This is a genomic window from Pseudomonas sp. dw_612 (genome assembly GCF_018449725.1).
In the GTDB taxonomy this organism is placed as follows: domain Bacteria; phylum Pseudomonadota; class Gammaproteobacteria; order Pseudomonadales; family Pseudomonadaceae; genus Aquipseudomonas.
In genome coordinates, this window is record NZ_JAAVVC010000008.1 from 114442 (window position 1) to 170947 (window position 56506).

Annotated in this window: 53 protein-coding genes and 1 pseudogene (1 of these 54 cut by a window edge); 32 read left to right on the plus strand and 22 right to left on the minus strand. The window is 60.7% G+C overall.

Going from position 1 to position 56506, the window contains the following annotated elements:
* The 4 genes from argE to HB680_RS14830 form a co-directional block, all read right to left on the minus strand.
* Window positions 1-457: the beginning of an acetylornithine deacetylase gene (gene argE, locus HB680_RS14815; protein ID WP_213939366.1), read on the minus strand. Its footprint begins 692 nt before the window's first position; the window shows 457 of its 1149 coding nt (coding positions 1-457); the start codon lies at window positions 455-457; its stop codon lies beyond the left edge, outside the window.
* A complete protein-coding gene (locus tag HB680_RS14820; protein ID WP_213939367.1) occupies window positions 454-1131 on the minus strand; it encodes a DUF1028 domain-containing protein in 678 nt (225 codons plus the stop codon). The genes argE and HB680_RS14820 overlap by 4 nt, the downstream gene beginning before the upstream one ends.
* 205 nt (window positions 1132-1336) lie before the next feature.
* Window positions 1337-1753: a RidA family protein gene (locus tag HB680_RS14825; protein WP_213939368.1), complete on the minus strand. Its 417-nt coding sequence runs from the start codon at window positions 1751-1753 to the stop codon at window positions 1337-1339.
* A gap of 20 nt (window positions 1754-1773) precedes the next feature.
* Window positions 1774-3084 carry an NAD(P)/FAD-dependent oxidoreductase gene (locus HB680_RS14830; protein WP_213939369.1) on the minus strand — a complete coding sequence of 437 codons (1311 nt, stop codon included), beginning with the start codon at window positions 3082-3084 and terminating at the stop codon, window positions 1774-1776.
* A gap of 174 nt (window positions 3085-3258) precedes the next feature.
* Here HB680_RS14830 and HB680_RS14835 point away from each other — a divergent pair, with 174 nt between their 5' ends.
* Window positions 3259-3648 carry an ester cyclase gene (locus HB680_RS14835; protein WP_213939370.1) on the plus strand — a complete coding sequence of 130 codons (390 nt, stop codon included), beginning with the start codon at window positions 3259-3261 and terminating at the stop codon, window positions 3646-3648.
* A 212-nt stretch (window positions 3649-3860) separates the two neighbouring features.
* Window positions 3861-4274, plus strand: coding sequence for a hypothetical protein (locus HB680_RS14840; RefSeq protein ID WP_213939371.1), 414 nt, complete (start codon window positions 3861-3863; stop codon window positions 4272-4274).
* 66 nt (window positions 4275-4340) lie between these two features.
* Here the strand turns inward: HB680_RS14840 and HB680_RS14845 are convergent, their stop codons facing one another.
* A complete protein-coding gene (locus HB680_RS14845) occupies window positions 4341-4769 on the minus strand; it encodes a nuclear transport factor 2 family protein (RefSeq protein ID WP_213939372.1) in 429 nt (142 codons plus the stop codon).
* Window positions 4770-4869: 100 nt separating this feature from the next.
* On the opposite strand from HB680_RS14845, the gene HB680_RS14850 reads away from it, so the two are divergent.
* Together HB680_RS14850 and HB680_RS14855 are read left to right on the plus strand one after the other, a co-directional pair.
* Window positions 4870-6492 (plus strand): diguanylate cyclase, encoded by a 1623-nt coding sequence (locus HB680_RS14850; RefSeq protein ID WP_213939373.1) that lies wholly within the window; start codon window positions 4870-4872, stop codon window positions 6490-6492.
* Between the two features lie 31 nt (window positions 6493-6523).
* On the plus strand, window positions 6524-6946 hold the full coding sequence (locus HB680_RS14855) for an HD domain-containing protein (protein WP_213939374.1): 423 nt from the start codon (window positions 6524-6526) through the stop codon (window positions 6944-6946).
* Between the two features lie 308 nt (window positions 6947-7254).
* Here HB680_RS14855 and HB680_RS14860 read toward each other — a convergent pair whose 3' ends face one another.
* A complete protein-coding gene (locus tag HB680_RS14860; protein ID WP_213939375.1) occupies window positions 7255-11310 on the minus strand; it encodes a bifunctional nitrate reductase/sulfite reductase flavoprotein subunit alpha in 4056 nt (1351 codons plus the stop codon).
* Between the two features lie 629 nt (window positions 11311-11939).
* Here HB680_RS14860 and nirB point away from each other — a divergent pair.
* Both nirB and nirD read left to right on the plus strand, forming a co-directional pair.
* The gene (gene nirB, locus HB680_RS14865; protein ID WP_213939376.1) at window positions 11940-14501 is read left to right on the plus strand and encodes a nitrite reductase large subunit NirB; all 2562 of its coding nucleotides are present in this window, start codon (window positions 11940-11942) and stop codon (window positions 14499-14501) included.
* Window positions 14501-14887, plus strand: a complete 387-nt coding sequence (nirD, locus tag HB680_RS14870) for a nitrite reductase small subunit NirD (RefSeq protein ID WP_213939377.1) — start codon at window positions 14501-14503, stop codon at window positions 14885-14887. The genes nirB and nirD overlap by 1 nt, the downstream gene beginning before the upstream one ends.
* Before the next feature lie 385 nt (window positions 14888-15272).
* On the opposite strand, the gene arsH is transcribed toward nirD, so the two are convergent.
* The 3 genes from arsH to HB680_RS14885 are packed head-to-tail and all read right to left on the minus strand — an operon-like array spanning window position 15273 to window position 16813.
* Window positions 15273-15962 (minus strand): arsenical resistance protein ArsH, encoded by a 690-nt coding sequence (gene arsH, locus HB680_RS14875; protein ID WP_213939378.1) that lies wholly within the window; start codon window positions 15960-15962, stop codon window positions 15273-15275.
* 12 nt (window positions 15963-15974) lie between these two features.
* Entirely contained in the window at window positions 15975-16445 is a 471-nt protein-coding gene (locus tag HB680_RS14880; protein WP_213939379.1) for an arsenate reductase ArsC, read from the minus strand.
* Window positions 16446-16465: 20 nt separating this feature from the next.
* Window positions 16466-16813, minus strand: a complete 348-nt coding sequence (locus HB680_RS14885; RefSeq protein ID WP_213939380.1) for a metalloregulator ArsR/SmtB family transcription factor — start codon at window positions 16811-16813, stop codon at window positions 16466-16468.
* A gap of 264 nt (window positions 16814-17077) precedes the next feature.
* Here HB680_RS14885 and HB680_RS14890 point away from each other — a divergent pair, with 264 nt between their 5' ends.
* The gene (locus HB680_RS14890) at window positions 17078-19243 is read left to right on the plus strand and encodes a methyl-accepting chemotaxis protein (protein WP_213939381.1); all 2166 of its coding nucleotides are present in this window, start codon (window positions 17078-17080) and stop codon (window positions 19241-19243) included.
* A 30-nt stretch (window positions 19244-19273) separates the two neighbouring features.
* Here the strand turns inward: HB680_RS14890 and HB680_RS14895 are convergent, their stop codons facing one another.
* Window positions 19274-19471, minus strand: a complete 198-nt coding sequence (locus HB680_RS14895; RefSeq protein ID WP_213939382.1) for a hypothetical protein — start codon at window positions 19469-19471, stop codon at window positions 19274-19276.
* A 30-nt stretch (window positions 19472-19501) separates the two neighbouring features.
* Between HB680_RS14895 and HB680_RS14900 the strand changes: the two genes are divergently transcribed.
* Both HB680_RS14900 and HB680_RS14905 read left to right on the plus strand, forming a co-directional pair.
* The gene (locus HB680_RS14900) at window positions 19502-20173 is read left to right on the plus strand and encodes an ATPase (protein ID WP_213939383.1); all 672 of its coding nucleotides are present in this window, start codon (window positions 19502-19504) and stop codon (window positions 20171-20173) included.
* An 83-nt stretch (window positions 20174-20256) separates the two neighbouring features.
* Complete coding sequence (locus tag HB680_RS14905; protein WP_213939384.1) at window positions 20257-21048, plus strand: DeoR/GlpR family DNA-binding transcription regulator; 792 nt, start codon at window positions 20257-20259, stop codon at window positions 21046-21048.
* Between the two features lie 7 nt (window positions 21049-21055).
* Here the strand turns inward: HB680_RS14905 and chrA are convergent, their stop codons facing one another.
* Both chrA and HB680_RS14915 read right to left on the minus strand, forming a co-directional pair.
* Window positions 21056-22402: a chromate efflux transporter gene (gene chrA / locus HB680_RS14910; RefSeq protein WP_213939385.1), complete on the minus strand. Its 1347-nt coding sequence runs from the start codon at window positions 22400-22402 to the stop codon at window positions 21056-21058.
* Between the two features lie 250 nt (window positions 22403-22652).
* A complete protein-coding gene (locus HB680_RS14915) occupies window positions 22653-23504 on the minus strand; it encodes a CAP domain-containing protein (protein ID WP_213939386.1) in 852 nt (283 codons plus the stop codon).
* 152 nt (window positions 23505-23656) lie between these two features.
* Here HB680_RS14915 and HB680_RS14920 point away from each other — a divergent pair, with 152 nt between their 5' ends.
* A complete protein-coding gene (locus HB680_RS14920; RefSeq protein WP_213939387.1) occupies window positions 23657-24280 on the plus strand; it encodes a cell wall hydrolase in 624 nt (207 codons plus the stop codon).
* Between the two features lie 330 nt (window positions 24281-24610).
* On the opposite strand, the gene HB680_RS14925 is transcribed toward HB680_RS14920, so the two are convergent.
* Complete coding sequence (locus tag HB680_RS14925; RefSeq protein WP_213939388.1) at window positions 24611-24823, minus strand: YXWGXW repeat-containing protein; 213 nt, start codon at window positions 24821-24823, stop codon at window positions 24611-24613.
* 67 nt (window positions 24824-24890) lie between these two features.
* The gene (locus HB680_RS14930; RefSeq protein ID WP_213939389.1) at window positions 24891-25211 is read right to left on the minus strand and encodes a YXWGXW repeat-containing protein; all 321 of its coding nucleotides are present in this window, start codon (window positions 25209-25211) and stop codon (window positions 24891-24893) included.
* 960 nt (window positions 25212-26171) lie between these two features.
* Here HB680_RS14930 and HB680_RS14935 point away from each other — a divergent pair.
* The 16 genes from HB680_RS14935 (at window position 26172) to HB680_RS15010 (ending at window position 45650) form a co-directional block, all read left to right on the plus strand.
* Entirely contained in the window at window positions 26172-26804 is a 633-nt protein-coding gene (locus HB680_RS14935; RefSeq protein ID WP_213939390.1) for a LysE family transporter, read from the plus strand.
* 22 nt (window positions 26805-26826) lie between these two features.
* A complete protein-coding gene (locus HB680_RS14940; RefSeq protein WP_213939391.1) occupies window positions 26827-28695 on the plus strand; it encodes a non-ribosomal peptide synthetase in 1869 nt (622 codons plus the stop codon).
* Window positions 28692-31673 carry a type I polyketide synthase gene (locus HB680_RS14945; protein ID WP_213939392.1) on the plus strand — a complete coding sequence of 994 codons (2982 nt, stop codon included), beginning with the start codon at window positions 28692-28694 and terminating at the stop codon, window positions 31671-31673. Before HB680_RS14940 ends, HB680_RS14945 begins: the two co-directional genes overlap by 4 nt.
* Window positions 31666-32820 carry a MupA/Atu3671 family FMN-dependent luciferase-like monooxygenase gene (locus HB680_RS14950; RefSeq protein ID WP_213939393.1) on the plus strand — a complete coding sequence of 385 codons (1155 nt, stop codon included), beginning with the start codon at window positions 31666-31668 and terminating at the stop codon, window positions 32818-32820. Before HB680_RS14945 ends, HB680_RS14950 begins: the two co-directional genes overlap by 8 nt.
* A complete protein-coding gene (locus tag HB680_RS14955; protein ID WP_213939394.1) occupies window positions 32817-33344 on the plus strand; it encodes a gamma carbonic anhydrase family protein in 528 nt (175 codons plus the stop codon). Before HB680_RS14950 ends, HB680_RS14955 begins: the two co-directional genes overlap by 4 nt.
* A gap of 31 nt (window positions 33345-33375) precedes the next feature.
* Window positions 33376-34110 (plus strand): alpha/beta fold hydrolase, encoded by a 735-nt coding sequence (locus tag HB680_RS14960; protein ID WP_213939395.1) that lies wholly within the window; start codon window positions 33376-33378, stop codon window positions 34108-34110.
* Complete coding sequence (locus HB680_RS14965) at window positions 34088-34900, plus strand: transporter substrate-binding domain-containing protein (protein ID WP_213939396.1); 813 nt, start codon at window positions 34088-34090, stop codon at window positions 34898-34900. Before HB680_RS14960 ends, HB680_RS14965 begins: the two co-directional genes overlap by 23 nt.
* Window positions 34901-34982: 82 nt before the next feature.
* The gene (locus HB680_RS14970; protein ID WP_213939397.1) at window positions 34983-36275 is read left to right on the plus strand and encodes a homoserine dehydrogenase; all 1293 of its coding nucleotides are present in this window, start codon (window positions 34983-34985) and stop codon (window positions 36273-36275) included.
* Window positions 36276-36320: 45 nt separating this feature from the next.
* On the plus strand, window positions 36321-37025 hold the full coding sequence (locus HB680_RS14975) for an FAD-binding oxidoreductase (RefSeq protein WP_213939398.1): 705 nt from the start codon (window positions 36321-36323) through the stop codon (window positions 37023-37025).
* A gap of 118 nt (window positions 37026-37143) precedes the next feature.
* The gene (locus HB680_RS14980) at window positions 37144-38076 is read left to right on the plus strand and encodes a GlxA family transcriptional regulator (protein WP_213939399.1); all 933 of its coding nucleotides are present in this window, start codon (window positions 37144-37146) and stop codon (window positions 38074-38076) included.
* A gap of 95 nt (window positions 38077-38171) precedes the next feature.
* Window positions 38172-39146, plus strand: a complete 975-nt coding sequence (locus HB680_RS14985; protein WP_213939400.1) for a nitrilase-related carbon-nitrogen hydrolase — start codon at window positions 38172-38174, stop codon at window positions 39144-39146.
* A gap of 101 nt (window positions 39147-39247) precedes the next feature.
* Window positions 39248-39589, plus strand: coding sequence for a hypothetical protein (locus HB680_RS14990; protein WP_213939401.1), 342 nt, complete (start codon window positions 39248-39250; stop codon window positions 39587-39589).
* A 95-nt stretch (window positions 39590-39684) separates the two neighbouring features.
* Window positions 39685-40950 (plus strand): TolC family protein, encoded by a 1266-nt coding sequence (locus HB680_RS14995; protein WP_213939402.1) that lies wholly within the window; start codon window positions 39685-39687, stop codon window positions 40948-40950.
* Complete coding sequence (locus tag HB680_RS15000) at window positions 40931-42160, plus strand: efflux RND transporter periplasmic adaptor subunit (protein ID WP_213939504.1); 1230 nt, start codon at window positions 40931-40933, stop codon at window positions 42158-42160. The genes HB680_RS14995 and HB680_RS15000 overlap by 20 nt, the downstream gene beginning before the upstream one ends.
* Window positions 42157-45315: an efflux RND transporter permease subunit gene (locus HB680_RS15005; protein WP_213939403.1), complete on the plus strand. Its 3159-nt coding sequence runs from the start codon at window positions 42157-42159 to the stop codon at window positions 45313-45315. The genes HB680_RS15000 and HB680_RS15005 overlap by 4 nt, the downstream gene beginning before the upstream one ends.
* Window positions 45312-45650, plus strand: a complete 339-nt coding sequence (locus HB680_RS15010; RefSeq protein WP_213939404.1) for a copper-binding protein — start codon at window positions 45312-45314, stop codon at window positions 45648-45650. Before HB680_RS15005 ends, HB680_RS15010 begins: the two co-directional genes overlap by 4 nt.
* Window positions 45651-45702: 52 nt before the next feature.
* On the opposite strand, the gene HB680_RS15015 is transcribed toward HB680_RS15010, so the two are convergent.
* Both HB680_RS15015 and HB680_RS15020 read right to left on the minus strand, forming a co-directional pair.
* Entirely contained in the window at window positions 45703-46401 is a 699-nt protein-coding gene (locus HB680_RS15015; protein ID WP_213939405.1) for a dienelactone hydrolase family protein, read from the minus strand.
* Window positions 46402-46456: 55 nt separating this feature from the next.
* Complete coding sequence (locus HB680_RS15020; RefSeq protein ID WP_213939406.1) at window positions 46457-46972, minus strand: DoxX family protein; 516 nt, start codon at window positions 46970-46972, stop codon at window positions 46457-46459.
* 195 nt (window positions 46973-47167) lie between these two features.
* On the opposite strand from HB680_RS15020, the pseudogene HB680_RS32800 reads away from it, so the two are divergent.
* Window positions 47168-47257 (plus strand): annotated as a pseudogene (locus HB680_RS32800) (ABC transporter ATP-binding protein); the annotation flags it as partial.
* Window positions 47258-47262: 5 nt separating this feature from the next.
* Here HB680_RS32800 and HB680_RS15025 read toward each other — a convergent pair.
* Window positions 47263-47886 carry a ferric reductase-like transmembrane domain-containing protein gene (locus HB680_RS15025; protein WP_213939407.1) on the minus strand — a complete coding sequence of 208 codons (624 nt, stop codon included), beginning with the start codon at window positions 47884-47886 and terminating at the stop codon, window positions 47263-47265.
* 208 nt (window positions 47887-48094) lie between these two features.
* On the opposite strand from HB680_RS15025, the gene glsB reads away from it, so the two are divergent.
* From glsB to HB680_RS15040, 3 genes are all read left to right on the plus strand, one after another.
* Entirely contained in the window at window positions 48095-49003 is a 909-nt protein-coding gene (gene glsB, locus HB680_RS15030; protein ID WP_213939408.1) for a glutaminase B, read from the plus strand.
* 77 nt (window positions 49004-49080) lie between these two features.
* The gene (locus HB680_RS15035) at window positions 49081-50583 is read left to right on the plus strand and encodes an aldehyde dehydrogenase family protein (protein WP_213939409.1); all 1503 of its coding nucleotides are present in this window, start codon (window positions 49081-49083) and stop codon (window positions 50581-50583) included.
* Between the two features lie 60 nt (window positions 50584-50643).
* Window positions 50644-50934 (plus strand): BON domain-containing protein, encoded by a 291-nt coding sequence (locus HB680_RS15040; protein WP_213939410.1) that lies wholly within the window; start codon window positions 50644-50646, stop codon window positions 50932-50934.
* Between the two features lie 9 nt (window positions 50935-50943).
* On the opposite strand, the gene HB680_RS15045 is transcribed toward HB680_RS15040, so the two are convergent.
* Window positions 50944-51840, minus strand: coding sequence for a DMT family transporter (locus HB680_RS15045; protein ID WP_213939411.1), 897 nt, complete (start codon window positions 51838-51840; stop codon window positions 50944-50946).
* Window positions 51841-51927: 87 nt separating this feature from the next.
* Here HB680_RS15045 and HB680_RS15050 point away from each other — a divergent pair, with 87 nt between their 5' ends.
* The gene (locus HB680_RS15050; protein WP_213939412.1) at window positions 51928-53259 is read left to right on the plus strand and encodes a PLP-dependent aminotransferase family protein; all 1332 of its coding nucleotides are present in this window, start codon (window positions 51928-51930) and stop codon (window positions 53257-53259) included.
* A 3-nt stretch (window positions 53260-53262) separates the two neighbouring features.
* Here HB680_RS15050 and HB680_RS15055 read toward each other — a convergent pair whose 3' ends face one another.
* From HB680_RS15055 to cynS, 3 genes are all read right to left on the minus strand, one after another.
* Window positions 53263-53922, minus strand: coding sequence for a carbonic anhydrase (locus tag HB680_RS15055; RefSeq protein WP_213939413.1), 660 nt, complete (start codon window positions 53920-53922; stop codon window positions 53263-53265).
* Between the two features lie 34 nt (window positions 53923-53956).
* Window positions 53957-54193, minus strand: coding sequence for a DUF2790 domain-containing protein (locus tag HB680_RS15060; protein WP_213939414.1), 237 nt, complete (start codon window positions 54191-54193; stop codon window positions 53957-53959).
* A 79-nt stretch (window positions 54194-54272) separates the two neighbouring features.
* Window positions 54273-54740 carry a cyanase gene (gene cynS / locus HB680_RS15065; protein ID WP_213939415.1) on the minus strand — a complete coding sequence of 156 codons (468 nt, stop codon included), beginning with the start codon at window positions 54738-54740 and terminating at the stop codon, window positions 54273-54275.
* Between the two features lie 124 nt (window positions 54741-54864).
* Between cynS and cynR the strand changes: the two genes are divergently transcribed.
* Complete coding sequence (gene cynR / locus HB680_RS15070) at window positions 54865-55746, plus strand: transcriptional regulator CynR (RefSeq protein WP_213939416.1); 882 nt, start codon at window positions 54865-54867, stop codon at window positions 55744-55746.
* 201 nt (window positions 55747-55947) lie between these two features.
* Here cynR and HB680_RS15075 read toward each other — a convergent pair whose 3' ends face one another.
* Window positions 55948-56277 (minus strand): hypothetical protein, encoded by a 330-nt coding sequence (locus HB680_RS15075; protein WP_213939417.1) that lies wholly within the window; start codon window positions 56275-56277, stop codon window positions 55948-55950.
* Window positions 56278-56506 lie beyond the last annotated feature (229 nt).

Here is a 56506-nt window from a genome sequence, read left to right on the forward strand (position 1 = left end):
CCGGGCGTTGCTCCAGCGCTTTGAGCAGCGAGCGCACGCCGAGGCAACCGACTTCTTCATCGTAGGACAGCGCGATGTGCACCGGCCGCCGCAACGACGCCTTGACCAGCGACGGCACCAAGGCGAGCACGCAAGCGATGTAGCCTTTCATGTCCGCCGTGCCGCGACCGTATAGTTTGCCGTCGCGCTCGGTCAGTTCGAAGGGCGCAACAGTCCACGGCTGGCCATCGACCGGCACCACATCGGTGTGCCCCGACAGCACAATGCCCGGCAGTTCCGCCGGGCCGATGGTCGCGAACAGATTGGCCTTGCTGCGTTGCTCGTTGTAGACCAGTTCGCACGGCACATCGAATTGGGCGAGGTAGTCGCGGACGAACTCGATGAGCTGCAGATTGGATTCGCGGCTCGTGGTGTCGAACGCCACCAACGTTTGAAGCACATCGCGGCTGTTGCTCATCGGTCGTCTCCGGCGACGCCGTAACCAGGGGACCGATCAGGCGCCAGGGCACGGTCGATGTAGTCCTGAACCTGCGGGCGATAGGCGTCCCACAGTTTTTCGAGTTGGCCGATCGGGTCTTCATCGGCCCAGTCCACCCGCAGGTTGATGATCGGCCAGGTCAGTTCGCCGACCACCACCATCGCCGCCGAATGCACCGGCCCGGCTTCACCGCCCGCCACCATGGCGGCTTGCATCGCCGCCAGCAAGCGATCAGCGAGTTGCCCTTCAGCCTGTTCGAACGCCCGGACCATGGCGTCGATCACCGACCGATCCACCAGCATGTTGCCGGCCGCCACACATTGCTCGCCGGACACGGCGTTGTGGTTGCCCAGGGTTTCCGAGCCGCTGAAATGCGCGGTGCGGCCGAGGTGGTCGATCGCGGTGATCTGGCGATATTGGCTGTAGCCGTTGCGGGTCAGCACTTTGTCCAGTGCATCGGAGGGCGAGAGGCCTTGTTCCATGAGGGCGAGGGTGTCCGGTCCGAGGGACGGCAGGGTGATGTTTTGCGTCGAGACCGCGCCGACACCCGGCAGCAGCCACGGGCAACGGGCGCCGACGGCGATGCTGGAAGAACTGATGGCGATGCCGAACTGACCGGTTTCGGGGCATCTTGCGGCGATGGAGAAGGTCATGGGTTTTGCTCCTTGTTCAGCCTTGGAGAGGGGGCACGCAACCTGTAGCAGCTGGCGAAGCCTGCGTTCGGCTGCGAAGCAGTCGTGAAATCAGGCGATGCGGTGCCTCAGGAGCACCGCGTGTTCAGGTCTTGCGACTGCTTCGCAGCCGAACGCAGGCTTCGCCAGCTGCTACATGGAACGGCGTAATTAAGCCTTCCCGTGTTTAATCGGGAATCACCGCAATCACATCAATTTCCATCAACCACTGTGGCTGCCCCAGCGCCGACACCACCAACCCGGTCGAAATCGGAAACACGCCTTTGAGCCACTTGCCGACTTCCTGATACACCGGCTCTCGGTAGCGCGGGTCGATCAGGTAGGTGGTGGTTTTGACGATGTGGCTCAGGTCGCTGCCAGCTTCTTCCAGCAGTTGTTTGACGTTGCGCATGGCTTGTTCGGCTTGCGCACGCGGGTCGCCGAGGCCGATCAGGTTGCCTTCGAAATCAGTCCCGACCTGGCCACGAACATACACGGTGTTGCCGGCGCGGACGGCTTGACACAGGTCATTGTCCAGGGTCTGGTTTGGGTAGGTTTCCTTGGTGTTGAACATGCGAATACGGGTATGCGTTGGGGTGGACATGTGCGGCTCCTGGAAAAGAATTAAGCGCTGGCGCTGGTTTTAAGGGCGACGGGGGCGGTTTCGGCTTCACGCTGGTCCGCATCGCGGTATTCGAGGTACGAACGCTGGATGGCGATGTGGTCGGCCACGTATTTCGCGTCGTGCCACACGCCCCAGATAAACGACGAGCCGCGACGGGACTGCCAGGGCAGGCCGAGGAAATACACGCCCGGTTCGCTCGACACACCGCGCTGATGCTGCGGCTTGCCGTTATCGTCGAAGGCGCCGACGTTCAGCCAGCTGTAATCCGTGGCAAAACCGGTGGCCCAGATGATCGAGGTCACGCCGGCCTTGACGAGGTCGAGTTCAAGAATCGGGTTCGTCACGCAGTCCGGGTCCGAGAACACGTGCCGGGCTTCGGGCTCTAGGGGCAGGTCCAGGCCATTGCGCTCGATGTAGGCGTCGGCGGCATTCAGCAGCGTGAGGTAGTTTTCATCGCCCCGCGCCAGGTTCTCGGCGAGGTTTGACTGGAAGGACGCCACGGAGCCATTGAACGATTGGGTCAGGCCGACCAGCGTCATCCCGCCGTGGGCCAGGCCACGGAAGTCTACGGTGCGACCGCCATGGGCACCGCTGACCGCGATGGTCACGTGCTCACGACCCGGTTTCATCGCCGCTTGATCCCACTCGCCGAGCACCCCCAGCCACCAGCAGAAATCACGGTTGCGATAGGCGCGAGGAGGGCGGTCGTGGGCGCCCACCGAGAGATAGACTTTCTTGCCCGCGCCCTGCAATTCATCGGCAATCTGCACCCCCGACGACCCGGCGCCCACCACCAGCACCGCGCCTTCAGGCAGTTGCTGCGGGTTGCGGTATTCGGCGGAGTGAATCTGGGTGAAAGGCGCGTCTTTCGGCGCAATCGGCGGGATCACCGGGCGCTGGAACGGTCCGGTGGCGGCCACGACGCGGTTGGCTTCGATCACGCCTTCGGAGGTTTCAATGGTGAAGCCCGGGCGACCGACATTGCGCTCGACCTTCAGCACGTCCACGCCGGTACGGATCGGCGCATTGAATTTCTTGGCGTAGGCTTCGAAGTAATCGGCCACCCGTTCTTTCGGGGCAAAGCCGTCGGGGCTCAGGTCATCGAATTCCATGCCGGGAAAACGATCGTGCCAGGCCGGACCATTGGCCACCAACGAATCCCAACGCCCGGTGCGCCAGCGCTCGGCAATGCGGCTACGCTCCAGCACCAGATGCGGCACACCGAGTTTGCTCAGGTGTTCACTCATGGCCACGCCAGCCTGACCGGCGCCAACGATCAGCGTGTCTGTTTTTATTTTTTCTGTGGTCATCTCAATACCCTTCGAAGTGGGAGTCAGGTCGGTTATGGCCTGCCATCGCTTGGGGTCAAGACTAGGGTTCACTCTGATATCGGTAAAATATTATTAAGCTGGGAACTGAGCATAAATAACGGATGCAGAGGGTTTGGGCCTGGCTTTAAACGGTTGGAAAGGAGAGATTGAGCCATGAACAAACAAGCACTCAGCGACGCCTATCGCACCTACATCGACTGCCTTAACCGCCAGGACTGGTCGGTATTGGGTCAACTGCTCGATGAAAACGTGCGCTACAACGGCGAGCGTGTCGGGTTGGCCGGTTATCGGGCGATGCTGGAACGGGATTTTCGCGCGATCCCGGATCTGCGTTTTGTGATCGAACGGCTCATCGCCGACCCACCGCATATCGCCGCCAGGCTGTGCTTCGATTGCACGCCGGTCGGGGAATTGTTTGGCGTGTCGGTGAATGGGCGACGAGTGGTGTTTAGCGAGAATGTGTTTTACGAGTTCAAGGACGGGAAGATTTGCGATGTCTGGTCGGTGATCGACAAGGCGGCGGTCGCGGCGCAGATTATTTGAATGGTGCCCGATACCTCCTGTGGGAGCGGGCTTGCTCGCGAAAGCGGTGTTTCATTCAGCATTGACGTCGGCTGACACACCGCCTTCGCGAGCAAGCCCGCTCCCACAGGCGCACGCCTCAATTCCCAACGCCGATTTTTCAGTTTGCAGCTAGGGTTCTTGTTCGAAGGAATGCTGTTTTTGATCCATTGACCGAGAAGGAGTTTTTACCGATGAGCGACGATAACGTCTATCAGCAAGTGCAATTACAAGTCAGCAATGCTCAGCCAGGCCAGCGAATCGGGGTGCAATTGTCGGCGCAAGGCTCGCAGGTTGCGTGGAGCACAGGTCCTGTTTTTGAAGGCGGGGGCGGCATTAGTATTCATGCCACCAACCGCAGTGTTCTTCCGGTCTATTCCTTTTCGATTGACGCCAGCGTGGTGGTGATAAATACGTCCTGGGGCGCTGACGGTGGCGGCGCCTTCTCTTTTAACCTCACGCTGTACCTGGTGGCGCAAGCTGGCATACAAACGTTCGGCCTGCGTTCGGCTTCCGATCCGGGTGTCAGCGTCGCGGCAGGCATCGGCAACAGCCAGCCGCAAACGATTGATCAAACCGTCACCCTTTTTCCTTGGAATCCGCAGTAAATACCCTGGCGTTACACGCGCAAAAACGGACAGATTTCAGAACATGAATCTGTCCGTTTTCGAGGATCAGGCTTTACTAGCCGCCAGATACGCACCCAGCCGGGCGCCCATTTCCGCCCCCAACGCCTGCAAGCCACTCAGCGGACGAACCATCACTTCAAACTCAACGATTCTCCCGTGTTCGTCGAAGCGGATCATGTCGATCCCTTTTAACGCTTTCCCCCCGACGTCGGCGCTGAACTCCAACACCACATTCAACCCATCCGCCGTCGCCAGTTCGCGGTGGTATTCAAAGTTCTCGAACACGTTGAACACGGTGTTGAGAATCATCGACACCACGGCCGCGCCCGCATAAGGTGTGTGCGCCATGGGCGAGCGGAATACCGCTTGTGGGTCGAGCAATTCGGGCAAGGCTTTCAAGTTGCCGGTGCGGATCATCTCGTGCCACTGGTTCAAGGATGCTGCTGCGCTGGGATGCAGTTTCAGTTCTGACATTTTCAACTCCTGTATTTTTGTTATTGCGCGAGTGTCGAGAGGTAGATCAAAAGATCATAGCCTTCGGGATCGTGCTGGCATATTCGGATACACTCGCGTGATGCCAAAACATCATCACACGCCGCTGGATTTCACCCGAATCAGTAGCAGCATCGTCACGCGACTGCTGTTATTGGCGCTGTGCATAGTCATTTTTGGCGCGGTGGTGCGGTATTTCGTCTTGACCAACTTCCTGCGCGAGGATTTAAGCGCGGTGGTGGAAGGCCAGCAATTGACCCTGGCGACCTATGTCGCGCGCGATATCGACTACAAAATCGTCCAGCGTCAGTTGCTGCTGGATCGCCTTGCCGACACTGTCCCGGTCGATTTGCTGACCCGGCCGGAGCCATTGCAAGCGTGGCTCAAAGCGCATTACGACTACCAAGCGCTGTTCACTGCGGATTTAGCCATCGTGAGCCCGCAGGGGCGTCCGCTCGCGAACTACCCGCAGTCGATGAATACCGATTACGCCGAACGTGATTACGTTAAGGCCGGGTTGGCGGGGCGTTCGTTTATCGGTCAACCAGAGGTGGACAGGGCGACCCAGGATCCGGTCCTTCCCATGTCATCTCCCATCAAGAATGCCGCCGGCGACGTCCAGGCTGTGCTGGTGGGTGTCAGCGTACTCGGTACGACAGGGCTTCTGGATGCGCTGCTGCAAAGTCGCGTGGGGGATGCCACGGGGGATTTCCTGCTGGTTTTTCCCGAAAGCCATTTGTTTGTCGAGTCCTCCAGCCGTGATGTGCAACTCAAGCCAACGTCGCCTCCCGGCGTCAATGCGCTGCACGATCGGGCGATCGCGGGGTTTCGCGGCACCGGGTTGACGCTCAATTCCAAAGGCGTCGAGGAAGTCGCCGCGATCGCGGCGGTGCCGAGTGCCGGCTGGTACATCGTGGCTCGCTTGCCGACCAGCGAGGCGTTTGCCACGGTGACGCGCACCCAGCATTTTTTGATCAAAGGGGCGTTTTTATCGATTATTTTCTTTGCCACCTTCGCCTCCATCGGGCTGTATTTCGTCTTTCGTCACCTGTTCCGGGCGGCCGAGCAGGCTGACCGCATGACCCGCGATGAACTGCCACACGCGCCCCTGGCGGTCATTCGCAATGATGAAGTCGGGCACTTGATCTCGGCGTTCAATCGCTTGTTGCTCAAGCTCAATGACAAACAGGACGAACTCAAGAAAATTGCCCATCACGACACCCTCACGGGGCTGACCAACCGGCATCATCTCTCTGGCAAGCTTCGGCAAGTGTTGGCTCAGGCGCGACGCACCGACACGCAAGTCGGCTTGCTGTTTATGGACCTCGATGGTTTCAAGCACATCAACGACAGCCTGGGGCACGAGGCCGGCGATGAGGTTTTGCGCCAGGTGGCGCGGCGTTTCTCTTCGGTGGTGCGCGAGAACGACACCCTGGCGCGCATCGGCGGTGACGAGTTTGTCGTGCTGTTGAGCGACCTGGGAAGCCATGCCGAAGAGACGCTGGGCACCGTCGCGACCCACTGCATCGAGTCCTTGAGCGCGCCGTTCTTCATTTCCGGCACGGTGTGCATCGTTGGTGTTTCGATCGGTATTGCGTTGGGTAACGGGCAAAGTTCAGCCGATACACTGCTGCTGGCTGCGGACCGCGTGATGTACCAAGCCAAGAAAACCGGGCGTGGGCGGTATGTGACCTACAAGCTTTAAGCACACGGCGTTTAACTCAAGGAGAACCAAGATGAGCCAGACCCTGGAACGTGCCATCGCCATCGCCGCTGCCGCCCACGAAGGGCAGGTCGACAAGGGCGGCGCGCCTTACATCCTGCATCCTTTGAAAGTCATGCTGCGGGTGACGACCCTGGAAGAACGGATCGTCGCCGTGCTGCACGACGTGGTCGAAGACACCGGCATCAGCCTCGACACACTGCGTCAGGAAGGCTTCAGCGAAACAGTGCTGGAGGCCATCGCGTCGGTCACCAAAGTGCCCGGCGAGTCCTATGAAGCCTTCGTCGAACGCGCGGCGCTGAACCCGATCGGGCGAGTGGTCAAACTCGCGGACCTGGAAGAGAACAGCGACTTGTCGCGCATAGCCCAGCCGTCGTGGGATGACCTGGAGCGGGTTGAGAAGTATCGGCGGGCGATCGGAGTACTGCGTTCGTAATCACGACACTCCTCAAACACTGTAGGAGCAAGCTCCCATACTGGGATCTGCGCCGGGCACATCATCTGAGGTCGCCGCAGAACCCCTGTGGGAGCGAGCTTGCTCGCAAAGAGGCCATCACATTCAACATCCCCTTCGCAGACACACCACTTTCGCGAGCAAGCTCGCTCCCACACTGGGTCTGCGTCGTACACATAATCTGTGATCGACAAGGAACCCCTGTGGGAGCCGGGCTTGCCCGCGAAGGGGCCGGCACATCCAACGCTTGAGAATAAGGACCGTGCCGCTGCGGTGCTGCTTTTACAACATCAATAAACATCCCGCAAATACCGCTTCTGCTCACTCATTTGCCGCCAGTAATCCACGGCATTTTCCTGACTCAGCCCACCATGCCGCTGCGCAACCTGGCGCAATGCCTGGTCGACGTCCTTGGCCATGCGGCTGGCATCACCGCAGATGTATACCTGCGCACCTTCCTGCAGCCAGCGCCACAGTTCGGCGCCTTGTTCGCGGATTCGGTCCTGCACATAGATCTTTTCTGGCTGGTCACGGGAAAACGCCAGGCTGAGTTGTGTCAGCAGGCCATCGTGCTGCATGCCTTCGAGTTCCTCGCGGTAGTAGAAATCGGTCGCGGCGTGTTGCTCGCCGAAGAACAGCCAGTTGCGGCCCTGATCGCCCCGGGCGCGGCGTTCTTGCAGGAAGGCGCGAAACGGCGCCACGCCGGTGCCGGGACCGATCATGATCATCGGCAGATCGCCATCGGCGGGCGCGCGGAAGTGTTTGGATGGCTGGACGAATACCGGCACGTCGCCGCTCTCTACGCGGTCGGCGAGGAAGGTCGAGGACACACCTTTGCGTTTGCCGTAGCGAACGGCGGCCACGGTGAGATGGACTTCCTGCGGGTGCTCCTTGGAGCTTGAGGCAATCGAATACAGGCGCGGTTGCAGGCGTTTGAGCGTACCCAGCAGCTCTTGCGCCGAACAGTCGATCGGGAATTCCTGTAGCACGTCCGCCAGTTGTCGGCCCCACAGCCAGTCTTTCAAGTCAGCTTTGCGTTCACTGCCCAGCAGGTGCTTCAACGCCGGATTGGCACTGCGTTCGGCGATGAAAGTCAGGGTGTCGAGGTTGGGCCGGGCGATTTCCAGGTGCTCGGTCAGTGCCTGGTGCAGCGGGACTTCACCGAGCTTGTCGAGGTTCACGGGGGTGTTGGCCCCGAGTCGGGTCAGGTCGAGCAATTCATCGACCAGTTCCGGGCAGTTGCGTGGTATCACGCCCAACGCATCGCCCGCTTCGTAGCTGAGCCCGGAGTTCGCCAGGTCCAGGGAAAACATGCGGGTTTCCTTGTGGCGGCTCTGTTGGTTCAGGTGTCGGTTGATCAGCAGACGTGAAGCGTGGGGCTTGGCTTTGCCGGGCGTCTCGACGGGGCTGACGGCAATGCTCGGTGTCGCCGGTTTCAGCGTTTGTTGAAATTGGCTCAGCCACGCCTCTGCTCGTTCTTCGAATTCCGTGTCGCAATCAACCCGTTCCAGCAACCGGGTCGCACCCAATTCCTGCAAGCGTTGATCGAGTTGCTTGCCGTGCTTGCAGAACTGGTCGTAGCTGGGATCGCCCAGCGCCAGCACCGCAAATCGCAGGGATTCCAGACGGGTTTCGGCGGTCTTCAAGGTGTGCCAGAAACCTTCGCCATTGTCCGGCGGATCGCCGTCGCCGAAGGTGCTACTGATCAGGGCCAGCGTGTGGGTGCTCGCCAGTTTGCTCGCCGGGAAATCCGCCATCGCGCTCAATTTCACGGCGATCCCGCCGTCACGTAACCGCGCGGCAAAACGCTCGGCCAAGGCTTCGGCGTTGCCGGTTTGTGAGGCCCATAACAAGGTCACGCTGGGGCCGTTTTCACTGTTCAGTTGTGGAGTGCTTGATTCGATACGGCTGAACAACCCACCGAGCAATCCATCCAGCCATAACCGCGAATCAGCGGCCAGCGGCGCATTGGCGGGCAGGGTAGGGACACCCACCGCCTGGCGCCCGGCCGGGGACTGCAAGCCGCTGAGAAAACCGGCGAGGTAGGTGCGTTCACTTTCGTTCAGTTGCGGAGAAGGCACGCGACTGATGCCGGCGAGATCGGCGAAGGCCTCGATACGCGACATGGACAATTCCTCGGACAAGTGGGGAGTATCGATAGCCGTCGGCACGTTGAGAAACTGATGCTCGATCAATTTCACGCGTTGCAGGGCGACCGCACAAAACTTGAATTCAGGCTGGAGCGAAATCGGGTCGACGGCGTCGTTGGTCACCGCGTTGATCGCCAGGTTTTCGCCAAACACGTCGTTCCAGTGAAACGGCGCAAAGCAGTTGCCCTGGCGCACCCGGTCGGTCACCACGGCCGGCAGCACGGCGCGGCCGCGCAGGGAGCGCACTTCGACATGGTCCTTGTCCTTGATGCCGAGGTTGGCGGCATCTTCCGGATGCAGCTCGATGAAAGGCCCCGGATTGAGCTTGTTCAGGGTCGCGACCTTGCCGGTCTTGGTCAGGGTGTGCCACTGGTGCTGCAAGCGACCGGTGTTGAGCACAAAGGGAAAGTCCTCGCCCGGCATTTCCGCCGGTGGCATGTGCGGGCGCGGGAGGAAGATGCCTTTGCCGCGCTCGGTGGCGAACACGAGGGCAGGTGGGTTGCCATCGTGGTCGAGCTTGAGCGTCTGGCTCACGCCGTTATTCAGGTAGCGAATCGGGTGGCGGTCCGTCGCCTCATCGGCCGCGCAAGGCCATTGCAGCGGTTTGTCCCGCAGGCGTGCGTAACTGGCGCCGCGAATGTCATAACCGGTCTTGGGGTTCCAGGCGCGTTTGATCTCCTCAAATACGTCTGAAGCGCTGGTGTAGGTGAACGCCTCGGCGAAGCCCATTTCGCAGGCGACCCGGGCGATGATTTGCCAGTCGGGCAGGGTTTCGCCGGGCGGCTCCACGGCTTTTTGCATCAGCGTCAGGTTGCGCTCGGAGTTGATCATCACGCCCTCGGCTTCGGCCCACAGGGCGCCCGGCAGGAGGATGTCGGCGTAGCGGTTGGTCTCGGTGTCGAGGAACGCATCCTGGGTGATGACCAGTTCGGCGGTCTGCAAGCCTTCGATGACTTTCTGCCGGTTGGGGCCCGAAGCGACCGGGTTGGTGCAGATGATCCAACAGGCTTTGATCTGGCCGGCGCTCATCTGCTCGAACATCGCCACGGTGCCTCCGCCAACTTCCCGGGGCAGGCTGTCGTGAGGGATGCGCCACAAGTCTTCGATGAACAAGCGATCGGCTTCGACCAACACCGAACGCTGTCCCGGCAGACCGGGGCCCATGTAGCCCATTTCGCGACCGCCCATGGCGTTCGGTTGCCCGGTCAGGGAAAACGGCCCGCTGCCGGGGCGGCAGATTGCGCCGGTAGCCAGGTGCAAGTTGCACAGGGCATTGGTGTTCCAGGTGCCGTGGGTGCTTTGATTGAGGCCCATGGTCCAGCAACTCATCCACTCGGCGGCCTGGCCGATCCACTCGGCAGCCTGACGAATGTCGGCCTCGGGAATGCCGGTGATCCCGGCGACGGTGGCCGGCGGATAATCTTCGAGGAACGCCGGCATGGCGTCCCAGCCTTCGGTAAACGCGGCGATGAAGTCCGGGTCGGTGTGACCGTTTTTCACCAGCAGATGCAGCAGGCCATTGAGCAACGCCAGGTCCGTGCCGGGTTTGATTTGCAGGAACAAACCGGCCTTGTCCGCGGTGGCGTTGCGCCGTGGATCGACCACAATCAGCTTCGCCCCGGCCTTGACCCGATCCATCATGCGCAGGAACAGAATCGGGTGACAGTCGGCCATGTTGGCGCCGATCACGAAGAACAGCTCGGCGCGATCGAAGTCTTCATAAGAGCCGGGTGGCCCGTCGGAGCCGAGGGACAGCTTGTAGCCGCTGCCGGCGCTGGCCATGCACAGGCGCGAGTTGGATTCGATGTTATTGGTGCGGACAAAGCCTTTGGCCAACTTGTTGATCAGGTACTGGGCCTCCAGCGACATCTGCCCGGAGACGTAGAACGCCAACGCATCCGGGCCGTGGCGATCAAGGATGGCGCGCAGTCGGCTGGCGGTTTCGCTGATGGCCTGGTCCATGGCAATCCGCACGGGATCGCGATTGCGCTCGTGACGCAGATAGGCGTTTTCCATGCGTCCCGACTCGGCGATCGCCTGGCCGCAGGTCGTGCCCTTAGTGCAGAGCCGACCGAAGTTAGCCGGATGAGCCTTGTCGCCGGTGACCTTGACGACCCGGTTATCCGCGACCTGCATGACGATGCCGCAACCCACGCCACAATAAGGACAGACGCTGCGTACGCTGGTGTTTATCATCCTCGCCCCTTGACCTCTTGCCTGCACGTGCCCGACCCGGAAACAAAAAAAGCGCCATGTGACCCTCCGTTAAAAACACGGGGGTTACACGGCGCCTTTGTCGTAGGTGGGCAATCAGCGTTGACTGCTTTGCTTGTGTTACTAGCAAGTCACGCGCCAGAAATTTTCGATAGGGATTTATTCAGGCTTGAGCGGCAGGTAATCAGCGGGTTCTGGCCGGGTTCCGCACAAAGGGAAGGTATTCGTGAGGGCGATCAAAGGGAGCGTCGATGCACTTTTATATCGCGCGGTGCACCAGTCGGAGGCAAAAAATAAACCTTCGCCAGCCTCTCGCATTCATCGTGGCAGCCCTGCGACCGGTAAGGCCTGCGGTTTTCCGAGCAATTGCCGGCGATTGGCACAAACGCTGCAAGCCCTTGTTCAAACCCACCGTCATACATGCAGTGGGTCGCCCCCTCGGTCAACGACGATCGAATGGCCGAACAGGTCGTGGGCAACATCGGTGGACCGGGCATAGACGTCGGGTTTGAACACCGCAAAAGAACAGGCAAAGACGCCTGGAACCGCAAGGTTTCAGGCGTTTTTTTTTGCTTTTTGAACCGTGATTGGCCGTGCGAAGGGTGCTTTTTATGAATTCCAATGTTGCCGCGTTGAACAAACTGCAAACGCTGATCGTGATCGGCAATGGCATGGTCGGACATCATTGTGTCGAACAGTTGATCGAGCGCGGAGCGCTGGACCACTACCGCTTGCACGTCTTCAGCGAAGAGCCGATGCGTGCCTACGACCGCGTGCATCTGTCCGAGTATTTCACTGGCCGCGATGCTGAGTCGTTGGCGCTGTCGGACGCGTCGCTGTACCAGACGCCCGGCGTCACCCTGCATCTGGGTGTGCCGGTGCTGGAAATCGACCGCGCCCGGTGCGAGGTAATTACTGCCCTGGGCTGTGTCGCTTACGACAAATTGATCCTGGCCACCGGCTCCTATCCGTTTGTGCCGCCCATCGAAGGCGCCGAGGGTGATTCGCGGTTGGTGTATCGCACGCTCGAAGACCTCGATGCCATTCGCGCAGCAGCGGCCAACGCCCGGCGCGGTGTGGTGGTCGGCGGTGGCTTGCTCGGTCTTGAAGCGGCCAATGCGCTGAAAAGCCTGGGGCTGGAAGCGCATGTCGTCGAGTTCGCTCCACGGCTGATGCCAGTGCAACTGGATGACTTCGGTGGTTTGGCACTCAAGGCGCAGATTGAACGGCTGGGCGTCGGTGTGCACCTGTCCCGTGCCACGCAATCGATCAGCGCGGGCACGGATTACCGCTATCGCATGAACTTTGCCAACGACGAATTCCTCGAAACCGACCTGATCGTGTTCTCTGCCGGTATTCGTGCGCAAGACGCGTTGGCTCGCCAATGCGCGCTGGAGATCGGTCCGCGCGGCGGCGTGGTGATTAACGACGAGTGCCTGAGCAGCGACCCGAACATATACGCCATCGGCGAGTGCGCGGCGTGGAATGGCAGCCTGTTCGGCCTGGTCGCGCCGGGTTACCAAATGGCCCGTGGGGTGGCCGCGCAAGTGTGCAACCAGACCGCCGAACCGTTCCTGGGCGCGGACATGTCGACCAAGCTCAAACTGCTGGGCGTTGACGTCGGTTCCATCGGCGATGCCCACGCCCATACGCCGGGCGCGCGCAGTTATCAGTTCATCGACGAAGCCACCGCCAGTTATCGGCGGTTGGTGGTCGACCCTACCGGCAAGTACGTGTTGGGTGCAGTGCTGGTCGGTGACAACAGCTATTACGACACGCTGCTGCAATACATGCAGAACGCCATTGCCTTGCCGGCGGAACCGGCCAGTCTGATCCTGCCGTCGTCCGAAGGCGCACCGACCCTCGGCCCTGGCGCGTTGCCCGAGTCGGCCACGGTGTGCTCTTGCCACAACGTCACCAAAGGTGCGATCTGCTCGGCCATCGACGGTGGCTGCACCGACCTCGGCTTGCTCAAGTCGCAGACCAAGGCCTGCACCGGTTGCGGTGGGTGCGCCGGGTTGCTCAAGCAAGTCTTCGAGCATGAGTTGATTGCCCGTGGCGTCAGTGTCGACAAGAGCCTGTGCGAACACTTCGCCTACACCCGTCAGGAACTCTATGCGCTGGTGCGGGTGGAAGGCTTGACCACTTTCGAAGAACTGCTGGCCAGGCATGGCCGTGGCCACACCGGTTGTGACGTGTGCAAACCGGCGGTGGGCTCGATCCTCGCCTCGTGCTGGAACCAGCCGATCATGGACCCGTCGCTGGTGCCGTTGCAGGACACCAACGACACCTTCATGGCCAACATGCAGAAAAACGGCACTTACTCCGTGGTACCGCGCATCCCCGGTGGCGAGATTAGCGCCGACAAACTGATCGCGATTGGCGTGGTGGCGAAGAAATACGACCTCTACACCAAAATCACCGGCGGCCAGCGCATCGACCTGTTTGGCGCGCAGTTGCATGAGTTGCCGGACATTTGGAGCGAGCTGATCGCAGCCGGTTTTGAAACCGGGCACGCCTACGGCAAATCCACGCGCACGGTGAAATCCTGCGTCGGCAGCACCTGGTGCCGCTATGGCGTACAGGACAGCGTGAAAATGGCCCTGATCATCGAGGACCGCTACAAAGGCCTGCGCTCGCCGCACAAACTCAAATTCGCCGTGTCCGGTTGCACCCGCGAATGCGCCGAAGCCCAGAGCAAGGACGTCGGTGTGATCGCCACCGAGAAGGGCTGGAACCTCTACATCGCCGGCAATGGTGGGATGCGTCCGCGTCACGCCGAGTTGTTCGCCACCGATCTCGATGATGAAACCCTGATCCGCTACATCGACCGCTTCCTGATGTTCTACATCCGCACCGCCGACAAATTGCAGCGCACTTCGGTGTGGCGTGAAAGCCTGGAGGGCGGCCTCGACTTCCTCAAGGACGTGATCATCAACGACAGCCTCGGGCTCGGTGAAGAGCTCGAATCGCAGATGCAATTGGTGGTCGATCGTTATGAATGCGAGTGGGCGAACGCCCTCAAAAACCCGGAAAAACTCAAGCGCTTCCGCACCTTCGTCAACGATAAACGCCCGGACCCGGACATCCACTTTGTCCAGGAGCGCGGCCAACGGCGCCCGATCATGGCCGCCGAACTCAACCTGATCCCGGTCACCGAGGAGATTGCCTGATGAGCCCATCCAATACCCAACACAGTGCTGTCCTGGAAAACACCGAGGCCTGGCAAACCGTGTGCGCGCAACAGGACCTGGTCGACAACTCCGGCGTGGTCGTGTGGCTCGACGGCGCGCAAGTGGCGCTGTTCTACCTGCCGGGTGCCGAGGGCCAGACCCTGTTTGCCATCGACAACCATGACCCGCAATCCGGGGCGAATGTCATCGGTCGCGGGCTGGTTGGCAGCATCAAGGGCGATCTGGTGGTGGCGTCGCCGATCTACAAACAGCATTTCCGGCTTGAAGACGGCAGTTGCCTGGAGTATCCGCAACAGCGGCTGCGGGTTTGGCCGGTGCGGTTGAGCGGGGGCGTGGTGGAGATTGGGCAAGCGAAAAACCTGTAGGAGCAAAGCTTGCTCGCGATAGCGGAGTAGCAGGCAGCACATATATTGAACGTAAGACCGCCATCGCGAGCAAGCTCGCTCCCACAGGGAACGGTGCTGGCTGAAAGACTTGTGAACAACACTAAACAAATGTGGGAGCGGGCTTGCTCGCGAAGGCGGTGGGTCAGTCAAGATTAATGCTGGATGTGCCGGCCTCTTCGCGAGCAAGCCCGCTCCCACAGGGATTTTTGTCGGCCACATATCTTGCGACCAACACCGAACAAATGTGGGAGCGAGCTTGCTCGCGATCGTGGTCTGACATTCAACATATTTGCTGCCTGCCAGTCCGCTATCGCGAGCAAGCTCGCTCCCACAAGGTGTGTGATTGCCAAGGCCAAGTGTGCAATCAAATTGACCGCTGATTGACGCGCTGGGTCAGCGCTTCAGCCGACTCCTTGCGCTCCGAATAGCGGTCCACCAGATCCGGGCGATCACGAAGCAACAGGGTGAACTTCACCAGTTCCTCCATCACGTCCACCACCCGGTCATACAGCGCGGAGGGCTTCATGCGGTTGCTCTCGTCGAACTCCAGAAAAGCCTTCGGCACCGAGGATTGATTGGGGATGGTGAACATCCGCATCCAGCGCCCCAGCACACGCAGTTGATTGACCACGTTGAACGATTGCGAGCCGCCGCACACCTGCATCACCGCCAGAGTCTTGCCCTGGGTCGGACGCACCGCGCCAATGGCCAGCGGCACCCAGTCGATCTGCGCCTTGAACACGGCGGACATCGAACCGTGGCGCTCCGGCGAGCACCAGACCTGGCCTTCCGACCATTGCATCAATTCCAGCAGCTCCTGGACTTTCGGGTGATCGTTCGGCGCATCGTCCGGCAGTGGCAAACCTGAGGGATTGAAAATCCGTGTCTCGGCGCCGAAGTGTTCGAGTAAACGGGCCGCTTCTTCGACCATCAGGCGACTGAAGGAGCGAGCGCGGGTCGAGCCGTACAGCAGCAGGATTCGCGGTTTGTGTCGACCGTCGCTATCACGGGTCTGGATCAATGACGCGTCGAGGTTGGGCAATGGATGAGTCATGGGCGGCTCCGGTTACAGGGCGCTGATGCGGTCGAGTTCGCGCTTCAAGGCATCGCGATCAAGGTCGGCGAAGGGCAGGGCGAGAAAGGCCCGGCAGCGGGTTTCGATACGCGTCAGGGTCGCGTGGAAAGCGGCGGATATTGCAACTTCGTCACCCGTTACTTCCGATGGATCTTCCAGCCCCCAATGCGCCTTCAGCGCCGGGCCGAAGTACACGGGGCAGGTTTCACCGGCAGCCTTGTCGCACACGGTGATGACGATGTCCGGAGGGTTGCTCTCAAACGCGTCGTTGCCTTTGCTGCTCAAGCCATCCGTGGCGATCCCGGCCGCTTGCAACGTGGTCAGGCTGCGCGGCAACACCTGGCCCTTGGGAAAACTGCCGGCACTGACCGCCTCAAAACCTGCAGGCGCCAGGTGATTGAACAGTGCTTCTGAGAGGATGCTGCGGCAGCTGTTGGCCGTGCACATGAATAGCACTCGCATGGAAACTCCGTTGGGTCAGGTCAGCAGCACGCTGCGGAATTGAGCGGACGGTCGCTCATCTGTTTGAGGCGGGCGCTGTTTTCTTCAAGCCAGTCGGCATTGGCGTGCAGGGTGGTTTCCAGCACGGCGCGCACCCAGGCGGGTAGTTCGGGGTTAAGTCGGTAATACACCCATTGGCCCTGGCGTCGATCAAGCAGCAGGCCACAGGCACGGAGTTGGGCCAAGTGGCGTGAGATCTTGGGCTGGCTGTCATCCAGCGCACACATCAGCTCGCAGACACATAACTCGCCTTCACGAGTGATCAGCAGCGTGGCCCGGGCGCGGGTTTCGTCGCAGAGGCATTTGTAGATGGCGGGAGGGCTGAGCATGGCGAGGCCGGTCAATGTGTGGAGATTCGAATATACGGATATCCATATGTATTCGGCAAGCTGGTTTTTGTTTGAGTCAGCCCTTTTCTAGAGCGCGTGTCGCGTGATGCACTGAGTTGAAGCATGCGGTCTTGAGCGCTCAAGCAACCAAAATGCGATCCCTCCCCGAATACTCTTAGATGCGCACTAATTATTAGTGTGCTTACGACTTGGCCTGATAGTTGCTATCAGATTGCCATCCGAATGTCGCAGTTGGAGAAGCCAATGTCGCTATCAAGTACTTTCATGCAGTTGTCCTCTAGCGAGAAGCACTGGTTACCCTGGTTCGGCAAAACCGGAAAAATTGCGATGGGCTGGTCATGCGGGCTCAATCAGTCGGCTTACCCGGTGATCGAGCAAACCTTCGAAGCCATTGCTCAAACGCGTGCGCAGTTGCTTCACAACTGGACGCGCGAGCAGTGGGAACACCTGGCTGAACTGGCGGAAAATCTCAGTCGCGATTTTGCTCATATCGACAATACGTCGCTGACCGACAAGCTCAGCCAGGCGGAAGATTTTTCAGAGTTGTTTGTCGTTGGTGTCGACGGCGTTGTCATCGCTTCGACCTGGAGTGGACGCGGTAAAAACCAGTCCGGGAAAACCCGCGCCTTGGCAGAAGGATTGAAGGCGCCGTTTCTCCACGGCCCTTACAGCGATCCACTGACCCTGCAAATCGGTCCATCGACGTCACGCTTTCACGACGAAGTCACGCTGATGTTCTATCAGCCCCTGAAGATCGATGGAAAAGTCCTCGGCTGCCTCTGCGGTCGCGTGCCCAACGATGTGTTGGGCGACCTTATCCAGCGCGAGGCCGGGCACATCTATGCCGAGTCGGGTGACAACTATCTGTTCATGGCGCAGTCGCATTTTGATCCGGCCATTGCGCCGGGAACCGCATTGTCGCGTTCACGTTTCGAGGACGGTACGTTCACCCATGGCGACAATCTGAAAACCGGCGTACGCACGTCCTGGAAGACAGTGAAAATCCAGCGGCACACCGAGCTGGAACTGCGCTTCACGGACCCGGCGACCGAAGAACTGCATCCCGGCGTGCGCGAAACGATCCGCATGGGCTCCAATCTGTTCGTGACGTATCCCGGTTATTCGGACTACCGGCACATTCCGGTGGTCGGCAAGGGGGTGACGTTCCAGCTGCCAGGATCGCCTGATCGCTGGGGCATGATGTGCGAGGCCGATCTGGAGGAGGTCTACCGCCGGCGCTCGCTCAGTTATGGCTTGATGAAACCCTATCTCGCTACCATGGCAGGTCTGTTTGCCTGCAATTTCGTAATCCAGCATTACAGCGGCCTGGCACAGGGTTTGATCGATAGCATCGAGGTGCTGAGCATGGTCTGCGCCACTGTGTTGTTCAGCCAGTTGGGTCCAAAACGGCTGGCGACGAGGTTGGGCGAGATGACGGGAGTGATCAGAACCATTGCCGAGGGCGAGGGCAACCTTCGTCAGCGTCTGGACACGACGAGAATGGCCAACGATGAAACCGGTGACATGGGGCGCTGGATCAACAGTTTCATCGATCATCTGGACTCGGTGGTCGGGCAAGTGGTGAAGGCCAGTCGCAATGTCGGCACCACCAATCAGATGATGCTGGGCCGCAGTCAGGAGGCCAGCCTGACGTCCGTTGAGGTCGCGGACGCGGTGCATCGCATGATGATTATCGTTGAAGATCAACTGGGCGAGATTCAGCAAGCGTCCGCCAGCGCTGAACAGATGAAACAGGCGATGGATGAAGTCGTGACCCGTGCCCGCGAGCAATTCCTGGCCGTGCAGCAAGGCACGCAGTCCATTCGGGACGTGGTCGAGCGATCCTCTTCGAGCGTGCAGTCGCTCGACAGTCGGATGACCGAGATCGGCAAAATCACCGGCGTAATCAGCGACATCACCAACCAGACCAATCTGCTGGCACTCAACGCCGCCATCGAGGCTGCCCGCGCGGGTGAGCATGGCCGCGGATTTGCGGTGGTCGCCGACGAAGTACGCAGCCTCGCTTCGCGCACGTCCGGCGCTGCCGACGACATTCGGCAAATGGTCGAAGGCTTGAAGAGCGAAACTCAACAAGCTGTCTGCGTCATGGAGGAGGGCGTCAAGGACGTCGATAACAGCCTGCGTCTGGCCGAAGATGCCTCGTCGGAAAACGTGCAGTTGCATCAAGCGGTGGAGAGTATGTTTGCGATCATTCAGCAACTGAACACGCGAAGCCTGGACTACGGGAAGACGATCAAGAAAGTTGACCAGTCTTCCGTAGAGATGCGTCAAACGGTGGTGGTGCTGCAAAGCAGTGCCGAAACGGTGAGACTCAATGCCAACAAACTGCAAAAACTCGTAGGGCAGTTTGAAGTGAGTAGCCATAACGAACGCGTGGCGACCGCTTGACGCGGCAGCAGGGGGGCGTTGCACTTCTGGTTAGTTCAGGTAACCAGACCCAGAGGTGTGCGCAATGGGCAGGAACACCCACTGGCTTGAAAACAGCGGCACGGAGGTGGCGGTGGATATCGTCAGGCAAGCCTGAGCTATAGGCTTTCCTGACCATTCGTTCAATCGATAGTCATCATCAAAAAATGCGAGTTCTGTTTTTTTGTCATCAGAGGAGGATAGCGTCATACCGATCTCGCTTCTGAAGGAACCTGCGCGATGAGAATCTCAACTGTCCTGGCCCTTGTCGCCGTCCTCACTGGCGGTTTCGCCGCCACCGCCCCGGCCTACGCCGCTGACCCACAGGCCTGCCATTTCCTGCCGATGGGGGACAGCAGCGCCGAACTGAAGCAATCCCAATCGGTGGGTGTGCTCTACAGCGAAAACACCATCAACACCCTCGAATACCTTGAGAACTACCACACGGTCGCCGTTAACGGCAGCAAGAACGCCGCACTCGATTCGCGCATCAGCAATGCCTTTATCAAAAGCTCCGATCCAAAACTGGCGATCAACTGGCTGATGGGCTCGTTGCAGAAACAATTCGCCTCGGTGACCGTCTACGACAACCTCGACGCCCTGGTGCAAGCGCATCCGGACGTGGTGGTGATGCTCGACACCTACAGCCGCCTGGTGAGCAAGCGCAACGATCAGGTTGAAGCAAGGTTCCTCGCCAAGTTCTACGACGCGAACCTGCAATACATCGGCCAGGCTGAAGGCGCCCGTGAACAGCAAATGCCTTCGGTATGGGTTCGCGGTAAAGCGGCGCCGGAGATTGCGGCGCAGATTGACCAGCAGACCGAGCTGCAAGTGAACGCGTTGAAGCAGTTTGATGCGTCGTTGAATGCGCTGGTGAAGTCGGGTACTGCGGCACGGATGGCGACCAACTGAGGAGGAAGTTTAACGACTTCCCCGATTGTGTTTATGCGGTGCTTTGGCTAATCTCGCACAAACCCGCAAAAACAGGCATTACCATGCAAGACCATTCCATTGCCGAACTGCCTTCCCTGCGCCGACAAAAAATCCTGTTGATCCTCGAACGTGACGGCAAGGTCATGGCTTCCGAGTTGAGCCAGCATTTCGCCGTGTCCGAAGACACCATCCGCCGTGATCTCGCAGAACTGGACGGCTCTGGTCTGGTGCAGCGGGTGCACGGCGGGGCGTTGCCACGGCCGAAGGACACCGGCAAGGATTTCTTCACTCGGGTCAGCGAAACCGATGAGGTGAAATCCCATCTGGCGCAACTCGCTGCGCGGTATGTGAAGAATGGCCAGATTGTGATTTTCGATTCGGGCTCGACGACGCTGCAGATCGCCCGTTCCCTGCCTGCGAACATTGTCATCACAGCGGTCACGGCCTCGCCGATCATCGCGATCGCTTTGGCCGAGTACACAGGCATCAAGGTCATTCTGGCGGGCGGTCAGCTCAATCCGGCGACGATGTCGGCGAGCGGGCATGAAACGTTGCGCCTGCTGCAGGGGATCAAGGCTGATGTGCTGTTCACCGGGGTTTGCGCGATTCATCCCGAGGTGGGCATCAGCTCGCTGCATTTCGACGAGGTGCCGGTGAAACAGGCGATGCTCGACAGCGCCGCCCATGTGGTGGCCGTGAGCATGGCGGACAAACTGGGCGCGGTGGAGCCGTTTGTTGTGGCGCCGTGCCGGCGCATCCAGACGCTGATCACCGAGCGGCATCTGGCCTCGGGCAATGTCGAGGATTACCAGCGCCTGGGCATCGAAGTGGTGCAAGCCGACATCGCGCTTTGATCATCCTTCAGCGCACCAGATGCACCGCCAGGCCCACTAATGCGCAGCCAATCAACACCTCGATCACCCCGCGCTTGAAATGAAACAAGGCCACCGCCGCTGCAATGGCAATCAGTGCCGAAGGCCAGTCGAGATGAGCGCTAAAGCCGTTGGGCCAGAGCACGTGGTAACCAAAGAAACACGCGAGGTTGAGAATCACCCCGACCACCGCCGCAGTGATGGCGGTGAGTGGGGCGGTGAATTTCAGTTCGTTGTGCGTCGATTCCACCAAAGGCCCGCCGGCGAGGATGAACAGAAAGGAAGGCAGGAAGGTGAACCAGGTCACCAGCGTGGCGGCGACGGCGCCGGCGAGGAAGACGTGGTCGGCGCCGAACACCTGCTGCACATAACCGCCGACAAACGCGACGAAGGCCACCACCATGATCAGCGGCCCGGGGGTGGTTTCGCCCAGCGCCAGGCCATCGATCATCTGCGTCGGCGTCAGCCAGCCGTAGTGCCCGACCGCGCCCTGATACACATACGGCAGCACGGCGTAGGCGCCGCCGAAGGTCAGCAGTGCGGCTTTGGTGAAGAACCAGCCCATCTGCGTCAGCGTGCCGTTCCAACCGAACAATAGCGTGAGCAGCCCCATGGGCAAGGCCCACAATACGGCGCCGACCAGCGCCAGGCGCAGCAGTTTCACCGCACTGAAACGCGCATGCTCGGGTGTCGGGGTGTCGTCGTCGATCAACGCCGGGCCGAAGGATTTATTCGTCGCTCGGTGGCCACCGTTGCTGAATTTCTCCGGAGCCAGACGTTCGCCGAAATAGCCGATCACGGCCGCGCCCACCACAATCAACGGAAACGGCACATTGAACGCGAAGATCGCAATGAATGACGCCGCCGCAATACCCCAAAGCCAGTTGTTCTTCAGCGCCCGCGAGCCGATGCGATGGGCGGCCTGCACCACAATCGCGGTGACCGCTGGCTTGATCCCATAAAACAACCCGGCCACCACCGGCACGTCCCCGAAGGCGATGTACACCCACGACAACCCGATCAGGATGAACAGCGACGGCAACACAAACAGCACACCGGCAATCACGCCGCCCCAGGTCCGGTGCATCAGCCAGCCGATGTAGGTCGCCAGTTGTTGCGCCTCCGGCCCGGGCAGCAGCATGCAGTAATTGAGTGCGTGCAGAAAGCGCCGCTCCGAAATCCAGCGCCGACGCTCGACCAACTCCTGGTGCATGATCGAAATCTGCCCGGCCGGACCGCCGAAACTGATGAAGCCGAGCTTGAGCCAGAACAGAAAGGCTTCGCGCAGGGGGATGGCTTGGGGTTTGGCTTGAATCTGTTCGGATGCGTCGCTCAAGAGATAAGCCTTATTCGGATCAGCGAGTGGCTAACAGTAGCGGCGGCGGGGCGGTTCGGCTAGTCGGCCGTACATAACCGGGACCCCATTGTGGGGAAGGGCTTATGGTCGTACACAAATCCTTGATTCACCACAGAACAACTGTGGGAGCGGGCTTGCTCGCGAAAGCGAAGTGTCGGGCGACATGGATGTTGAATGTGCCGACGCTTTCGCGAGCAAGCCCGCTCCCACAGGGAATGCGGCGGGGCGCTTACTGCGTGCCGAACATCGCCGTCCAGTAAATCCCCGAATCACTCTTCGGGTCCACCGCATACGCCGCGCCCAGTTCGCGGAACTGCGGATTCATCAGGTTGGCGCAGTGTCCCGGGCTGGCGAGCCAGCCGTCGACGACTTTGCGTGTGGTGTCTTGCCCGGCGGCGATGTTTTCGCCGATCTGCTGGGCGATGTAACCGCCCAGTTCCGCGCGGTCACCGGGCGTGCCGCCCGAGCGGTCCTTGTGATCGAAGTAATTGTTGTTGGCCATGTCCCGACTGTGGGCTTCGGCGGCGGCACCCAGCGTGGCGTTCCAGGCCAGCGGCGTGGTGGCGGGGAAGGGTTGACCGCCGCACTGGCGCGGTTGGGTGCGGGCGGCGTTGAGCAGTTCCAGGAGTTTTTGGCCTTCGGCCTGCGCATCGCCCAGACGTCCGCTCAACAGTGGGCGTGCGAGCACGATGCGCCACTGGCTGCCTTCACGGCTGACGCCGACGTCAATGAATTGCGGGTTCAGGACGACCTGGCAGAAGCTTTCCTGCACGGCTTTCATGGCCGACTGCGCATCACGCGGACCGGCCAGCGTGATCGCCTGCACGTTGACCATCGGATAACCCGCCCGCGCCATCGCCTGTTGCAAGTCGACGTTCTGGGTGGCGGACAACACCAGGCGTGGATCGCTCGCCAACGGCGGCAATTCCGGCGATGCCTGACCGCCGCAACGTTGCACCTGGCTGCGATAGGTGTTGATCGACTGAACCAGTTGCGTCTCGTCGGTGGCCAGGGCAGTGGTGGCGAACACCAGGCCCGACGACAACGCCGCAACACGCAAAACGGATGATAAGACGCGCATGAAAATCCCCCTTGAACGGACTGCGCCCATGATGCGCGATTTCGTCCCGTTCGGGGCAATGGCTTTTTGCAGATTGTTCGCGATTTTATGAGGTGATTTGCGGACTACAATGAAGCGAAGTCGCCCGTCGACGCCTATAGAGCCTGCCCATCATGCGCTTCCCGTGGATTGCAACCTGCCTCGCGTTCACCTTGCTCACCGGCCAGGTCATGGCGGACGACCAGGAACAAAAAAAAGCAGTGGCGGTGGACAAGGCTCAAGTCCTGGAAGAGAAAGCCGCCGATAAAGGCAGCACCGCCCCTGCGCCGAAAAAGGCCGAAACCATCACTCAATCCGAAGTCCAGGCGGTCGACCCGGCCGGCACCGCGCCGCTGGACGAAGCCATCACCTGCATGGCCCGCAGCATTTACTGGGAAGCCAAAGGCAAGGACTCCGCCGACATGGAGGCGGTGGCCAACGTGGTGATGAATCGCCTCGGGCACGAGGGCTTTCCGGATACGGTGTGCGGGATCGTCAAGCAGGGCTCGGAAAAGCATGCCTGCCAGTTTTCGTGGTGGTGTGATGGCAAGCCGGACACGGCTCAGGAAGAAGCGCCTTACGCGATCGCCAAGGAAATTGCGCGCAAGGCGTTGAACAAACAACTACCGGATCGCACCCACGGCGCAATGTATTTCCATGACCGGACGGTGAAACCGGACTGGGCGCATGAGTACATCAAGACTGCCCAGATTGGCCTGTTCACGTTCTACAAACCCCATGACGGCGACGCGAAATAGCGCGGTCAGGCGTGACCCAGTGCAATGGCAAAGGACACTACGATGACGCAGGCAATCGCCAAATTGAAATTCATGAGGAGTTCGTCCGATCTGTTTTAGGTGGTGCCATGGTGAACAGGTCGGGGGGAAATGAAAAATTCGCTTTCGTGATTTGTATGATCGAGAGAAATGATGGGTAGGCGGGCAGGGTCCGGTTTCTGCGTTGACTGTCAGGCCGCCTTCGCGAGCAAGCCCACCCCCACACTGGATCTGTGTCGTTCACAAATCCCCTGTGGGAGCGAGCTTGCTCGCGAAGAGGTCATCAGCTTCACGCAAATTTACGATCCTGCATCAATAACCTTTCCAATGCCCCGGCACCCACACCCATTCGTTGTGAGACCAACGATACTGCCCGGCCACCCAGTGATAACCCGGTGCGGGCATCACCGGGACCATTTCAACCCGCGGTGGCGGTCGGTGTGGACGTGCAGGTTCGATGACGCAGCCGGACAGGGTGATCGCCATGAGGCCGGCAATCACTGTGGTCTTGAATAGTCGAGACATTATTTGATTCCTTGATTCATACAAACCGGCGTCCGGATGGTGAGCCGGTAGATCCAGCGTTCAGGGCTCAACGCACCCAGCGCCCTTCGATCCAGTACCAGTTCGGCCCGCGCGCCTCCCAGTGCCCCGGCATCCAGCGTCCGTCGTGTCGCATCCGTTGCCAATGACCGGGCGCCCAGACATAACCGCGACCGTCCCAGCGCCAGTGGCCGTTGTCCCAGGCATAACCGGGACGCGCCATGGGCACTTGCTCCATGCGCACGGGCGGCGGCGCCTGGCGAATGATAATTTCGGGCTGAGCAAACACCGGCGTGCTCGCCAGCGCTGCCAGCGCCAGAGGGACGAGCAAGACAAGCCGCAACTTGGTCAGGGGACGCACAACGTTCATGACAACTCCTCTAGGCGTGCATCCGAAAGTGGACGCTGCTGATGAATTGGACGCCGTATCAGGAAAAGATTGGTCCCGTGGAAAATGAAATTTTTTTCAGGTTGGGCGGCGAAGGGTATTCGTGAGCACCGTAGTTAACTGATATCTGCCTGCGGCTGTCGATTCAATATTCATTCAGTTCCCGCTCTTGTTACGTATAGCGTAATGACTAACACCGGTTGTAATGACAACGTACAACTCCCGCCAAATATCCGGCGTCAATGCCAACTTAAATATCTGTCTATCAAAGCGAGAGACCTTGCCTGTGCAGGCTGGGGCTGGGTTTTGGTTTATGCGTTATTTAATTTGTTCGATCTTTATTTAATAAGTCGATATATAAGTTTGACTCCTGACACATCTGCTGATAATTTCAAAAAATGGATCCAACGTACTAAGGATAGTAATGAAACAACTAACACCAAAATAGTGCAGCGCACTGTAACTGTGCTCGCTTTCAGTGCAAGTTACCCCCCGTCCCTATTTCTCCCTCAGGCACCGGCTTTGTCGCCAGCGTGTGGGCGATCGGCTGAGTGGTAGCTATTGCCTGGGGTTGGCGAGCGACACAGGCGGAAACGATAGCGTCCTCAGTATTTCTCGAAAGTTTTTTTCGGGGGCAACTTCGCGCCTTGAAAAATTCGAACGCACGGCGAGCTGAATTGGCTGTCCAGGTCGAACTCAGGTTTCGAGCATTTCGTGTCAATACTAAGTTGTCGTTACTGGAACGCCGGTACTTAGAGAGTGCACGGATATCAACCAAGGTCATTTCTCTATGAAGGCTTGATGTATTCGTGTGCCCGGATTTTGTTTGACGACAATACCGGATAACAACTTGCTGAAATAAAGGCGGTCGTGGGCGTCATGTAACGGCCATGGGTTTGCTTTGCTTGTAACTTACTAAACACTGTTCGGGGAGAACTAAACATGACTATCAGTATCTGGATTACCTGCTTTTTGGCGTCGTGGATTTTTTCATTGTCGCCAGGCGCAGGCTCGGTGTTTTCAATGACCAACGGGCTCAATTATGGCTTCCGCCGCGGTTACTTCGGCGTCGTCGGTCTGGTGCTGGGTTTGTGGACCGTCTTCATCGCCGTGGTTATCGGGCTGGGCGCACTGATTCAGGAATCGCCACTGGCTTTCAACGTCTTGAAATGGGCCGGTGTCGCGTACCTGTTCTACCTCGGCGTATGCCAGTGGGTGTCCAAGGGTTCGCCGGTGAGCATCAACCGCGAGAACGTCCACACCACCACTCTGGGGCGCCTTGTGTCCAAAGGCTGGGCGTTGAATGTGGTCAATCCCAAAGGCTACATCTTCATGTTGGCGGTGATTCCGCAGTTCATTGATTACAAGGCGTCCTTGCCTTCGCAATACCTCTTCATTGCCTTGACGTTTGCATTCACCGACCTGGTGGTCATGGCGGGTTACACCGGGCTGGCGTCCAAAGCGCTGTCCTACCTGAAAACCGAAGCGCACATGAAGATGCTCAATAAGGTGTTCGGCTTCCTGTTTATGGTCGCGGCAGCCGTTTTGACGACCTTCCACCAAGTTGGCGTTTAACTCCTCTTTCAGGCGGCTCATCATGAAAGACCAGACACCTTCAGTCAGAACGTTCGACCCGGTTCATACGTTGGTCCAGCGTGCCTGCAAGGCGCACGCTAAACGCATCGCACTGTGCGAGGGCGATGGGCAGATCTCCTATGGCGAACTGCACAAAACCGTTCAAGCGATCAAGGCCGACATCCAGGCCAGCGCCGTGGTCGCTGGCAGTATCGTGGCCGTCATTGCACAAAGTTCTGCGCAGGCGATTACCACGGCGCTGGCCGTTTGGGCGGCCGACTGCACGCTCATGCTGATCGACGCCGGCTTGCCCGACGAGCGCCGACAGGCCATGTTGAAGGCGGTGCCAACGCGCGCCGTGATCCGGTGCCAGGCCGCTGCGGGCTCGCTGATCGAGATCGTCGAACCGTCGGCCGACGCGGGTGCCGGGGTGTTCGAGAAATCCGGCAGCGACTATGCCTACATTGCTTTCACGTCCGGCTCCACGGGCAAGCCCAAAGCGATTGTCGGTAGCCATAACGGCCTGTCGCAGTTCCTGGTCTGGCAACGCAGCGAGTTTTCGATCACGCCGGACGATCGATTCGCCCAGTTCACCAACCTGTCGTTTGATGTCTGGTTTCGCGATGTTTTCACGCCGTTGATCAGCGGGGCGACGGTCTGTATTCCCGAGCAACGACTGCTCGGTGCACAGGCGGCCATTTCGTTCATCCGTGAAAACGCGATCACGGCGGTGCACGTGGTGCCGTCCATTGCCGGCTTGTGGGTCAGTCAGCAGGCAGGCGAGCCACCCATCGAAACCCTGCGCTATTCGTTTTTTGCCGGCGAGCCGCTGGATGCCGGATTGGTGACTCAGTGGACGAACCTGTTCCCGGGTTCGCAAGTGGTCAATTTGTACGGGCCGACTGAAACCACGCTGGCCAAGCACTTCAAGCGCCTGGGTACACCGCTGGCGGCGGGTATTCAGTCTGTCGGCCATCCGATCGAAGGGGCGACGAGTTTTGTGCTGGCCGAGGACGGGACGGTTTGCGGTGTCGGCGAAACCGGAGAAATCTGTATTGCCACGCCTTACGGCTCCCACGGCTATTTCGCCGATGGTGTGCTGATCTCGCCGTTCGTGACCGGTGTCTATGCGCCGGACCCGAGCCTGGCGGTGTACCGCACGGGCGATATCGGGCGCAGCGGTCTCGACCGTGAGATCGAGATCCTTGGGCGCCAGGACGACCAGATCAAGATCAATGGCGTACGCATCGACCTGGGCGAAGTGAAGTCAGTAATGCTGGGTTTTCCAGGCGTCGCCACGGTGTTTGCCTGCGCCCGGACCACGCGCTTCACCAAGACCATCATTGCCTTTGTCGAGTCCCCGGCCTGCGCTGTCGATCAATTGTTGGGTTACCTGCGGGACAGGTTGCCTTCGGTCATGTTGCCTTCCGACGTGCATGTACTCGTTACGTTGCCGCGCCTGCCTAACGGCAAGCTTGATCGCAAGCGTTTGACGGAACTGGCCAACCAACCGATCGAGTTCACGGCCAATACCCAGCTCGATCAAAGTCGCAGCGTGATACAGCGGCTTGAACACGTCTGGCGGGAAGTGCTCGACCGCCAGCAGGTGAGTCGCACGCAGAACTTCTTCGACATGGGCGGCAACTCGCTGTCCATTGTCGTGTTGCATGAGCACTTGCAGCGCGAGTTCAACGTAAAGATCCCTCTGGTTCGGCTGTTTCAGTATTCCACCATTGATAGTCAGGTCGAACTGGTGCGCATGCACGCCGGTGAAACCACCACCTTGCGTGCCGCCCACCTGCACGATCTGCCCTCCGATCCCCGGCTTGTCCACCGCCGCAGTCTGATCGCTTCGCGCGCCCGTCGAACCAACCAAGTGAGTGTGCAATGACCACCGAATCCAACGTTGACCCGAGCGCCATCGCCATTATTGCCATGGACTGCCGGCTGCCGGGCGCCGCAACTATTGAACAATTGTGGGACGTGTTGAGCGACGGGACGTGCACCCTGTCTGACCTTGAAGACGACGACATCCTGCGCAGTGGCGTAGCTGCATCGCGCCTGCGCCATCCCAACTACGTCAAGCGTGCCGGCGTACTGCCGGATGTCGATCGTTTCGACTCGCAGTATTTCGACATGAGCGCCATTGAGGCCGATGTGCTCGATGTGCAGCAGCGCACGATGCTTGAGTCGTCGGTCACTTTGCTCAACCGTGGCAACATCGATCCTGCGCGCTTCCCTGGCCGAATCGGTGTGTTCGCCGGGTCGGCCTTCAGTTCGTACCTGTTCGGCGTACTCGAAAGAAGCGATGTGGTCGATTCGCTGGGTGAGATGATGGTTCGCCATGGCAACGACAAGGATTTTCTCGCCACCCGGATCTCCTACAAGCTGAATTTGCGCGGCCCGAGCGTCAACGTGCAAACCGCGTGTTCGACAGGGCTGGTGGCGGTTCATGCCGCTTGCCAAAGCTTGATGCTCGGCGAATGCGATACCGCGATTTCTGGCGCGGTGAACATCAAGGTGCCGCAGCACACGGGCTATCTTTACCAGCCGGACGGCGTGCTGTCGCCCGACGGCAATTGCCGTCCGTTCGATGCGCAATCCAACGGAACGCTGTTCACCAATGGTCTGGGACTGGTCCTGCTCAAGCCGCTGGGCCAGGCGATTCGCGATGGTGACGAGATTTACGCGGTCATCAAGGGCGCGGCGATCAGCAATGACGGCGCCAGCAAGGTCGGCTTCACCGCTCCCAGCGTGAAGGGCCAGGTTCAAGCGTTGGCCGAAGCCATTGAGGTGTCCGGTATCGACCCTCAGGACATTCAGTACATCGAGGCCCACGGCACCGGTACCGCGCTGGGCGACCCGATTGAAGTCGAAGCGATCAAGCAGGCTTACGGCGAGGCGGGCCTGGCCTGCGGCATCGGCTCGTTGAAAGCCAACTTCGGGCATTTCAACATTGCCGCCGGGGTCATTGGTCTGATCAAGGCTGCGCTGATTCTCAAGCACAAGACCATCCCGGCCACCCTGTTCCTGACCACGCCCAACCCGCTCCTGGAACTGGAGGACTCGCGTTTTTATGTGACGGGCCAGGCCCAGGCGCTGGACCCGCAACGGGCGCAAGTGGTGGCCGTCAGTGCTTTCGGCATGGGCGGGACCAACGGCCACGTCATTCTTGAAGGCTATCGCCAGGCTGTCGTCGAAACACCACTCACCGAGCCCGCTGACGAACCACGGATTTTTACCCTGTCGGCCAAGTCCCGCCCGGCCGTCGAACGCCTGGTCAGTGACTATCAGCAGTATTTCGACCAGACCCGCACACCCTTCGCGGATACGGCGCATACCGCCTACCACGGTCGCCCGGTCTTGCCTTGCCGGGTCGCGCTGGTTGCGCAATCCAGTCGCCACGCCGAGTCGCTGCTGGCTGCCGGCAAATTCCATCAGTACCTCAGCGGCGATTCCAGCCTGTCAGCTTTCGTGTTTTCCGGGCAAGGCACCCAGAACATCGAAATGGGCGCCGACCTCGCGGCGCAATGCCCGGCCTTCAAACTCAACCTTGAACGCATCCTCGCGGTCTTCAAGGAAGAGCATGATCTGGACCTGGCGGCCTATCTCTGGCACCTCGATAAAGCCCAGGCCATCACCTCGACGCTCATCACCCAACCATTGCTGTTTGCCGTGGAGTTGGCGATCGCCCAAACCCTCGGCGAGTTCGGGGTTGTGCCGGATTTCGTGTTTGGCCACAGCCTGGGCGAAGTCATCGCTGCAACGTTTTCGGGGGTGTTTGACCTGCACACTGCGGCCGCCCTGATCATCAAGCGTGCTCAATGCATGGATCAGTGCGAGCCGGGGGCGATGCTGGCGATCGAGCGCCTGGACGGGCTGGGGCACCTGCTCGGCGGTGTCGCCATCGCCGCCCATAACGCGCCGACCCAAAGCGTGCTCGCGGGCTCTTTCGAGCGTATCGACGAGATCGTCGTCAAGGCCGCCGCTGCGGGTGTGGCACACCAACGCTTGCGCACCTCCCACGCGTTCCATTCGCCCTTGATGCAAGAGGGTGCCACGCAGTTCATGGCGTTCATGAAAGAGGTCAAATTCGGCCAGGCGCGTATTCCGCTGATCTCCAACATCACCGGCCACTTGCTGACCGAGTACGAATACAAGAACCCGATCTACTGGGCTGACCACCTGCTCAAGACCGTGCAGTTCTCCAAGTCGATCCAGACCCTGCGGGAGCTGGGGGTGCGTACCTTCGTGGAGATCGGTCACGGCTTTGCCATGAAACACCTGATCCAGTCGAACTGGGGCGGAAAGTCGGCCGATCCGGTCCGCATCGTGCCTGCGCTGGGCGCGGTGGAAGAGGAGTATCAATCGTTCCTCTCGGTCATCGCCGCGTATTGGACCCTGACCGGAAGCCTCGAACTGACGCCTTTCGTCGAGGGCAAGCGCAACGCCGTGTTGCCGGTCTATCCCTTCGAAAAGACCCGGCACTGGATCGATCCAGTGATTGGCTTCCGCCCACGCGGGGAGGGCGCTGCTACCGCAACGGCGTGTGCGGTTGCAGCACCCGCGCCAAGTGTCGCCCGTGCCGAGCCGGCGGCGCCCAAGCCCCAGGCCACGACTGAAGCCAACCCGGTGGAAGCCATCGTCTCCGAGATCTACGCCGCTTACCTCGGAGAAGGGGTCGACCCGTCGTTGTCCTTTTTCGACCTGGGCGGTAACTCGCTGATTGCCATTCAGATGATCAACAAACTGCGCGAAACCTTCAGTCTCGACATTCCGTTGCGTGGTTTCTACGACAACAGTTCGGTGGCGGCCATGTCGCTGCAGATCGCCGAGCAGTTGCTTGAAGACGAGGTTGAACATGTCTGAAGCCGCGACGTTTTCCCCGAGACAAATGGCCGCGCTGCATGCCCGGCTCAAAGCGTTGCGCCCCGGTGAGGCGGCTGCCTCGACGGCGGTGACCGGCGCCAGGACGATCCCGGAACTGGGGGTCATCTTCTTTTCCGGGTTGAGCGCCGGCCAGAACCCCTACGAGCTGTTGCTGGAGGTGGCGAAGTTCGTTGATGAGAATGGCTTCAATGCCATCTGGACCCCGGAGCGACACTTCACCGAAGTCGGTGGCGCCTACCCGAATCCCTCGGTCCTGGCGGCAGCATTGGCCACGGTGACACGCCGTGTCCGCCTGCGCGCCGGCAGCATCAATCTGCCCTTGCACGATCCGATGCGGGTGGCGGAGGAGTGGGCCGTGGTCGACAACCTGTCGGGTGGCCGGGTGGATCTGGCGTTGGCCCCTGGGTGGCACGTGCGCGATTTCGTGCTCAAACCTGAGAATTTCGCCGCCCGGTTCGACATCCTCAATGAGTACCGGCGTGAACTGTCTTCGCTCTGGGAAGGCAATGAGAGTTCACGGGTTGATGCCAATGGTGACACTCAGCAGATCGTCACCTACCCACGGCCGGTACAAAAGCAATTGCCGCTTTGGCTCACCACATCGCAGAAGGAAGACGCCTGGCGCTTTGCCGGCGAGCACGGCTTGAATGTGCTGACGGCACTGATCAACTTTGGTCCCAAGGATCTGGAGAAGCGCATCCGGATCTACCGCGAGGCGAGGGCTGCGGCGGGGTTTGATCCGGCCAACGGCGTGGTGTCGCTGATGCTCCATACCTATCTGGACCAGACTGACGAGCAGGCCATCGAAACGGTCCGCGCACCGTTGAGCGACTACCTCAAGTCGTTCGTGGGCCAACACCAGACGGCCAACACCGATAAGGATGCGAAGGTCAATGCCATCAGCGCGGTGGGCACCGACAGCGATGATTTCGTCGACATGGTGTTCAGTCGCTACATCAACACCAGCTCCTTGATCGGCAGCCCTGAACGCGCGGCAACGATACTGAAAAACTTCAAGTCGATGGGGGTCGATGAAGTGGCCTGCCTGGTCGATTTTGGCGTGACCGGTAGCGACACCCTGGACAGTCTGCGCCTCCTTTCCTCTCTGATACGTGAGCAGCAATGACCACTTACCGCTTCAAGGGCGTGACGCCCCGGATCCATCCTGACGCCTATGTGTTCGAGGACGCCGTCATCATTGGCGACGTGCATATCGAGAAGAATGTCAGCATCTGGCCCGGGGTGACGATCCGGGGTGACAAGGCCCCTATTGTGATCAGGGAAGGCAGCAATATTCAGGAGCACGCGGTGTTGCATGCCGACCCGGGTTATCCGTTGACCATCGATAAAAATGTCACGGTCGGACACGCCGTGGTGCTGCACGGATGCACCATCGGCGAGAACTCGGTGATCGGCATCGGCGCCATCCTGCTCAACGGTTCCAGCGTACCGGCGGATTCGCTGGTGACGGCGGGCTCGATCTTGAGTGCCGGACCGCGTTTTGTCCCCGGCAGCATGATCGCCGGCTCTCCGGCCAAGCGGCTGGTGGAGTTGAGCAAGAGTGATATCCAGAACCTGAGGGACACGGCGCTGGAATATCAGGCACTGGCCAATGAATACCGGGAAGGCCTTGAACGCTTGCCGTCCTGAGGCGCCCGTGGCCCCGAGCCCTGGCCGACTGATGCGGGTCAGCGCCGCGCCCACCGGGACCGTGCTCGCCTGCATTCCGCATGCTGGCGCGGGCGTTTCGGTGTTCCGGGACTGGCCGCGTCTGCTGGGCGAGCAGGTGACACTGGCGCTCGTCCAGTTGCCCGGGCGGGAAGACCGCCTTCAGGAAGTGCTGACGCAATCCTTGGCGAGCCTGGTGGCGCAACTGGCAGGCGAACTGCTGACCCTTGCCCCGCGCCGGCTGGTTATTTTCGGGCACAGCATGGGGGCTTCGCTCGCCTGGGCGGTGGCTGGCAGGCTCTGGGATTGCCATGGCGTGCGGGCCACGCTGGTCCTCTCGGCGCAATCACCGCAACCCCGCCGTCTGGGGGATCTGCGGCCCACCGCCGACCTGCGAGGCTGGTTCGCGCGGATGGGTGAGCCTTATCCCGAAGCGCTTGATTACGTTGAAGTGCGGGCGCTGTTCTGCCAGGCCTTCGAACACGATCTGGCGTGGATGGACCGGGAGCTTGCGCAGGCGCCTGCCGGGCCTTATCCCTTTGATGTGCATGGCCTGTATGGCCGCGCCGACGGCCTGGTAGACCGGGAAGCGATGGCGCAATGGGCAACGCTGACCACCGGCTCATTCGCACTGTCCGAGATCCCTGGCGGGCATCTCTACCCCGTGAGCGCGCAGCAACAGCTTGTTGATTACCTCAAACCCATCCTTGTTAACGGGAAGCGTCATGCCGCAACAGTCTGTCCTTGAAAGAATCCGTAAAGAAGGCGTGATCCGCGTCGGCTTTCAGCGGCACACGCCGCCCTTTTCGTATTGCAGCCAAACCCCGTTCGTACCGCTGGGGTATTCGGTTGATTTGTTGCGCGAGGTCCTGGCCGGTATCGCCCGTCGACACGGCATCGAGCGTTGTGAAATCTACCCCGTGGAAGTCACCTCCTCGACACGCCTGGGCCTGCTGGAAAACGGCAGCATCGACATTGAATGCGGTTCCACCACGATCACGCCTGAACGCGAAAACACTAACCGCTTTAGCCGCCCGATTTTCTTCACCGCGCACCGGATTCTGGTGAAGGACGCGGCAATGACCGGCGCCGGCCAAGCCAAAACGCCGATGACGGTCGTCGGCATTCAAGACTCCACCAGTCACGCGGCGATCATGGCGGGACCGACGGTTGGCCACGACTATCGCTTCAGCGGCTGCGCCAACATTGCCTCGGCTTTCGAGCGTTTTTGCCAGGACGAGCAGGTCGATGCCATGGTGGCCGATGAGGTCATCCTCAAGGCCTTGATGCTCAATGCCGCGATGGCCGATGTGCAACTGCTGCCACAGCGTTTGGGCAGCGAGCCTTACGGTTTCATGATTCGCCTGGACGACGCGCCGTTCCAGGCTGAAGTGGATGCCGAGCTGGCGCGGCTTATGGCAGCGCCGGCTTTCGACACCCTCTACGCCTCCTGGTTTACCGGGTTGCTGCCCGACATGGGGTTCAATCTGGATATCCCCTTGACCGGCGACATGCGTGACCAACTGAACGCCGCGTAATAAATCCATTGCCCAACGACAACGTCCGGATGTTGTGGTTGAGTACGTGCACAAAAAAGCCTTAGAGCAGAGCGAGACATTCATGAAAATAGGTGTATTGGGATTCGGCAACGTCGCTTCGGCAACGGTCCAGAAGTTCATCTCGAATCGGGACCTGATCGCGTCCAAGACGGACGTGCATCTGCAAATCGTCAAAGTGGCGACCCGCACCGTGGCACGCGCCGAAGGGCATGTTCCCGAAGGTTGCGAGATCGTAACGGACTGCTGGGAAGTCGTGGACGATCCGGCCATTGATGTTGTTATCGAACTCATTGGCGGTACGGGTATTGCCAAGGACCTGGTGATGCGTGCGATCGCCAACAAGAAGCACATCATCACGGCGAATAAGGCGTTGCTGGCCCAGCATGGTGAGGCAATCTTCGAACTCGCCGATCAAATGGGCGTGTGTGTGCTGTTTGAGGGCGCCGTGGCGGTGTCCATCCCGATCATCAAAACCCTCAAGGAGTCGGTGGCCGCCAACCGGGTGACCTCGCTCATTGGCATTCTCAATGGCACTTCGAACTACATCCTGTCGCAGATGAGCCAGCATGGCGCGTCCTTCGACGAGGCGCTGGCCCAGGCCCAGCAAAAAGGCTACGCCGAAGCCGACCCGACCCTGGACGTGAATGGCGAAGATGCGGCGCATAAAATCACCTTGCTCAGCTCCCTGGCCTTTGGTATTCCGGTCAACTTTGCCGCGGTGGATTTTCAGGGCGTGACCGAGGTTGAAGCGGCCGATATCGCCGCAGCGGCGCGGCTGGGGTACCAGCTCAAGCTCATTGCGCGCACGCAGTTGCAAGACGACGAAGTCTGGGTGTCGGTGGCCCCGACGCTGGTGCCCGACGCGTCCATGCTGGCCCATGTCAACGGTTCCATGAACGGCATCGCGTTAGTCGGTGACCTGTTCGGCTCCGCGTTCCTCTATGGCTCCGGCGCCGGGGGCGTACAAACGGCGAGCGCGGTGCTGGCCGACCTGATCGACCTGGCCCAGGGCTCTCGCGGGGAGCATTACGTGGGTTTGCCGAACATGGGCTTCAAACGCAGCTCGATCACGGCCCGGCCGTACCTGCGTGCCGACGCCCGGCAGAGCCGTTTCTACTTCCGGATGAAGGTCGAAGACAAAGTGGGTGTGCTGGCTGAGGTCAGTTCGATTTTTGCCAGCGCCAATGTGTCGGTCAGCGCCATTGTCCAGGACGAAGGCGAGGGCGGTCCGACCGACATCATCATCACCACCCACAGCATTACAACGGGCCAGGTGCAGAAGGTGCTGCCCGCCTTGCAAGGTGCAGCGGCGGCGGGCCAGGGGATCGTCATTTACCCGGTGCTCGGCGAATAACCCTCACGCGATAAAACCACCAGAACCTTTAGAGCGAAGACTCACTTGAACGGACTCATTGCGTGCCAGATCCAGGACGTCAACCGGTTGGCCAGCGACATTCTCGGCATCACCCTGGCGCTCGAAGCCGACAGCTTTTCCTATCGTCCCGGCCAATACATCGACTTGGTACTGGCCGACGGCGCACGGCGCAGCTTCTCGATTGCCAGCGGCGCCTGCACCTCAGGCACCATTGACGTGCATGTCCGGGAAGTGTCGAGCAGTCAGTTCATCACCAGTGTGCTGGACACCCGTGGCAAACCGGGCAACCTGGCGATTGCCGGCCCTTTCGGCGAGCTCTACTACCGTGGCGCCCCGGAAGTGCCGGACGCGGCGATTATTTTGCTGGCTTCGGGCACCGGGTTCAGTTCGATCAAGGCCATCATGGAGGCCCTGCTTGAAACCGGTTCGCACCATCCGGTGTACCTCTACTGGGGCGGGCGCTGTGGTGCCGATCTTTATTTGAGAGCGTGGGTGGAGCAGGTTATGGCGGTCATGCCCGGCCTGTCGTTTGTGCCGGTACTGAGTGCGCCCGAGCCTGAGGATCAGTGGGACGGGCGCATCGGCAATGTGCATCAGGCGGTCATGGCTGACTTCCCGGACATGCGGCATTGCCATGTCTACGCGTGTGGTGCGCCGGTGGTCATTGAATCCTCACGTCGGGACTTTAATGAGCTCTGCGGTCTGCCGATGGCGCAATTCGTCGCCTAGACCACCCGTGCCAGGTCAACGGCTGGTATCCCCGCTCACCCAGGCTTAGAGTGCAACCCACGCTCAATGGCCGGAAAGTTTGCGGGGCCACCATTACCGCCTCTAAAGGACCTGCGCCATGCACAGCATCGGACTCATCGTTTACCCCGGCTTCCAAGTGTTGGGCCTGGCCATGTGCGCAACGTTCGAGATGGCCAACAGTGTCGCGGACGAGCCGGTCTACAGCATTGCGTTGCTGTCGGAGGCGGGCGGCATGGTGCAGACGTCGGCCGGGTTTGGCGTGGAGACCACGGCGTTCGACCAGCGTCCCTTCGACACCTTACTGGTGATGGGCGACAACCTGATTCGTCCGGTGTCCCCCGGCATGGTCGCGTTTCTGCGCAATGCCAGTCTGACCACTCGGCGTCTGGGCTCGATCTGTACCGGGGCCATCGCCCTGGCCGAGGCCGGATTGCTCGATGGCCGGCGCGCGACTACCCATTGGTGCCATGCGCGAGCCTTGCAACAGGCCTATCCGAAGGTCATCGTCGAAGAGGACCGCATCTTCATCAACGACGGCAATGTCTGGACCGCAGCGGGCATGAGTGCCTGTGTCGACCTGGCGCTGGCCCTGGTGGAAAAGGACCTGGGCGCCGACATCGCCCGTCGCGTCGCCCGGCAATTGGTGGTCTATCACCGCCGTGCGGGCGGCCAGTCGCAGTTTTCCGTGATGCTCGAACTTGAGCCCCGCACCGACCGCATCCAGGCCGCACTGACCTACGCCAAGCACAACCTCAAGTCCGCGCTGTCGGTCGAAGAACTGGCCAGCGCCGCCAATCTCAGCCCTCGGCAGTTCAGTCGGGTGTTCCATGCTGAAACCGGTCAATCACCGGCCAAAGCCGTGGAAAACCTGCGGGTGGAAGCGGCGCGGCTGATGATGGAAACCGGCCGGCATTCCATCGATGTGGTGGCCACCGACACCGGTTTTGGTGATCGCGAGCGCATGCGTCGAGCGTTTATCCGTGCGTTCGGGCAACCGCCGCAAGTGATCCAGCGGGCCAATCGCGGCTGATGTCCTAAAAGGTGGTGTATTCGTCATTTGAGACAAAATATGATTGCCGTAATCTTGATCTCGTTAAAGCCCAATCCCTCAATGAGATCGCCGCCATGTCCATCGTCAAAGCCGCCGCCGTGCAGATCAGCCCGGTCCTTTACAGCCGTGAAGGCACCGTCAATAAAGTCGTGCAGAAGATTCTCGAACTCGGTGAACAAGGCGTGCAGTTCGCCGTGTTCCCGGAAACCATCGTGCCGTATTACCCGTATTTTTCCTTCGTGCAGTCGCCGTTTGAAATGGGCGCCGAGCACTACAAATTGCTGGATCAGGCCGTGACGATTCCTTCCGCGACGACCGAGGCCATCGGTGCGGCGGCGAAGCAGGCCAACATGGTCGTCTCCATCGGCGTCAACGAACGTGACGGCGGCACGCTGTACAACGCGCAGTTGCTGTTCGACGCCGACGGCACCTTGATCCAGCACCGGCGCAAGATTTCCCCGACCTACCACGAACGCATGGTCTGGGGCATGGGCGACGGCTCCGGCCTGCGCGCCACCGACAGTGCCGTGGGTCGCATCGGCCAACTGGCCTGCTGGGAACATTACAACCCGCTGGCCCGTTATGCGTTGATGGCCGATGGCGAACAGATCCACGCCTCGATGTACCCCGGCTCGTTTGCCGGCCCGCTGTTCACCTCGCAAATGGAAGTCAACATTCGCCAGCACGCCCTCGAATCGGCGTGCTTCGTGGTCAACTCCACGGCTTGGTTGAGCCCGGAACAGCAGGCACAAATCATGGCCGACACCGGTTGCCCGATCGGCCCGATCTCGGGTGGTTGCTTCACCGCGATCATCAGTCCGGATGGCGTGGTGCTGGGTTCGCTGCAAGAAGGTGAGGGCGAGGTGATCGTGGATCTGGATATGTTCCTGATCGACAAACGCAAACGCATGATGGATTCGCGCGGTCACTACAGCCGTCCGGAACTGTTGAGCCTGCTGATCGACCGCACGCCGACGGCGCATGTGCATGAGCGCGGTGCGCAGCCTACATTGGCGGCAACCGAAACTCCGGAAGCAGTCAGTCTCTGATATCGACGTCCTGGGAGCCGATCAACCATCGGCTTCCAGGCGCGAAAACGTCACCGTTCGGTAATTGTCAGAACAAGGGCCTGAAGCTAGACTCGTGCCCCATGAAACGCTATCTGCGGTTTTGCCTCGTTTTCCTGATCAGCCTCGCGCTTCCCTTGAGTGGAATGGCGGGCGTCCAGGCACCCGCCGAACCCTGCCCGATGAAAACCATGGGCATGTCGATGATGGGTGACATGGGCAAGGACTGCTGCCAGGACAAGGGCATGCCATCCGATCATGGCAAGCCGTGCAAACCCGGTCAGGAGTGCAAGACCGGGGGCATGCTCCAAGTGTTCATCGCCAAACCTCCCGTCACCTTGTTCAGCCCCGTGGTAGCGACTTACTTCGTCGACATGCTGCCTGTCCAGACCCCGTCCGGGGTATGGCGACCCCCTCGCATCTGATTCCTGTTCCCCGATAAGCCCCATTCCGCCTGCGCGGGATGGCGTTGCTGTGCGCTTTGAAAAGCGCGCGGTGGATCCTTACAGGAATCATGAACATGAACTCCATGTGCTCTCGCACAGGGTGGCCACTTGCGGCTGCCTTGGCGGCTAGCGTACTGGCTTTGCCGTGCGTCGCTGCCCCGTTGACCCTTGATGAAGCCTTACGGCTGGCCGACAACAACGCGCCATCGCTCACCGCCCAGGCGGACAAACTCCAGGCCGCCAGAAGCGCCGCGATCCCGGCCGGCGAATTACCCGACCCGAAGCTGTTGCTGGGCGTGCAGAACTTTCCCGTCGGCGGCCCCGATCGCGGAACCCTGGATCACGATTTCATGACCATGCAAATGGTCGGCGTGATGCAGGAAATGCCCAGCCGTGACAAGCGCCGGGCGCGCACCGAAGTCGCCGAGGCCGCGGTTGATCTGGCGGCAGCCCAAGGGCGGGTTGAACGCCTGAACGTGCGCCAGGCCACGGCGCTGGCCTGGATCGGCAGCTATTCCGTGGAACTCAAGCAGGCCTTGTTTGAGCAGTTCTACCGCGAGAATCGCTTACTGAGCGACACCGTCCGCGCGCAGATCGCCAGCGGTCGCGCCCAACCGGCGGATGCCGTCACACCGAAGCAGGAAGCCGCGCAACTGGAAGAACAGCAAGATCAGTTGCAACTCGAACGTGTCCAGGCCCGCGCCGCCCTGAAACGCTGGATCGGCCCGGCCGCCAATCAACCCCCCACCGGTAATTGGCCGCAATGGCCCATCGATACCCTGGGTTACAGCCACAAGCTTCAGCATCACCCTGTCCTGGCCGCGTTCGGCCCGATGACCCGTGAAGCCCAGGCCAAAGTCCGTGAAGCCGAAGCCGACAAAACCGCCGACTGGAGTTGGGAACTCGACTACCAGAAGCGTGGGCGCGAGTTCGGCGACATGGTCAGCGTGCAGTTCACCTTCGACCTGCCGTTGTTCCCCGAGACCCGGCAAAACCCGAAGATCGCCGCCCGGCACGCCGAGCTCAATCAACTGGAAGCCGAGCGCGAAGCGCAACTGCGTGAACACACCGAGCAACTGGAAACCCAAATGGCGGATTACCAACGCCTGGACCGCGCCGTGCGGCGAACCCAGGACAGCCTGTTGCCGCTGGCCAAGGAGAAAGCCGAACTGACCCTGGCTAGTTACCGCGCCGGTAAAAGCGATGTGTCGGCGGTGGTCGCTGCCCGACGTGAACTGATCGAAGCACGACTGACGCAGATCGACATCAATGAACAGAAAGCGCTGACCAGTGCTCGGCTGTATTTCGCCTATGGGGAGGCTGCCAATGAGACTTTCTAAAGGCGTTCTGTGGATTGGTTTGGCGCTGGTGTCAGGAGGGGCAGGTGGCTTTTGGCTGGCTCACAAACCTGAAACGGTCGCGCCGATGGCCATCGCTCAGGACCAGCGCAAGGCCCTGTACTGGTACGACCCGATGTACCCGCAGCAGAAATTCGACAAACCCGGCAAGTCGCCCTTCATGGACATGGAATTGGTGCCGCGTTACGCCGACAGCGCGACAGACACGGCCGCAATCCAGATCGACCCGAGCGTGACCCAGAACCTGGGCATTCGCCTGGCGACGGTCACTCGCAGTGTCCAGGCCTCCAGCTTCGACGCGGCCGGGGTGCTGGGCTACAACGAGCGCGAAGTGGCGGTGATTCAGGCGCGCGCAGCGGGGTTTGTCGAGCGGGTGTACGCCTTGGCGCCGGGGGATGTGCTCAAGGCTGGCGCGCCGTTGGCGGACATTCTGGTGCCGGAATGGGCAGCGGCTCAGGAGGAGTTTCTGGCGCTCAAGCGCATGGGCGACGCCGGACTGCTGGCCGCGGCACGCCAGCGCTTGCGACTGACCGGGATGCCGGCGGCGTTGATTGCTCAGGTCGAGCGCAGCGGCAAGGTGCAACTGAACCAGACCCTCACCACGCCGATTGCCGGTGCCTTGCAGGAGTTGAATGTACGCAATGGCATGACCGTGGCCGTCGGCGAAACCCTGGCTCGGGTCAATGGCTTGGGCAGCGTCTGGCTGGCAGTGGCAATACCGGAATCCCTCGCCGGATCAGTCCGGGTCGGTCAGACCGTCGAGGCGAGGCTGGTGCCGTACCCGGACGCCATTCTGCGCGGTACGGTCAGCGCGATCCTGCCGCAAACCACGGCCGACAGCCGCACCGTCAGCGTGCGGGTGGAACTGCGCAATCCCGACGGCCGCTTGCGCCCCGGCCTGACGGTGCAGGTGCGGTTGAACAGTGACACAGGGCAATCGGTGCTGTGGGTGCCGAGCGAAGCGTTGATCCGCACCGGCAAACGGGTGCTGGTGATGCTCGCCGAGGAGGGCGGGCGCTACCGTCCGGTGGAGGTGCAGGCCGGGGCGGAAAACGCAGGCCAGACCGCCGTGCTCAAGGGCTTGGAGGAGGGGCAGCAGGTCGTCAGCTCGGGGCAGTTTTTGCTCGACTCCGACGCCAGCCTCAAAGGAATCGTCGCCCAACCCCTGGACAACACCGGGGGGCAGCCATGATTGCCGCGCTGATCCGTTGGTCCGTGGCCAACCGTTTCCTGGTGCTGCTGGCGACCCTGTTCGTCGCGGCCTGGGGCGTGTGGTCGATTCAAAGTACGCCCATCGATGCGCTGCCGGACCTCTCCGATGTGCAGGTGATCATTCGCACGCCCTACGCCGGCCAGGCACCGCAAATTGTCGAGAATCAGGTGACCTATCCGCTGGCCACCACCCTGTTGTCGGTGCCGGGAGCGAAGACGGTTCGCGGTTATTCGTTCTTCGGCGACAGCTTTGTCTACGTGTTGTTCGAGGACGGCACCGACCTGTACTGGGCGCGCTCCCGGGTGCTGGAGTCGTTGAGTCAGGTCCAGAGTCGCCTGCCCGCCAGCGCGAAACCGGCGTTGGGGCCGGACGCCACCGGGGTCGGCTGGATCTATCAGTACGCCTTGGTGGATCGCAGTGGTGGGCATGACTTGGCGCAGTTGCGGGCACTGCAGGACTGGTTCCTCAAGTTCGAGCTCAAGACCCTGCCCAACGTCGCCGAAGTCGCCACGGTCGGCGGCATGGTCAAGCAGTATCAGGTGCAGCTCGATCCACTGAAAATGGCCAGCCTGGGGATCACGCAAACCCAAGTGACCGACGCCATCGGCAAGGCCAACCAGGAAACCGGCGGCGCCGTGCTGGAGATGGCGGAGAGCGAATTCATCGTGCGCGCTTCCGGCTACCTGAAGACCCTCGATGACTTTCGCGCCATTCCCCTCAAGCTCGGGGCCGGCAGCGTCCCCGTGACCCTCGGCGATGTGGCAACGATTCAACGGGGTCCGGAAATGCGTCGTGGCATCACCGAACTCGACGGCCAGGGCGAAACCGTCGGTGGGGTGGTGATCCTGCGCAGCGGCAAGAATGCCCGTGAAACCATTGCCGCGGTCAAGACCAAGCTCGACCAACTCAAAAGCAGCCTGCCGCCCGGCGTGGAGATCGTCACCACCTACGACCGCAGCAAGTTGATCGACCGCGCCGTGGAAAACCTCAGCCACAAACTGATCGAGGAGTTCATTGTCGTCGCACTGGTCTGCGGGATCTTCCTCTGGCATCTGCGCTCGGCGCTGGTGGCGATCATTTCGCTGCCGGTGGGGGTGTTGATTGCGTTCATCGTCATGCGTCATCAGGGGATCAACGCCAACATCATGTCCCTGGGCGGGATTGCAATTGCCATCGGCGCCATGGTCGATGCCGCGGTGGTGATGATCGAGAACGCCCACAAGAAGATCGAGGCCTGGCACCGTCATCATCCAGGGGAAGAGCTGAAGGGCGAGCGGCATTGGCAGGTCATGACCGACGCAGCGGTGGAGGTCGGGCCGGCGCTGTTTTTCTGCCTGTTGATTATCACGCTGTCGTTCATTCCGGTGTTCACCCTGGAGGCGCAGGAAGGGCGGCTGTTCGGCCCGCTGGCGTTCACCAAGACCTATGCGATGGCGGCGGCCGCAGGGTTGGCGGTGACGCTGGTGCCGGTGTTGATGGGCTACTGGATTCGCGGACGGATCCCGGATGAGCAGCATAACCCGTTGAACCGTTGGCTGATCAAGGTCTACCAACCGGCGCTGGACGCGGTGCTGCGCTGGCCGAAAGTCACCCTGCTGGTGGCGCTGCTGGTGTTCGTCAGTTCGCTATGGCCGATGTCGCGCCTGGGTGGTGAGTTCCTGCCACCCTTGGACGAAGGCGACTTGCTCTACATGCCGTCGGCGCTGCCGGGGTTGTCGGCACGCAAAGCTGCGCAATTGCTGCAACAGACGGATCGGCTGATCAAGACTGTGCCGGAAGTCGAGCACGTGTCCGGCAAGGCCGGTCGCGCCGAAACCGCCACCGACCCCGCGCCGCTGGAGATGTTCGAGACCACGATCCAGTTCAAGCCCAAGGATCAATGGCGCCCGGGCATGACTTCGGAAAAACTCGTGGAAGAACTGGATCGAGTGGTCCGCGTGCCGGGGCTGACCAACCTCTGGATCCCGCCGATCCGCAACCGTATCGACATGCTCGCCACCGGCATCAAGAGCCCGATCGGGGTCAAGGTTGCCGGCAACGATTTGACGCAGATCGATGCCGTCACCCAGGCGGTCGAACGCGCGTCCAAAGAGGTGCCAGGTGTCACTTCGGCGCTGGCCGAGCGCTTGAGCGGCGGGCGCTACATCGATGTCGGTATCGACCGTCAGGCGGCCGCGCGCTACGGGCTGAACATTGCCGATGTGCAAGCCATCGTCGCCGGGGCCATCGGCGGTGAAAACGTCGGCGAAACCATCGAAGGTCGGGCGCGCTTTCCGATCAACGTGCGTTACCCAAGGGAGTGGCGGGACTCGGTGGGTGAACTGGAGCAACTGCCGATCTCCACGCCGTTGGGTAGCCTGATCACCCTCGGCACGGTGGCGCGGGTCAAGGTCACGAATGGCCCGCCCATGCTCAAGAGCGAAAACGCGCGACCGTCCGGTTGGGTGTACATCGATGTACGCGGGCGCGATATTGCCTCGGTGGTCGCCGACCTGCGCCGGGTGGTCGGTGAGCAGGTCAAATTGCAGCCGGGCATGAGCCTGAGCTATTCCGGGCAGTTCGAGTTTCTGGAACGGGCCAACGCCCGGCTCAAACTGGTGGTGCCGGCCACGCTGCTGATCATCTTTGTGCTGCTGTACCTGACCTTCGCCCGATTCGACGAGGCGTTGCTGATCATGGCCACGCTGCCTTTCGCACTGGCGGGCGGCGCGTGGTTCCTCTATGGGCTGGGGTTCAATTTGTCGGTGGCCACCGGTGTCGGCTTCATTGCCTTGGCCGGGGTGTCTGCCGAGTTTGGCGTGATCATGCTGCTGTACCTGAAGAACGCCTGGGCCGAGCGCGAAGACGCTGGCGACCGTACCGATTCGGGGTTGGTCGCGGCCATTCGCGAAGGCGCCGTGCAGCGGGTTCGCCCCAAGGCCATGACCGTGGCCGTGATCATCGCCGGGCTGTTGCCGATCCTGCTGGGCAGCGGTGCCGGCAGCGAAGTCATGAGCCGCATCGCCGCGCCCATGGTCGGCGGCATGGTCACCGCGCCGTTGTTATCCCTGTTCGTCATTCCGGCAGCGTATCGCTTGATGCGCCGCCGTCAGCTGTCTGTTCAACCCACCCTCACTGAAGGAAATATCCAATGAAACTGAGTTTGATTGCTGTCGCCAGTACTGTCGTTGCGCTGTCTTTTGCTGCCTATGCGGAGGACATGTCGGGAATGAAGATGGACGCCGCACCGATGACCCAGCAAGCCCCGGTGGCCAGGGCCGCCGGCACCATCAAGGCCATCGACGGCGAGAAACACACGGTCACCATCGCCCACGGCGCGGTGCCGGTGGTGCAGTGGCCGCCGATGACCATGGGCTTTCGGGCCACCGAGGCGCAATTGGCCGGGGTGAAGGTCGGGGATTCGGTTAATTTCGAGTTCCAACTGGCGGGATCGACGGCGACGCTGGTGTCGATTGATGTAGCGAAGTAGCAATCAAATCACCAGCGGCGCGAACCGGGTTCGCGTCGCTGGTTTGTCGGTTTTACAGCTCCATACCCAGGAAAATCAGGGTATTGCCATGGGCCTCAACGGCCGCACGCTGGTTGTAGCTGTCGCGGTGGGAGCAGTTGAAGCCATGTTCGGCCTCCGGATACACCACGATCTCCACGTTGTCGTTGGTGTCGAAACGCTCGGCGATTTTCTCCACGGCTTCCAATGAGATGTGGCTGTCCGCTTCACCGAAGTGCATCAGTAATGGCACCTGGATTTCATCGGCACGCTCCAGTTGGTTCTGGATGCCACCGCCGTAGTAGGCGATGGCCACGTCGACGAAACCGTTGGCGGCGGTGTGGTACGACAGCAGGCCGCCAAAGCAATAACCGATCGACGCGATGCCGCCATCCAGGCCCGGCTGGGCTTGCAGGGCATCGATGGCCAGTTTGATGTCGGCCTGTGCCGCGTTCACGTCGGTGGCGTTCATCAACTCGACCGCACGTTTCCAGCCGGCTTCGTCGTAGGTCAATTCGATGCGCGGGCCGCTGCGCCAGAACAGGTCCGGTGCGATCACCAGGTAACCGTCGGCGGCATATTGCTCGGCGACCGAGCGGATGTGTTCGTTAACGCCGAAGATCTCCTGGATCAACACAATCCCCGGACCCTTCTGGGTATGGGGAATCGCCAGGTAAGCGCCGAATTTACCGTCGGGGCTGTCGATTTCGATCCATTGGGTGGTCACGCTCATGGTGGCTCCTGTCTTCGTCAGTGAGGGGGAGGTTGCAGGTTATAAAGCGAGTGTGTCAGTCATTGTGACGACGCCAGAACAAACGGGCCAGCAATGCATCAAGGCTGAGTTTTCCAGCGCCCGCCAGCAACAGAGGCATCAGGGCCGCGAGGTAGATCAGTGGCAGCTTGAAGTTGCCGTGTCCTTTGTTAGTGATGGCGTAGCCCTGGGCAAGTTCACTCAATGTAGACCAATCGGCTGGCCAATGAACAGCCGCCGTTGCGACGACCGTCACCACGATCAGGATGATGGCCGACACCCGCGTGCCCAGGCCGACCAGCAGCGCAAGGGCGCAGATCAGCTCGGCCCACATCGACAATTCCCAGTTCAGCGTGGCGGGTACGTGGTTGAACGGAAACGGGAACGCATCCTGAATGTCGGCGAACCAGTTCTCGCCGTTCCATTTCTCCAGGCCCGACTCGAAAAACTCCCAGGCGAGGAAGATGCGCAACGTCAGCGGCGCAATCCAGTTGCCGGCACGGTCGAGGTTCAGGTGCAGGCCTTTGACGGCCGAAGACAGTGAAGTGTTCATGGGCTTGATCTCCGTTGAGGGCTTTGATCGGCGGGGCCAATCGACAGGGTTATTTGATCAAGCGGGTGTATCTGCGGTGTGTCGCGGGGGCGGGGTTTTGAAGCCTTGGTGTGTCTGGGGCGGGGTTGTACACACTCAGATACATAGCCAGACGCAGAATCTCCATACACCAAAAATCCCCCTGTGGGAGCGGGCTTGCTCGCGAAAGCGGTGTGTCAGTCAACATCATTGCTGGCTGACACACCGCTTTCGCGAGCAAGCCCGCTCCCACAGGGGATCAGTGGTGGATTTCAGCTGTAGGCAACCCGCTGACTACGCTTGTTCTTCACCGCCCATTTCCCCACCAACCGCAGCGCAATCGCCGCGCACATCATCCCGAAGGGCAGCACATACCAGGCACTCATCGGAATCCGCTTGAAGTTGGAATACGTAAACACCGCCGCAATCACCCACATGCCCGTGACGTGCAGGGCTTTCCAGGCTTTGGCGCCGATCACCCGTGTGGTGGTTTTGAACGAAGTCAGCGCCATCAACAGGATAAACAGATAACCCACCGACCCCGGAATGTTGCCCACCGTGGTGCGTCCCGGCCAGAACTCAGGATTCAGTTGCCCATAGCTATAAATCAACACCGCATGCACCAGGTGCGAAAACGCAAAGGCGAGGCCGATAAACCGCCGTTCGCGCACCAGGGATTTGGTGAAAGGCGAGGGCACCAGCACGGCGAAGGCCGAGGCGAGGAACGCCGCGAGAAACAGCGCAAACGAGGTCCGGGCCGTGGCGCGGATGGCGCTGCGGGTGGCTTCCACCAGATCGGGGTTGAGCACCAGGATCAGGCCAGTCATCAGCAGCACCAGCAAGGACAGCAGACCAAACAGCGACCAGCCGTGATAACGCGGAATTGAGGTATTCATAACAACGCTCCGAAACAAGGGCCGACCAGGGTCGGCAGACAACCTGAGTGTTCCAGCGCGGTGTGTTGGCGATATGTCCTGAAAGCCTCTTGATGTATCAGGACCGGCGCCAGATACATTCCTCTACAAAACTGTGATCCGCCCTGCGCCAACGGCGTCTAGCGACTGTGTCCCCGCAAACCCATGGGGCGAGACTTCGGAACCCGGCATGCAAGCGCTGTTGAACGAGATTCTTGACGCAGTTCGTCCCCTGATCGGCCAGGGCAAGGTGGCTGACTACATTCCCGCCCTCGGCACCGTGCCGGCCAACCAATTGGGCATTGCCGTGTATGGCAATGACGGCGAGTTGTATTGCGCCGGCGACGCGCAGACGCTGTTCTCGGTACAGAGTATTTCCAAGGTGTTCAGCCTGGTGCAGGCCATCGACCACTCCGGCGAAGCGATCTGGGAACGCCTCGGCCACGAGCCGTCTGGCCAGCCGTTCAACTCCCTGGTGCAACTGGAATTCGAGCGCGGCCGCCCACGCAATCCGTTCATCAACGCCGGGGCGCTGGTGATCTGCGACATCAACCAGTCGCGCTTCGCCGCGCCAGCCCTGTCGATGCGTGACTTTGTCCGGCGTCTGTCGGGCAATCCGCAAGTGATGGTGGACGGCAAAGTCGCCGACTCCGAATACCAGCACCGCGCGCGCAACGCGGCCATGGCGTACCTGATGCAATCCTTCGGTAACTTCCACAACGACGTCGAAGCCGTGTTGCGCAGCTATTTCAGCCACTGCGCTTTGCGCATGAGTTGCGTCGACCTGGCGCGCGCCTTCTGTTTCCTGGCCAACGACGGTTTCTGCAAACACAGCGGCGAACAAATCCTTACCGCGCGCCAGACTCAGCAAGTCAATTCGATCATGGCCACCAGCGGCCTCTACGACGAAGCGGGCAACTTCGCCTACCGTGTCGGCCTGCCGGGCAAAAGTGGCGTCGGTGGCGGGATTGTCGCGGTGGTGCCGGGGCAGTTCACCGTGTGCGTGTGGTCGCCGGAACTGAACGCGGCCGGCAACTCGCTGGCGGGCATGGCGGCGCTGGAGTTGTTGAGCCAGCGGATTGGCTGGTCGGTGTTCTGACGGGGCGTTGGTAATGACGGTTCGGGAAAATTGCTATACATTTTTCCGCCCGCCCCCCTGCATGGTGAAACCGCTTCATGTCTCTTGCGCTCGAACGTCTAGTCGCTGGCACGCCGATCCCTTTCGCTGGTAACCGCGTCACTGTGGTCAGCCCCGAACTGGCGGCGCGCTTCCAGCCCGGTGACCATTTGCTGGTCGAGCAAGTCAGCGGCGAGTTGCTGTTGATTCCGGTGGTGGATCAGCAAGCGGCGAGCGTGGCAATCGAGCGTGCGCAAGCGGCGTTCAACGCGATGTCGGTGGTGTCGGATGAAGCCATCAGCCAGTTCTTCGACCTGTTCGCCCAGCGTCTGGAACCCCCCGAAACCTGGGCCTTGATCGAGGCCGCCAACCTGGCCGACATCGAACGCGCCAAGGCTCGCGGGCGTTCCACCACGCGGTTGCTGGCTGACGAACGCATGCGTCGCGACATGATCGCCGGCCTGCGGGCCTGGCGCGATGCGCCGGCCACCCGTGGCAAAGTGATCAGTTGTGTCGAGCATGACGGCTGGAAAGTCGAGCAAGTGGTGTCGCCGCTGGGCATTGTCGCGTTCGTCTTCGAAGGCCGGCCGAATGTGTTTGCCGACGCCGCTGGCGTATTGCGCACCGGTAACACGGCGGTGCTGCGCATTGGCAGTGACGCGTTGGGCACCGCGCAAGCCATCGTCACCCACGCCTTGAACCCGGCGCTGGCCGATGCCGGATTACCAACCGGTGCGGTGTCGCTGGTGGAAAGCATCAATCACGCCGCCGGTTGGGCGATGTTTGCCGACCGACGTCTGTCGCTGGCCGTGGCCCGGGGTTCGGGTCGCGCGGTCAGTCAATTGGGCAGCATCGCCCAACAGGCCGGTACCGCCGTCAGCCTGCACGGCACCGGTGGCGCCTGGCTGATTGCCGATAAAAGCGCCGACGCCCCGCGTTTTGCCGCCGTGGTGCGCAACTCCCTGGACCGCAAAGTCTGCAACACCCTGAATGTTTGCCTGATCCAGCGCGAGCGCGCCGCTGAACTGGTGCCGCTGTTTCTTGAGGCCTTGCAACAGGCTGGCACTGCTCGTGGTCAGGGCTGCAAATTGCACATCGTCGAGGGCAGTGAGGCGTATTTGCCGAGCGATTGGCAGGGCGCCACGGTCGAGGTCTACCGCGCCGAAGGCTACGTCACCGAAGCCCTGGCCGAGCCGCTGGCGCAAGATCAATTGGGCCGCGAGTGGGAGTGGGAAGAAACCCCGGAAGTCAGCCTGAAAATCGTCGACGACCTCGACCAGGCCATCGCGCTGTTCAATCGCTACAGCCCGCAGTTCACTGTGTCGCTGATCAGCGAAGAAGCGGCGGCGCATGAACGTTTCTACAACGCGGTGAATGCGCCGTTTGTCGGCAATGGCATCACCCGTTGGGTCGACGGCCAGTACGCGCTGAACAAGCCGGAACTGGGGCTTTCGAACTGGGAAAGCGGTCGCCTGTTCGCGCGCAGTGCGATTCTGTCGGGGGATGGTGTGTTCACCGTCCGCAGCCGCATGACCCAGACTGATTTGTCGGTCAAACGCTGAGCCCCTGGGACCGCACTATACTTATCGGGTGTCTGTCTTTGCGTAATGGAGGTTTGCACCATGAAACTTCATTCCTTTGAGCATTACTCCCATGACCTGGCCATGGCCGCTCGCGACTCGTGGACGACCGCGAGGGTGAAATCGGCCCTGACCCGGGCCGATCCCAACTTTGGCTTGCATATCCATGTCAAAACCCATGGCGGCGCGGTGGCGTTGAGCGGCATGGTCGATACCCACCGCCAGTGTGACCAGGCGATTGAAGTGACCCGTTCGGTCCAGGGTGTCGTCGACGTCGAGGCCAATGCCTTGCGCACGCATGTGTTCAAGCCTGGCAGCTTCGACGATCAATAAATCTGGCGGTCAGCGGGAAAACTTTCGCGCCCCGGCCACACACAGGATCACCGCAACGGTGACCCCCAGCATCCCCGGGCTGACCTGCTCGTGCAGCAGTGTGGCCGCCAGCGCCAGGCCAAAGAACGGTTGCAGCAACTGAAGCTGGCCCACGGCGGCAATCCCGCCTTGGGCCAGTCCGCGATACCAGAACACGAAACCGATCAACATGCTGAACAGCGACACATACGCCAGGCTCAGCCAGGCTGGCGTGCTGATCGTCGAAAACGACGCGGGCAGCCGCCACCAAGTCAGTGCCGCCATCACCGGCAACGACACCAGCAACGCCCAGCAAATCACCTGCCAGCCACCCAGTGTCCGGGACAGTTTTGCCCCTTCGGCATAACCGAGCCCGCACACGATGACCGCCAGTAGCATCAACAGATCGCCGGTGGGCGAGGCGGTCAAACCCTGGGATACGGCAAACCCGATCACCAGCAAACTGCCGAGAATCGAGAACAACCAGAACGCCGGTTTCGGGCGCTCGCCACCGCGCAGCACACCGAACACGGCGGTCGCCAGCGGCAACAGGCCGATAAACACGATGGAGTGCGCGGAGGTCACGTATTGCAGGGCCAGCGCGGTTAACAGCGGAAACCCGACGACCACCCCCAGCGCGACGATAATCAGCGGTACAAGTTGATGGCGCGCCGGGCGCTTTTCCTTGAACAACCACAATAGGCACAGAGCGAGAATCCCTGCGATGGTCGCTCGCGCCATGGTCAAAAATACAGGATCGAATTGCAGCACCGCCACCCGCGTCGCCGGCAGCGAGCCGCTGAAGATCACCACGCCGATCAGTCCATTGATCCAGCCGCGAGTGCTGTTTTCCAGCGACGGATTATTCAGCTTCGAAGTACGTTCCATGGCGGGTCTCGTCAGGTCGGGTTGCTTTCAGCGCATCCTATGACCGAAGATCAAGACAATCAAAAAATTGTCATGGATACATTTCCGATGCCCCGCTCCCGGTACAAGTCGTTGGTCGATACTTTTGCCGCCGATATCCGTTCAGGCCGATTGCCACCCGGCACGCGTTTGCCGACCCATCGTCAACTGGCGAATACGCAAGGTCTGGCGCTGGTCACGGCCAGTCGGGTCTATGCCGAGCTGGAGGCCATGGGGCTGGTCAGTGGCGAAACCGGGCGCGGTACGTTTGTCCGCGAGACTTCGCTGCCACCCAGTCTGGGCGTGCACCAGCCCAGTGTGGTCGCGGGGATGCGCGATCTGAATTTCAACTATCCGGCGCTGCCGGGGCAGGCTGATCTGTTGCGCATGGCCTTGCGCCAACTGGCGTTGTCCGGTGATCTGGAATCCCACTTGCGCTACCAGCCTCACGCCGGGCGCCTGCATGAGCGGGCCTCGGGGGCGCGGCATCTGCTGACACGCGGGCTGACGGTGGCGGCGGAACAAGTGGTGATTGTCAGCGGCGCCCAGCACGGCTTGGCGGTGACGATGATGGCGCTGCTGCAACCCGGCGACGTAATCGCCGCCGACGCCCTGACCTATCCGGGGTTCAAGGTGCTGGCCGAGACGCTGCATCTGGAAGTGGTGCCGATTCCGGTCACGGATACCGGGCCTGATCTCGCCGCTCTGGAAAAACTTTGCCGCAGCCGTTCGGTTCGCGCCGTCTACAGCATGCCGACCCTGCATAACCCGCTGGGCTGGGTGATGCCGACCGATCAGCGCGAGCATCTGGTGGCGATTGCGCGCCAACATGATTTGCTGATTATTGAGGATGCCGCTTACGCGTTTCTGGCTGAAGCGCCACCGCCACCCTTGGCTGAATGGGCGCCCGAAAGGACGGTTTACGTTTCCGGGTTATCCAAGAGTATTGCGACGGGGTTGCGCGTCGGTTTCGTCGCCGCGCCGTTGGCCATGCTGCCGGCGCTGGAGCGCACGATCCGGGCCACCACCTGGAACACGCCGGGGGTGATGACCGCGATTGCCACCGCTTGGCTGGACGATGGCACCGTGACCCTGCTGGAAGCGCAAAAACGCGCGGATGCCCAGGCCCGGCAGGCGGTGGTCGACGAGGTGCTGGCGGGTTGGCACTATGTGCGTCACCCGTCGTCCTACTTTGTGTGGCTGCCCTTGTCGGAAGAGGCCAGGGCGGATCAGATTGCCGTGGCGTTGCTGCATGAGCAGGTGTCAGTGTCGACCGCCGAACCGTTTGCGACCTCGGTCCATGTCCCCCATGCGATCCGGTTGGCGCTGGGCTCGGTGGACATGGACGCTCTTCGTCTGGCGCTGATAAAAGTGAAGCAGGTGGTCGGGGCTTACTTTTAGCGCTCAGGCGACTTGCGCGGCCTTCGCGTAAACCGCGCAGGTGGTCGGGTGCTCGATCAGCGAGACGAAGCTGCGGCTGTCAGCGTCCAGCGCATCGATCGAACCGGTTTCGATGTCGTACACCCAGCCATGCAGGTTCAACTGACCTTTTTCCTGAGCCAGACGCACACTTGGGTGAGTCTGGATATTCGCCAGTTGCGCGATCACGTTTTCGCGCACCATCGAACTGACCTTGGCCGCTTCATTGGCGTGAGGCCGCGATTCGTTGATCACCTTCGCCGACTCAGCATGTTGCAACCAGCCGCTGACGGCTGGCAGGTGATCCATGCATTTGCACTTGGCCACGGCGGTCATGGCGCCGCAATCCGAATGGCCGCAGATCACGATATCAGTGACGCCCAGTACCGCGACCGCATATTCGACTGTCGCCGACACACCGCCCGGATGCGGGCTGTAGGATGGCACGATATTGCCGGCGTTGCGGATCACGAACAGCTCACCGGGCTCTTGCTGGGTCAGCAATTCCGGTACGACGCGACTGTCGGAGCAGGTGATGAACAACGTGCCGGGGTGCTGGGTGGTGGCCAGGTGTTTGAACAGGTCGGTGCGTTGCGGGAAGGCTTCGTTCTGGAACTTCAAAAAACCGTCGATGAGCGCTTTCATGGGTGCTTCCTCATAAGTGATGAACAGTGGCGACTCAGTTCGAGCAGCCGGTGCCGAATTCGCTGTACTGCAAAATGTGCGTGGCGCCTTTCGAGTCGAGGTACGTCATCTCTACCGGCGACGGGCCGCAGACATCGGCGACCGGGGTAATATTCACGACTTGGGCGATGTCCAGGTCCATGCCGTAGTGGTAGGCGACGGCGCTGTCCTGGGCTTGAGCCTGGGTCGCCAGACCGGCAATCAGCGACAGTGCGAGCAGAATTTTTTGCATGGGGCAGCCTCCAGGTGAATTGGGTGAGCAGAGTGGTTTGGGTGGTTGGCCCGCACGTTGAGTGCGGGCCGGTACTGATTTAGAAAGGACGCAGTGGCAGGAACTTGCCGTCCAGGGTGATCACGGCGCGGGAGCCGCCTTCCGGGTCTTCGACTTTCTTCATGTCGAGCTTGAAGTTGATCGCACTGATGATGCCGTCGCCGAATTGCTCATGAACCAGGGCTTTGAGCGTGGTGCCATAGATCTGGATCATTTCGTAGAAGCGGTAAATGGTCGGGTCGGTTGGCACACCCGACAGGCTGCCGCGCAGCGGGATGATTTGCAGACGGGCGATGCTGTCGGCGTCCAGATCCAGTTTCTCGCCGACCACTTTGGCGGCGGCTTCCGGCAGCGGGTGCTGGCCGAGCAGGGCGGCGGTGACGTAGGCCAGGCCCAGGCCGGTACCGTCGGTCAGGTCCTGCCAGGACAGGTTTTTGCGCGCCTTGGCGTCGAGAATCGAAGTGGTCAGGGCCAGACTCTGATCGTTGTAAGCGTGGGACTGTTGCATGGTGTGACTCCTTTATCGGATTGGGTTGTTGCTGTGTGTGGAGCAATCTTCTGCCGATTAATCCATAGCGTCCAAGATCGATATACAATGCCGAGCATAAGCACAGCCTATAGACGGTGTTCCGATGCTGCTCCGACATCTGCGTTACCTGATCGCCGTCGCCGACCACGGCGGCTTCACCCGCGCCGCCGAAGCGCTGCACGTTTCCCAACCGACCCTGTCCCAGCAGATCCGGCAACTGGAAGAAACTCTGGGCGTGAGCCTGTTCGACCGCACGTCGCGCACGGTCAAACCCACCGATGCCGGCGAGGCCTACATCGAGTGCGCCAGGCGGGTGCTGGTGGAACTGGAGGCAGGCAAGCGTGCGTTGCACGACGTGAAGGACTTGTCCCGTGGCTCCTTGCGCCTGGCCATGACGCCGACGTTTATGGCGTACCTGGTGGGGCCGCTGGTGCGCGATTACGTGGCGCGATTCCCGAATATCCATCTGGAGATTTTCGAGTTGTCCATGGATGACATCGAGGCCGGGTTGGCGGACGACTCACTCGACATCGCCATCGCTTTTACGCCGGTTCGTAATCCTGAGATCGAGTGCATTCCGGCGTTTGTCGAGACGCTGGGGGTGATGGTCGGGCGTGATCATCCGCTGTACGAAAGCCAGGCCACGCTGGCGCCGAGCGAAGTGGCGCAACTGGAATTCGCGTTGCTGGCGCCGGAGTTCATTACCCGATCGTCCATCGACGAATATTTCCGCCAGCAAGGCATCACGCCCAAAGTGGTGATCGAGGTGAATTCGGTGAGCACGCTGCTGGAGGTGATTCGGCATACGGCGGTGGCGACGATTTTGCCGGAGGCGATTGCGACTGAAGATCGGGCGTTGCGCAGAATTGCGGTGCAGGGTGAGGCGCCCAAGCGAGGGGCGGCGTTGTTGCGGCGGCGCAATAACTACCACAGTGCGGCGGCGTTGGCGTTTGTGGAGGCGGTGTTGGGTCGCGATTTCTCTTAATCACCACAAGTCTCCTGTGGGAGCGGGCTTGCTCGCGAAGGCGTCGTGCCAGTCAGCCTTTATGTCAACTGACACACCGCATTCGCGAGCAAGCCCGCTCCCACAGGATTGTTTATGGTGTTAACAAGTCTTGTGTGAAATCTCAGGCATAAAAAAGGGCCTGCTCCAGTTAATGGGAGCAGGCCCTTTTTTCAATCTTACTCAGTAGAACCGATCAATCACCCGAACTTCGTTCTGGTTCTGCAGCGATGCCCACGCCTGTTTCAGAGTTTGCAGAACATTACCCATGAAGTCCTTGTCGGCTGCGGCCTTCTTGCCGACATAACCCTGGCCGCGACGGTACATCTTCAGGCGGGCCAGCAGGTCCTGGTGGTTCTGGTCGAACTCTGTTTCGTGAGCATGGGGCGACAGGCTGTCGATATGCACCTGGCCCGACTTGCTGATCCACAGGATATGGCTGTCGTGGCTGTCTTTCTGAGCAGCGAACATACGAGCCAGTTCATCGATAGTAGGTTGATTGTTCAGATTCATAGTAAGCCCCTTGACCATTTGGTGATCTTTCAAAGTTGATTCGCTAATACAAGTAGCCCATCGGTTAGTTGATCCCTGGCACCGAAACCAGGACGTCAGCGGTCAGCCGTCGAATTGACGGGGTCTCGCGTCTGCTGCATGTAGTCGTGTTGAATAACTGCTACGCAATAGCGTCACAACGAAGAGAAGCGGCGAAAACCTGGAGGCCACTGCCGACGTTTTCAGGGTC

Excerpts from the sequence above, each read along its gene's own strand:
- HB680_RS14820 (WP_213939367.1), bottom strand. The coding sequence starts at position 1,131 with ATGACCTTCTCCATCGCCGCAAGATGCCCCGAAACCGGTCAGTTCGGC.
- HB680_RS14825 (WP_213939368.1), bottom strand. The coding sequence starts at position 1,753 with ATGTCCACCCCAACGCATACCCGTATTCGCATGTTCAACACCAAGGAA.
- HB680_RS14830 (WP_213939369.1), bottom strand. The coding sequence starts at position 3,084 with ATGACCACAGAAAAAATAAAAACAGACACGCTGATCGTTGGCGCCGGT.
- HB680_RS14835 (WP_213939370.1), top strand. The coding sequence starts at position 3,259 with ATGAACAAACAAGCACTCAGCGACGCCTATCGCACCTACATCGACTGC.
- HB680_RS14840 (WP_213939371.1), top strand. The coding sequence starts at position 3,861 with ATGAGCGACGATAACGTCTATCAGCAAGTGCAATTACAAGTCAGCAAT.
- HB680_RS14845 (WP_213939372.1), bottom strand. The coding sequence starts at position 4,769 with ATGTCAGAACTGAAACTGCATCCCAGCGCAGCAGCATCCTTGAACCAG.
- HB680_RS14850 (WP_213939373.1), top strand. The coding sequence starts at position 4,870 with ATGCCAAAACATCATCACACGCCGCTGGATTTCACCCGAATCAGTAGC.
- HB680_RS14855 (WP_213939374.1), top strand. The coding sequence starts at position 6,524 with ATGAGCCAGACCCTGGAACGTGCCATCGCCATCGCCGCTGCCGCCCAC.
- HB680_RS14860 (WP_213939375.1), bottom strand. The coding sequence starts at position 11,310 with ATGATAAACACCAGCGTACGCAGCGTCTGTCCTTATTGTGGCGTGGGT.
- nirB (WP_213939376.1), top strand. The coding sequence starts at position 11,940 with ATGAATTCCAATGTTGCCGCGTTGAACAAACTGCAAACGCTGATCGTG.
- nirD (WP_213939377.1), top strand. The coding sequence starts at position 14,501 with ATGAGCCCATCCAATACCCAACACAGTGCTGTCCTGGAAAACACCGAG.
- arsH (WP_213939378.1), bottom strand. The coding sequence starts at position 15,962 with ATGACTCATCCATTGCCCAACCTCGACGCGTCATTGATCCAGACCCGT.
- HB680_RS14880 (WP_213939379.1), bottom strand. The coding sequence starts at position 16,445 with ATGCGAGTGCTATTCATGTGCACGGCCAACAGCTGCCGCAGCATCCTC.
- HB680_RS14885 (WP_213939380.1), bottom strand. The coding sequence starts at position 16,813 with ATGCTCAGCCCTCCCGCCATCTACAAATGCCTCTGCGACGAAACCCGC.
- HB680_RS14890 (WP_213939381.1), top strand. The coding sequence starts at position 17,078 with ATGTCGCTATCAAGTACTTTCATGCAGTTGTCCTCTAGCGAGAAGCAC.
- HB680_RS14895 (WP_213939382.1), bottom strand. The coding sequence starts at position 19,471 with ATGACGCTATCCTCCTCTGATGACAAAAAAACAGAACTCGCATTTTTT.
- HB680_RS14900 (WP_213939383.1), top strand. The coding sequence starts at position 19,502 with ATGAGAATCTCAACTGTCCTGGCCCTTGTCGCCGTCCTCACTGGCGGT.
- HB680_RS14905 (WP_213939384.1), top strand. The coding sequence starts at position 20,257 with ATGCAAGACCATTCCATTGCCGAACTGCCTTCCCTGCGCCGACAAAAA.
- HB680_RS14915 (WP_213939386.1), bottom strand. The coding sequence starts at position 23,504 with ATGCGCGTCTTATCATCCGTTTTGCGTGTTGCGGCGTTGTCGTCGGGC.
- HB680_RS14920 (WP_213939387.1), top strand. The coding sequence starts at position 23,657 with ATGCGCTTCCCGTGGATTGCAACCTGCCTCGCGTTCACCTTGCTCACC.
- HB680_RS14925 (WP_213939388.1), bottom strand. The coding sequence starts at position 24,823 with ATGTCTCGACTATTCAAGACCACAGTGATTGCCGGCCTCATGGCGATC.
- HB680_RS14930 (WP_213939389.1), bottom strand. The coding sequence starts at position 25,211 with ATGAACGTTGTGCGTCCCCTGACCAAGTTGCGGCTTGTCTTGCTCGTC.
- HB680_RS14935 (WP_213939390.1), top strand. The coding sequence starts at position 26,172 with ATGACTATCAGTATCTGGATTACCTGCTTTTTGGCGTCGTGGATTTTT.
- HB680_RS14940 (WP_213939391.1), top strand. The coding sequence starts at position 26,827 with ATGAAAGACCAGACACCTTCAGTCAGAACGTTCGACCCGGTTCATACG.
- HB680_RS14945 (WP_213939392.1), top strand. The coding sequence starts at position 28,692 with ATGACCACCGAATCCAACGTTGACCCGAGCGCCATCGCCATTATTGCC.
- HB680_RS14950 (WP_213939393.1), top strand. The coding sequence starts at position 31,666 with ATGTCTGAAGCCGCGACGTTTTCCCCGAGACAAATGGCCGCGCTGCAT.
- HB680_RS14955 (WP_213939394.1), top strand. The coding sequence starts at position 32,817 with ATGACCACTTACCGCTTCAAGGGCGTGACGCCCCGGATCCATCCTGAC.
- HB680_RS14960 (WP_213939395.1), top strand. The coding sequence starts at position 33,376 with ATGCGGGTCAGCGCCGCGCCCACCGGGACCGTGCTCGCCTGCATTCCG.
- HB680_RS14965 (WP_213939396.1), top strand. The coding sequence starts at position 34,088 with ATGCCGCAACAGTCTGTCCTTGAAAGAATCCGTAAAGAAGGCGTGATC.
- HB680_RS14970 (WP_213939397.1), top strand. The coding sequence starts at position 34,983 with ATGAAAATAGGTGTATTGGGATTCGGCAACGTCGCTTCGGCAACGGTC.
- HB680_RS14980 (WP_213939399.1), top strand. The coding sequence starts at position 37,144 with ATGCACAGCATCGGACTCATCGTTTACCCCGGCTTCCAAGTGTTGGGC.
- HB680_RS14985 (WP_213939400.1), top strand. The coding sequence starts at position 38,172 with ATGTCCATCGTCAAAGCCGCCGCCGTGCAGATCAGCCCGGTCCTTTAC.
- HB680_RS14990 (WP_213939401.1), top strand. The coding sequence starts at position 39,248 with ATGAAACGCTATCTGCGGTTTTGCCTCGTTTTCCTGATCAGCCTCGCG.
- HB680_RS14995 (WP_213939402.1), top strand. The coding sequence starts at position 39,685 with ATGAACTCCATGTGCTCTCGCACAGGGTGGCCACTTGCGGCTGCCTTG.
- HB680_RS15005 (WP_213939403.1), top strand. The coding sequence starts at position 42,157 with ATGATTGCCGCGCTGATCCGTTGGTCCGTGGCCAACCGTTTCCTGGTG.
- HB680_RS15010 (WP_213939404.1), top strand. The coding sequence starts at position 45,312 with ATGAAACTGAGTTTGATTGCTGTCGCCAGTACTGTCGTTGCGCTGTCT.
- HB680_RS15015 (WP_213939405.1), bottom strand. The coding sequence starts at position 46,401 with ATGAGCGTGACCACCCAATGGATCGAAATCGACAGCCCCGACGGTAAA.
- HB680_RS15020 (WP_213939406.1), bottom strand. The coding sequence starts at position 46,972 with ATGAACACTTCACTGTCTTCGGCCGTCAAAGGCCTGCACCTGAACCTC.
- HB680_RS15025 (WP_213939407.1), bottom strand. The coding sequence starts at position 47,886 with ATGAATACCTCAATTCCGCGTTATCACGGCTGGTCGCTGTTTGGTCTG.
- glsB (WP_213939408.1), top strand. The coding sequence starts at position 48,095 with ATGCAAGCGCTGTTGAACGAGATTCTTGACGCAGTTCGTCCCCTGATC.
- HB680_RS15035 (WP_213939409.1), top strand. The coding sequence starts at position 49,081 with ATGTCTCTTGCGCTCGAACGTCTAGTCGCTGGCACGCCGATCCCTTTC.
- HB680_RS15040 (WP_213939410.1), top strand. The coding sequence starts at position 50,644 with ATGAAACTTCATTCCTTTGAGCATTACTCCCATGACCTGGCCATGGCC.
- HB680_RS15045 (WP_213939411.1), bottom strand. The coding sequence starts at position 51,840 with ATGGAACGTACTTCGAAGCTGAATAATCCGTCGCTGGAAAACAGCACT.
- HB680_RS15050 (WP_213939412.1), top strand. The coding sequence starts at position 51,928 with ATGCCCCGCTCCCGGTACAAGTCGTTGGTCGATACTTTTGCCGCCGAT.
- HB680_RS15055 (WP_213939413.1), bottom strand. The coding sequence starts at position 53,922 with ATGAAAGCGCTCATCGACGGTTTTTTGAAGTTCCAGAACGAAGCCTTC.
- HB680_RS15060 (WP_213939414.1), bottom strand. The coding sequence starts at position 54,193 with ATGCAAAAAATTCTGCTCGCACTGTCGCTGATTGCCGGTCTGGCGACC.
- cynS (WP_213939415.1), bottom strand. The coding sequence starts at position 54,740 with ATGCAACAGTCCCACGCTTACAACGATCAGAGTCTGGCCCTGACCACT.
- cynR (WP_213939416.1), top strand. The coding sequence starts at position 54,865 with ATGCTGCTCCGACATCTGCGTTACCTGATCGCCGTCGCCGACCACGGC.
- HB680_RS15075 (WP_213939417.1), bottom strand. The coding sequence starts at position 56,277 with ATGAATCTGAACAATCAACCTACTATCGATGAACTGGCTCGTATGTTC.